54 protein-coding genes are annotated in these 54,777 nt (G+C 54.5%); 3 read left to right on the plus strand and 51 right to left on the minus strand.

The window, feature by feature from the left end; all coding sequences use genetic code 11:
• Positions 1 to 849: 849 nt before the first annotated feature.
• The 51 genes from AD944_RS08730 to AD944_RS08975 form a co-directional block, all read right to left on the minus strand.
• On the minus strand, positions 850 to 4,176 hold the full coding sequence (locus AD944_RS08730) for a glycosyltransferase (protein ID WP_045542294.1): 3,327 nt from the start codon (positions 4,174 to 4,176) through the stop codon (positions 850 to 852).
• 97 nt (positions 4,177 to 4,273) lie between these two features.
• The gene (locus tag AD944_RS08735; protein WP_236709204.1) at positions 4,274 to 7,177 is read right to left on the minus strand and encodes a glycosyltransferase; all 2,904 of its coding nucleotides are present in this window, start codon (positions 7,175 to 7,177) and stop codon (positions 4,274 to 4,276) included.
• A 185-nt stretch (positions 7,178 to 7,362) separates the two neighbouring features.
• Positions 7,363 to 8,352 carry a CgeB family protein gene (locus AD944_RS08740; protein ID WP_045542307.1) on the minus strand — a complete coding sequence of 330 codons (990 nt, stop codon included), beginning with the start codon at positions 8,350 to 8,352 and terminating at the stop codon, positions 7,363 to 7,365.
• A 476-nt stretch (positions 8,353 to 8,828) separates the two neighbouring features.
• The gene (locus AD944_RS16375; RefSeq protein ID WP_035377701.1) at positions 8,829 to 9,005 is read right to left on the minus strand and encodes a DUF1328 domain-containing protein; all 177 of its coding nucleotides are present in this window, start codon (positions 9,003 to 9,005) and stop codon (positions 8,829 to 8,831) included.
• Between the two features lie 49 nt (positions 9,006 to 9,054).
• Positions 9,055 to 9,291, minus strand: coding sequence for a hypothetical protein (locus AD944_RS08745; protein ID WP_045542296.1), 237 nt, complete (start codon positions 9,289 to 9,291; stop codon positions 9,055 to 9,057).
• A gap of 84 nt (positions 9,292 to 9,375) precedes the next feature.
• Positions 9,376 to 10,203: an ABC transporter ATP-binding protein gene (locus tag AD944_RS08750; protein ID WP_231551548.1), complete on the minus strand. Its 828-nt coding sequence runs from the start codon at positions 10,201 to 10,203 to the stop codon at positions 9,376 to 9,378.
• Positions 10,191 to 10,844, minus strand: a complete 654-nt coding sequence (locus AD944_RS08755; protein WP_236709205.1) for an ABC transporter permease — start codon at positions 10,842 to 10,844, stop codon at positions 10,191 to 10,193. The genes AD944_RS08750 and AD944_RS08755 overlap by 13 nt, the downstream gene beginning before the upstream one ends.
• Before the next feature lie 107 nt (positions 10,845 to 10,951).
• Positions 10,952 to 11,992, minus strand: a complete 1,041-nt coding sequence (locus AD944_RS08760) for an ABC transporter substrate-binding protein (RefSeq protein WP_045542297.1) — start codon at positions 11,990 to 11,992, stop codon at positions 10,952 to 10,954.
• Between the two features lie 281 nt (positions 11,993 to 12,273).
• Positions 12,274 to 13,602 (minus strand): MFS transporter, encoded by a 1,329-nt coding sequence (locus AD944_RS08765; RefSeq protein WP_035377691.1) that lies wholly within the window; start codon positions 13,600 to 13,602, stop codon positions 12,274 to 12,276.
• A gap of 301 nt (positions 13,603 to 13,903) precedes the next feature.
• The gene (gene rplQ / locus AD944_RS08770) at positions 13,904 to 14,329 is read right to left on the minus strand and encodes a 50S ribosomal protein L17 (protein WP_006557782.1); all 426 of its coding nucleotides are present in this window, start codon (positions 14,327 to 14,329) and stop codon (positions 13,904 to 13,906) included.
• Positions 14,330 to 14,358: 29 nt separating this feature from the next.
• Positions 14,359 to 15,378 carry a DNA-directed RNA polymerase subunit alpha gene (locus AD944_RS08775; protein ID WP_006557781.1) on the minus strand — a complete coding sequence of 340 codons (1,020 nt, stop codon included), beginning with the start codon at positions 15,376 to 15,378 and terminating at the stop codon, positions 14,359 to 14,361.
• Positions 15,379 to 15,490: 112 nt separating this feature from the next.
• Positions 15,491 to 15,883, minus strand: a complete 393-nt coding sequence (gene rpsK / locus AD944_RS08780; RefSeq protein ID WP_006557780.1) for a 30S ribosomal protein S11 — start codon at positions 15,881 to 15,883, stop codon at positions 15,491 to 15,493.
• Positions 15,884 to 15,950: 67 nt separating this feature from the next.
• The gene (rpsM, locus tag AD944_RS08785) at positions 15,951 to 16,328 is read right to left on the minus strand and encodes a 30S ribosomal protein S13 (protein WP_006557779.1); all 378 of its coding nucleotides are present in this window, start codon (positions 16,326 to 16,328) and stop codon (positions 15,951 to 15,953) included.
• Between the two features lie 141 nt (positions 16,329 to 16,469).
• Positions 16,470 to 17,120 carry an adenylate kinase gene (locus AD944_RS08790; RefSeq protein ID WP_006557778.1) on the minus strand — a complete coding sequence of 217 codons (651 nt, stop codon included), beginning with the start codon at positions 17,118 to 17,120 and terminating at the stop codon, positions 16,470 to 16,472.
• Positions 17,117 to 18,475, minus strand: coding sequence for a preprotein translocase subunit SecY (gene secY / locus AD944_RS08795; RefSeq protein ID WP_045542298.1), 1,359 nt, complete (start codon positions 18,473 to 18,475; stop codon positions 17,117 to 17,119). The genes AD944_RS08790 and secY overlap by 4 nt, the downstream gene beginning before the upstream one ends.
• A gap of 136 nt (positions 18,476 to 18,611) precedes the next feature.
• A complete protein-coding gene (rplO, locus tag AD944_RS08800; RefSeq protein WP_035377683.1) occupies positions 18,612 to 19,100 on the minus strand; it encodes a 50S ribosomal protein L15 in 489 nt (162 codons plus the stop codon).
• A 1-nt stretch (position 19,101) separates the two neighbouring features.
• On the minus strand, positions 19,102 to 19,287 hold the full coding sequence (gene rpmD, locus AD944_RS08805; RefSeq protein WP_006557775.1) for a 50S ribosomal protein L30: 186 nt from the start codon (positions 19,285 to 19,287) through the stop codon (positions 19,102 to 19,104).
• Positions 19,280 to 19,858, minus strand: coding sequence for a 30S ribosomal protein S5 (gene rpsE / locus AD944_RS08810; protein WP_035377681.1), 579 nt, complete (start codon positions 19,856 to 19,858; stop codon positions 19,280 to 19,282). Before rpsE ends, rpmD begins: the two co-directional genes overlap by 8 nt.
• A 15-nt stretch (positions 19,859 to 19,873) precedes the next feature.
• Positions 19,874 to 20,236, minus strand: coding sequence for a 50S ribosomal protein L18 (gene rplR / locus AD944_RS08815; RefSeq protein ID WP_006557773.1), 363 nt, complete (start codon positions 20,234 to 20,236; stop codon positions 19,874 to 19,876).
• Complete coding sequence (rplF, locus tag AD944_RS08820; protein WP_006557772.1) at positions 20,236 to 20,769, minus strand: 50S ribosomal protein L6; 534 nt, start codon at positions 20,767 to 20,769, stop codon at positions 20,236 to 20,238. Before rplF ends, rplR begins: the two co-directional genes overlap by 1 nt.
• A 10-nt stretch (positions 20,770 to 20,779) precedes the next feature.
• Positions 20,780 to 21,178: a 30S ribosomal protein S8 gene (rpsH, locus tag AD944_RS08825; RefSeq protein ID WP_035377678.1), complete on the minus strand. Its 399-nt coding sequence runs from the start codon at positions 21,176 to 21,178 to the stop codon at positions 20,780 to 20,782.
• A gap of 9 nt (positions 21,179 to 21,187) precedes the next feature.
• Positions 21,188 to 21,493 (minus strand): 30S ribosomal protein S14, encoded by a 306-nt coding sequence (gene rpsN, locus AD944_RS08830; protein ID WP_035377675.1) that lies wholly within the window; start codon positions 21,491 to 21,493, stop codon positions 21,188 to 21,190.
• An 83-nt stretch (positions 21,494 to 21,576) separates the two neighbouring features.
• Positions 21,577 to 22,146: a 50S ribosomal protein L5 gene (gene rplE / locus AD944_RS08835; protein ID WP_006557769.1), complete on the minus strand. Its 570-nt coding sequence runs from the start codon at positions 22,144 to 22,146 to the stop codon at positions 21,577 to 21,579.
• A 10-nt stretch (positions 22,147 to 22,156) separates the two neighbouring features.
• Positions 22,157 to 22,477: a 50S ribosomal protein L24 gene (rplX, locus tag AD944_RS08840; protein ID WP_006557768.1), complete on the minus strand. Its 321-nt coding sequence runs from the start codon at positions 22,475 to 22,477 to the stop codon at positions 22,157 to 22,159.
• A gap of 2 nt (positions 22,478 to 22,479) precedes the next feature.
• Positions 22,480 to 22,848, minus strand: coding sequence for a 50S ribosomal protein L14 (gene rplN / locus AD944_RS08845; RefSeq protein WP_006557767.1), 369 nt, complete (start codon positions 22,846 to 22,848; stop codon positions 22,480 to 22,482).
• Positions 22,849 to 22,866: 18 nt separating this feature from the next.
• Positions 22,867 to 23,139 (minus strand): 30S ribosomal protein S17, encoded by a 273-nt coding sequence (gene rpsQ, locus AD944_RS08850; protein WP_035377670.1) that lies wholly within the window; start codon positions 23,137 to 23,139, stop codon positions 22,867 to 22,869.
• A gap of 13 nt (positions 23,140 to 23,152) precedes the next feature.
• The gene (gene rpmC, locus AD944_RS08855; protein ID WP_006557765.1) at positions 23,153 to 23,389 is read right to left on the minus strand and encodes a 50S ribosomal protein L29; all 237 of its coding nucleotides are present in this window, start codon (positions 23,387 to 23,389) and stop codon (positions 23,153 to 23,155) included.
• Between the two features lies 1 nt (position 23,390).
• A complete protein-coding gene (gene rplP, locus AD944_RS08860) occupies positions 23,391 to 23,807 on the minus strand; it encodes a 50S ribosomal protein L16 (protein ID WP_006557764.1) in 417 nt (138 codons plus the stop codon).
• A gap of 18 nt (positions 23,808 to 23,825) precedes the next feature.
• Complete coding sequence (gene rpsC, locus AD944_RS08865; RefSeq protein ID WP_006557762.1) at positions 23,826 to 24,503, minus strand: 30S ribosomal protein S3; 678 nt, start codon at positions 24,501 to 24,503, stop codon at positions 23,826 to 23,828.
• 3 nt (positions 24,504 to 24,506) lie between these two features.
• Complete coding sequence (gene rplV / locus AD944_RS08870; protein ID WP_006557761.1) at positions 24,507 to 24,917, minus strand: 50S ribosomal protein L22; 411 nt, start codon at positions 24,915 to 24,917, stop codon at positions 24,507 to 24,509.
• 1 nt (position 24,918) lies between these two features.
• Positions 24,919 to 25,197: a 30S ribosomal protein S19 gene (gene rpsS, locus AD944_RS08875; protein ID WP_006557760.1), complete on the minus strand. Its 279-nt coding sequence runs from the start codon at positions 25,195 to 25,197 to the stop codon at positions 24,919 to 24,921.
• A 13-nt stretch (positions 25,198 to 25,210) separates the two neighbouring features.
• Positions 25,211 to 26,041 (minus strand): 50S ribosomal protein L2, encoded by an 831-nt coding sequence (gene rplB, locus AD944_RS08880; RefSeq protein ID WP_006557759.1) that lies wholly within the window; start codon positions 26,039 to 26,041, stop codon positions 25,211 to 25,213.
• A 16-nt stretch (positions 26,042 to 26,057) separates the two neighbouring features.
• A complete protein-coding gene (locus tag AD944_RS08885) occupies positions 26,058 to 26,393 on the minus strand; it encodes a 50S ribosomal protein L23 (RefSeq protein ID WP_035377669.1) in 336 nt (111 codons plus the stop codon).
• A complete protein-coding gene (gene rplD, locus AD944_RS08890; protein ID WP_006557757.1) occupies positions 26,390 to 27,004 on the minus strand; it encodes a 50S ribosomal protein L4 in 615 nt (204 codons plus the stop codon). Before rplD ends, AD944_RS08885 begins: the two co-directional genes overlap by 4 nt.
• A gap of 4 nt (positions 27,005 to 27,008) precedes the next feature.
• A complete protein-coding gene (rplC, locus tag AD944_RS08895; protein WP_006557756.1) occupies positions 27,009 to 27,692 on the minus strand; it encodes a 50S ribosomal protein L3 in 684 nt (227 codons plus the stop codon).
• Positions 27,693 to 27,702: 10 nt separating this feature from the next.
• Entirely contained in the window at positions 27,703 to 28,011 is a 309-nt protein-coding gene (gene rpsJ, locus AD944_RS08900) for a 30S ribosomal protein S10 (protein ID WP_007282720.1), read from the minus strand.
• A 106-nt stretch (positions 28,012 to 28,117) separates the two neighbouring features.
• Entirely contained in the window at positions 28,118 to 29,308 is a 1,191-nt protein-coding gene (gene tuf / locus AD944_RS08905) for an elongation factor Tu (protein ID WP_035377667.1), read from the minus strand.
• A 92-nt stretch (positions 29,309 to 29,400) separates the two neighbouring features.
• Positions 29,401 to 29,877 (minus strand): 30S ribosomal protein S7, encoded by a 477-nt coding sequence (gene rpsG, locus AD944_RS08910; RefSeq protein WP_006557752.1) that lies wholly within the window; start codon positions 29,875 to 29,877, stop codon positions 29,401 to 29,403.
• 14 nt (positions 29,878 to 29,891) lie between these two features.
• Complete coding sequence (gene rpsL, locus AD944_RS08915; RefSeq protein WP_003622698.1) at positions 29,892 to 30,263, minus strand: 30S ribosomal protein S12; 372 nt, start codon at positions 30,261 to 30,263, stop codon at positions 29,892 to 29,894.
• A 341-nt stretch (positions 30,264 to 30,604) separates the two neighbouring features.
• On the minus strand, positions 30,605 to 34,783 hold the full coding sequence (rpoC, locus tag AD944_RS08920) for a DNA-directed RNA polymerase subunit beta' (RefSeq protein WP_045542299.1): 4,179 nt from the start codon (positions 34,781 to 34,783) through the stop codon (positions 30,605 to 30,607).
• Positions 34,784 to 34,876: 93 nt separating this feature from the next.
• A complete protein-coding gene (rpoB, locus tag AD944_RS08925; RefSeq protein WP_045542300.1) occupies positions 34,877 to 39,049 on the minus strand; it encodes a DNA-directed RNA polymerase subunit beta in 4,173 nt (1,390 codons plus the stop codon).
• A 226-nt stretch (positions 39,050 to 39,275) separates the two neighbouring features.
• Positions 39,276 to 39,653, minus strand: coding sequence for a 50S ribosomal protein L7/L12 (rplL, locus tag AD944_RS08930; protein WP_006557747.1), 378 nt, complete (start codon positions 39,651 to 39,653; stop codon positions 39,276 to 39,278).
• Between the two features lie 100 nt (positions 39,654 to 39,753).
• Positions 39,754 to 40,278 carry a 50S ribosomal protein L10 gene (gene rplJ / locus AD944_RS08935; protein WP_006557746.1) on the minus strand — a complete coding sequence of 175 codons (525 nt, stop codon included), beginning with the start codon at positions 40,276 to 40,278 and terminating at the stop codon, positions 39,754 to 39,756.
• 280 nt (positions 40,279 to 40,558) lie between these two features.
• The gene (gene rplA, locus AD944_RS08940) at positions 40,559 to 41,251 is read right to left on the minus strand and encodes a 50S ribosomal protein L1 (protein ID WP_035377660.1); all 693 of its coding nucleotides are present in this window, start codon (positions 41,249 to 41,251) and stop codon (positions 40,559 to 40,561) included.
• Between the two features lie 4 nt (positions 41,252 to 41,255).
• On the minus strand, positions 41,256 to 41,687 hold the full coding sequence (gene rplK, locus AD944_RS08945; RefSeq protein WP_035377658.1) for a 50S ribosomal protein L11: 432 nt from the start codon (positions 41,685 to 41,687) through the stop codon (positions 41,256 to 41,258).
• A 105-nt stretch (positions 41,688 to 41,792) separates the two neighbouring features.
• The gene (locus AD944_RS08950) at positions 41,793 to 43,409 is read right to left on the minus strand and encodes an efflux transporter outer membrane subunit (RefSeq protein ID WP_176364742.1); all 1,617 of its coding nucleotides are present in this window, start codon (positions 43,407 to 43,409) and stop codon (positions 41,793 to 41,795) included.
• Positions 43,406 to 44,740, minus strand: coding sequence for an efflux RND transporter periplasmic adaptor subunit (locus tag AD944_RS08955; RefSeq protein ID WP_082741218.1), 1,335 nt, complete (start codon positions 44,738 to 44,740; stop codon positions 43,406 to 43,408). The genes AD944_RS08950 and AD944_RS08955 overlap by 4 nt, the downstream gene beginning before the upstream one ends.
• On the minus strand, positions 44,737 to 47,907 hold the full coding sequence (locus AD944_RS08960) for an efflux RND transporter permease subunit (RefSeq protein ID WP_045542301.1): 3,171 nt from the start codon (positions 47,905 to 47,907) through the stop codon (positions 44,737 to 44,739). The genes AD944_RS08955 and AD944_RS08960 overlap by 4 nt, the downstream gene beginning before the upstream one ends.
• 129 nt (positions 47,908 to 48,036) lie before the next feature.
• Positions 48,037 to 49,395 (minus strand): sensor histidine kinase, encoded by a 1,359-nt coding sequence (locus tag AD944_RS08965; protein WP_082741219.1) that lies wholly within the window; start codon positions 49,393 to 49,395, stop codon positions 48,037 to 48,039.
• On the minus strand, positions 49,382 to 50,125 hold the full coding sequence (locus AD944_RS08970) for a response regulator transcription factor (protein ID WP_045542302.1): 744 nt from the start codon (positions 50,123 to 50,125) through the stop codon (positions 49,382 to 49,384). Before AD944_RS08970 ends, AD944_RS08965 begins: the two co-directional genes overlap by 14 nt.
• Entirely contained in the window at positions 50,122 to 51,462 is a 1,341-nt protein-coding gene (locus AD944_RS08975) for a DNA recombination protein RmuC (protein WP_045542303.1), read from the minus strand. The genes AD944_RS08970 and AD944_RS08975 overlap by 4 nt, the downstream gene beginning before the upstream one ends.
• Positions 51,463 to 51,632: 170 nt before the next feature.
• Between AD944_RS08975 and AD944_RS08980 the strand changes: the two genes are divergently transcribed.
• The 3 genes from AD944_RS08980 to AD944_RS08990 form a co-directional block, all read left to right on the plus strand.
• Positions 51,633 to 52,916 (plus strand): dicarboxylate/amino acid:cation symporter, encoded by a 1,284-nt coding sequence (locus AD944_RS08980; RefSeq protein WP_045542304.1) that lies wholly within the window; start codon positions 51,633 to 51,635, stop codon positions 52,914 to 52,916.
• 138 nt (positions 52,917 to 53,054) lie between these two features.
• Positions 53,055 to 54,356 (plus strand): MFS transporter, encoded by a 1,302-nt coding sequence (locus AD944_RS08985; protein WP_045542305.1) that lies wholly within the window; start codon positions 53,055 to 53,057, stop codon positions 54,354 to 54,356.
• A gap of 117 nt (positions 54,357 to 54,473) precedes the next feature.
• On the plus strand, positions 54,474 to 54,777 hold a 304-nt coding region (locus AD944_RS08990), incomplete at its 3' end, for a hypothetical protein (protein WP_061474824.1).

A 54,777-nucleotide genomic window follows, 5' to 3' on the forward strand; every position in this document is an offset into this window, starting at 1 on the left:
TATGTCCCTCGGGTTACGACAATGGGCTCATGGGTTGTAGCAATCAACGGTTGGTATTATATAGTGCTGAAATTATAATTCTAAGCACCCGAACCAACCGTAGAAATCTGTAAGATCAGCCCTTCTGATTTCTGCTCTTGAATGCGCAATGCCGCCTCCATAGCCCATCACATCCAAGCCGCGACTATTACTCACCCATATCACATGCTTGATCTTGTAAACATGAACGGCGCAATACGCCCTAAGAAGCATAACTCTTGATATTGCTTGCACCTAAAAGGCTGGATCAGTTTTTTAGAATTATCCAGATTCAACCACGCGAACAGGATGAACGCCTTTTCCCCCAAAAATGACGGGAATGATAATTTGATACAGGATTACGTAAAAAAGCAGAGAACCTAACGTAGCCGGACAAGCTTTCCAGATAGCTCTAACAGCCTATAAAACCAACCTACGTTCGTATGAGCCCATTGGCTATTTCAGGAGTATCCTGACTGCACGCTCTCCATATTTGGAGGAAGACGCTGCGATGTAACTCCGAGCGGAAGATATTGGTATAAGGTTTGGCCACGCCCCCGCTCTCTGGCATGACCGCCAATCCTGTCGCCACGATCATTTCACCATCAAATAAGACACACAAGGGCGTGCCATGACGTAAAATAATTTCCGTAATTAGTTTTTTGAAGAAGCTCTTTTAATGGCTGGAGTAATCCCAACCCTCCCCTCCAGCAACATCATATAGAGATCGTTGAAGAAGAACTTTGGCGCCCACAAAAGGGGTGACCTAAACAGAAACGCCTCTGGTTTTCACAACGAAAAGGCAGAGGCGTTCCAAGCAAAAAATTAACGTTAGGCGAGAACGATATCTTTCACGCGCTCAACAATTTCCGGCGTAACATCCTGAACTGACAGGCTCTGAATAGCACTGTCCTTCAGTTCCACAATAATACTAAGCGGCATCACCCCAACCGTATCATTGACAATGTTTACCAATGATACCCGGTATTTCCCACTCAGCGGTTTTGAGAAACCACTGTTAAAGTTGATGTTGGCCGTAAAGCCACTGCACAGAGGCGCATCAGAGAAAACACCGCTGACATCATTGCGGATAGCGCGGGTGGTGCGGAAATAAACGGCATCATCCTCTTCTTCATTCACACAGGCCAGATACACCTGCCCCGCCGCACGAAGATTATGCATGAAGGTCCATCCCTTCATGTAAATACCTTTTTCATCAACTTCCGGCGGCGGATCACCAATCAGACCGCTGCAGTTATCAATGAAATACACCATATCGCCACTGTGATCTCTTTCCAGAGCATCAGTGTCGATATCCACCATCTTGATGTTTCTGAGCTTACCATCACGATGAGAAACCCGTGCAAAATCGCTCAGAATCTGCTTGTCTGTCGGGTTTTCCTGTTCGATTTCAACAATCTTACCTTCTTTTACTGTAATCTGACAGTTGGTTACAGCAAAACTGGCTTTGGTGTTGATCACGTTCATCAGCGCAATACGGTATGTTCCTTCACACCATTTACCACGCAGTGCCGCCTGCCCCGCAAAGCCGGAACGGCGTGGCGCATCCGGGTAAACAGTCAGAACATCAGGGCGAGATTCCCTGATACACGGCAGGAAGATAATCGGCTGATCCTCATTGCCAATTAACACCGTATAGAACGTACCGGATGCATTGACGCGCGGTACGGCATACCAGCCACGGATATGAAATTCGTAGGCTTCTTCAAAATCAGATGGTTCGCTTTCTGCAAAGACAAGGAAGCAAACATCATCAATATAGAATTTGGCATCCTGAACGGAGAACCAGTCTGTGACAGGTTCAGGCAATTCCACCGTAACATCACGCGTTGTCGGTGGATCAAAAATATGCCGCGGCGGAGCCTGATGGCGCCAGGATGGATGCGGAAGCAGATGCACCTGACCGGCATCAATCTGCATTTCAGAGAACCCAAGACGGGTGATCGGGGCAACTTCGTTATAGATTTCAAAAAGGCTTTCACCATAGCTCTGCCCATCAGGCCACAGATCCGGTGAGATATTGCCCATGATTTCTTTACGCAGAGGCTCGGATGACCGCAGCAGTTCAAGGCGCTCCAGCACTTTTGCCGGGCTGTTGAGCTTCAGGGCAAAGCCATTCACACCATCCTGCACACGGTCATGCAGCGCGCCAATATCGCTGACAATGGGGATAAGGCCCGTCTGCCATGCTTCTGAAAGAGAAATACAGTATGTTTCAGGCCATATGCTGAGATTAAGCGCAACATCCGCAATTTTCAGCTTATCAATATTCCCCATGGAATACTGACCATGAACGGTAATATTCGGCCGGTTCAGATCCGCCAGAACCTGCTTGTATTCCGGATGAACAGCTCCAAAAATATGGAAATGGAAATGATCAGGATGCGCCAGTTCAAACAGGCTCAAAATAGTATCCGCGCCTTTAGTGCGCAGGAAATTTCCCACCACCGCAACCCCTAGAGGGCGACCATTCAGGGGAGCGTACTCTTTGGGCGTAACCGGCAACGTGCTTTCAGGAGAAGGAATACCCAGAATGGAACATTTCTTTGTTTCAACAACCGGATAGACTTCGCTGATCAGATTGTAAGAATGTTCTGAACCAAACAGGAACGCATCCACAGAATGCAGCATGTTCGAAATGAACGCGCGCCGCGTCTGCTCTCCACCAAACTCCACATTTTCCGCATTTTTCAGGATAATGTCATAGGCAACAACAGATTTTGCCTTTTCCTCATCATACTGAAAACTTTGATCAAGCAGGTTATAGCGTGAAGAAACCAGCCAGAAATCATGCGCGGAAAAGACCACGCCTGCCCCGCAGGACTTGGCGATAATGGGCAAGGACAACGCATGGTGACCAAGGTGCTGAAAATGCACAAGGTCGATATTGTAATGGCTAATAACGTTGGAGAACGCCATTTCTTCCGGACCATCGCACATGGCGTCTGTCCAGCCGACTTCCGGCACATCAAACCGTTCGATTTCCTCACCATCGGCCGTCAGGAAGCGACATTTGTCGCCACGACGCAGCCAATAATAGAAATCGACCTTTCTGCCGAGCAGATTGCACAGGGTTTCCTGATAAACCTCAACACCGCCCCACGCAGCTTCATAAACCGTGGAGTGAGTGCACATAAGCACGCGCAGGCGCCGGCTTTCAGCGACAAGTGCCGTCGGCTGAACGCACCCGAAATTCGCACCGCTGACTTCCATAATCGTGCGGATACGGTTTTCGTAAAGATGCTTGTTCTGAACATCTTTTTTCGCGCTCTGCGCAGAACGCCGTCTCAGGGTCGAGTTACTCAGAAGCGCATCAATGGCAGCAATCACTTCGTCCACGTTGCGGCACAGCACAGTGCCGCTCACGTCGTCAAAATAGTCCTTGTCCATCACCTCAGGGGCTTCCACCACCTGAGCCGTACCTGCCAGCCCGAGTTCATAAAAACGCGGTCCCGGCGCCGTTGCCTGACTGGTGTCACCATGGCTTGCATAGTCACGGAACATGGTCAGGGTGACGGCGCTGGCATTGGCGAAGTCAATAAACGCTTCATGGCTGACCGGACGCTGAATGGCAATTTCAGCAAGATCGCTCGGCAGAGGCGGCAGATATTCATTACCCGGGCAGATCAGCTTCAGGCGTGCATCCGGAAACGCGGTAATAACATGCCGCAGCGTTTCCACACGGTTAGGCCACATCGTGCCTGCAAAAAAGATATCGTAATCAAGCTCATCCGCTTTCTTGACTTTACGATCATGCAAAGACGTAGACGCAGCCAAAGGCAGATAGTGCCCCTTGCTACCATAAGCCTCCACGCACAGCGGATCATTGGTGAACACATGATCGAACAATCCTGCATTCGCAGCATTGAATTCTTTCATGAACGGATCCTCGAATGTCCAGAGGATCATAGTCTTAAAAGCAGGGCGCACACGTTGCAGAAGAGGAATGTTAATGCGCTGCCCATCAATACAGATGAGAGTCTCATGCTCACCTTTGGCAGCCAGTTCACCCAAGGACCGATTGTCAGCAACGACAACCTCATCCTTCCCCAAAATTTCCCGCGCAGCCCGCTCGATGGCGAGTGTCAGGTAGGCATTCGGGTTGTGCGTATAGTTAGTGTTATAAATAACTGCCATCGTGCTCTCTTCTGCGGGGAGGTGTTTACTGAGTCAAAATAACGTTAAAGCCAGTTCACCTGATACTTTCTGAAAATACTCTTCTTTGGAACTGATTTTATGACGTTAGAGAAAAGCCTTCAACCTCATTGCCAGACTGTTGGGAAAATTGAGACAGAATATTTCTGATCTCAGCGGTATAAGCCTCCGCGTTATTTTCGCGCGCGATACGGCGCAAAGCATTGTAGCGCAACTTCTGCCATAACTCCCGTTCATCATAAAGCGACACTATTGCGTCAGCAAAAGAAGCGGCGTTTCCTGTTGCCGGAGCCAGCATATCTTCTCCAGCCTGCCAGCCAACCTGCTCGCACAGGATATCAGACGCCACAATTGGCAAACCATGCGCTGCGGCCTCATGAATTTTATAGGGTATGCCACCGGCAAACCGTGTAGGCGCCACAAAGATACGGTGCGTATCATAATATGGCGTCACCTCATTTACACGCCCCACAATCTCAACTCGTGGGTTGAGAACCAGGCGAGAGACATCCACTTCAGGATTCAAATAACCGCAAATCCGAAATTTTACATCCGGCGGCAGCCTGTCATCCAGTTTCGGGAGAACCTCACTTACGAACCAGATCAGTGAATCCAGATTAGGCGAATCTGCATCATGTATCGCACCAATGAACAGAATATCGCGCCGCTCCTTGAAGCTGGGTGTAAAGCGGTGAGCCTGTTGCAAATGGCCCAGCACATGTACATCCCTATGCCCCAGACGGCGCAGGATGGTGGCGTCCTTCTGATTAACGGCCACAAAGCGGTTCACAAACCAGGCGGACCGGAACTCCTTTTGCAGAAGTTCATCCAGATTATGCTGCGGTGTTTCGCCTTTCAAAACCCATTTTTGCAGGTCGCGCGGTGCGGCCACAGCTTCTGTGTCCAGAACAATGCGGCTACCTGCCAGCGCCCCGGCACATTCCGCAAACACGGGAGCCAGCCTGTCCAGATTATGCGTGCGCGCGATCCAGATGACATCATAATATCCGGGACGGGAATTGAGGAACCCGACCAGATCCTCAAGCCCCTTGTTCCACATAACTTCCGCCCGATCGGGAAAGCCTGTATATATATCTTCCGTTATACTGAGCGGGCGAAAAATAGGATAGACTGTGACATGACAGCTCAGGTCCCGCACCATGACTGTCATGATATCATTGGACCGGGTAAAACCTGACCCTAGATGCCTGAAGGGCAGAAAATCCTCCAGAAACAGAACCTTTTTCTCAAAAGCACGCGCAGACCGGGCCAGCAGGTCTTTCTGGGCATTTCTTGGATAGCGGGTAGCAATATAATTTGCGTTCTTCTCAATAAAGAGGCCCTGGTTCCTCTGCATCATATGAACACTTTCTGTATTACCAGATGTGCCATATTCATAATGAAGGATCACGACGCCAGGGTCATAAACAACATCCCAACCCAGCTCACGGATACGAACGCAAAGATCCGTTTCCTCAAAATAAGCTGGCGCATAATCTTCCAGGAAACCATTCAGCCGACGCAGGAGATCCGTTCTGACCACAAGAAACGCACCGGAACAAAAATCAACCGAGCGAACATAGTTAGCTTCCGGGCTGTCAGGCAATTCATCTCGCAGGTAGCCGCAGACAGACCCATTTTTCCAAATGATGCTTCCCGCCTCCTGCAAGAGACCGTTTGTGCGCACAAGTTTGGCCCCTACGGCACCTGCCTGAGGTTCTTTTACAAATCGTGCCAATGCCGTCTCAATGGCCCGAGGCATCAATTCAAGGTCATTATTCAGGTAAAGGGTGAAATCAGCCTCGACGTGCTTGAGTGCAGCGTTACACCCCTGTAAGAATCCAACATTCCCTAATGTTCTGATAACATTGATCCCACGAACATACCGCTCGATATGGCGAATTTCATCGGATGAACCGGAATCAACAAGAACAACCTGTATTTGACCACTGTAATTCTCTCGCAGCGAGTAAAGCGCAGTCATCGTCATGGCAAAATTATTATGCGCCACCATAATCACGCTCAGCTCTGGCTGATCACAAGAGAAATCAAGCCCACCCCGCAAAAGAAGAGGAAGACGGATACGGCACATTTCCTGATAAACAGCTTTGGAAATAAACTCCCGTTCCTCTGAAGAATATCCTCCTTCTTCCACAACACCACCATGCACCATGTAATGAACAAAAAAACTGGGATACCGTTGTGACGCGATTTCGCTTTTTATTTTAGGATTTTCTGCATAAACTCTGAGATTGACGTCTCTGGCGGGCTGACGCAGTTCGTACTGACCATTTTTTACAAAATGCTCATAACAGTTTCTAAACGCACCATGCTTGACCGCACCAGCCACGTCTTCATAGGCCTGAGCGTAGAATTGCTCGGAGAAAAAAGCGTTGGGATTGAACGCTTCTGGCGTGGCATTTGTCAGATAATGGTGGAGCGGCCCCTGCCAGTTAACAGCAGAGCGTTCCACATCAGGATAATTTTCCTGATACCAGACCGGATCAAAATACCATGAAAGCTTTTTGTCATTCAGAGTATTATCAGGAAATCCCTTGAGAAAGCTGATATAAGCGCCTTCGCCTGGTTCAACTACAAAATCCGGGACTTCAGCCAGAAAGACAATGGGATCAAAAAAAGGAGAAGACGGACAGTTGAGACGACTGCCCTGCTTCAGGTAATGGTCATAGCCATTCCTGAACCCATTTTTTTCAATTTCTTCACGGGGGAAATCTAGAAATTTCCGCCGATAATAATCTTCATCAAACAGCCAATGCGGGCTTTTATCCCAAAATCCGACTTTGCAGTAATGATCAAACCCGGATTTAAATTCCCCAGAACAAATGCGCTCCCTTACGTCGGGATACCGCTCCGTGTACCATTTTTCATCAAAGAACGGGTTTGGGGAATGCTGTAACGCCCCCCCATATTGCTCATAAAATTCTTTAATATCATCGTCTGAGGTCGTATTTAAAAAATCCAAGACGGTTCTATATTTTCTTTTATACCAATCGAAGTCGAATTCACTCCAATCAAAACTCTTCCTGTTATCAGAGTGAACCATCATTCAAGCCCATATAATTAAATACCCAACCTCAGATCATGTAGGGCCTGCCGCAGCCCGTATCGGAAAACGGGGAACATACCGGTCCCCCGCGCCCAACCCAATTATGCAATAAGCTGTTCTTGGCGGAGAATGGAAAGAACATCCTGAATACGGTTTCCGTAGGTATGTTCTTCCAGCGTCCGTTTCTGGGCCTGCTGGGCAACCTCCAATCGACGGTCAGGATCATCCAGAAAAGTTTCAATCAACTCATCAAAGTCCCGCTTGTTCGAAAATGTCGGGATCTCATCAGCCGTGAAATAACGGCGAAGTTCATAGGTATCTTCATGGAAAATCTGAAACGCGCCAGCTGCGGCCGCTTCAAACGTACGAGGCCCCGGTGTGGAAGGCGAGATCATGAAGCGCTTGTTTTCAAAGTGCAGGGAGCGCCCAAGGTTCAGCACAATTTTAGAACGCTGATACAGTTCAACCAACTGATGTTTTTCGATCCGGGCATCTGAAAATCCGACGCCGAACTCCCCCCAACCCGGACCTATGATACGAATGTTTAATCGACGCAAAGACGGCATGAGGTTGCGAACAATGTCTTTACGGCTTGTAAAAGCGACACCACAGAACAGAACATCAATGTTCCTGTTCGTTTCATCCATGACGGGCGCATAGTGCAGTTCACGGCTTGCTGCCAGAGGAAGATGATATACTCTTCCACGCTGATAAAAATTCGAACCCCAGCGATCACAGGAAAAAATAACGTCAAAATCGTCTGTAATACGGTAATTGGCGTCCTGTTCGTAAGGATCTTCTGTGGCCCAGAAAACCGTGGTAGCCCCGACCTTCTTGGCTTCACGGCTGACTTCTCCAAAATAGATGCTTTCTGGAAGATAAGAGCCAATAGAGAAGACAATAGTTGGTTTAAGTTGAGCAATAGATGCTGCTGCACCACTAATATGGACAGCCGTTACATTCTCCGCCCCAATACATTCGGCCCAACCATCCATAATAGATTCCCGAATCTGGGCATTTGCCTGAGATTCGTACCGACCACCACTACAAATCAAAACACGTTGGTCTGTTTCAAGGCCTGAGAATGTCACATTATTCCCCTTGAGAGATTTCACAAAAGCATCCAAACATAAATGTAAATAAAAATCTCCGCTTTTTTACGCAGGCAAGGTATTTTTGTAAAGTTACATTCCTCGCACAAACCGAGCCTGAAACCAGACCCGAATAGTTCTCATTTAAATCCTTCAAATATATAAAGAGTAATTTATTTATTAAAAATGATATAACAAGATGAAATTAATACAAAACACATCTTTATTGACTGGAATACCTCTCACACCTTCTTTTCTCTCTATGTTATGTTCTAACTACGGAGTAAAAAACAGCGCATCATTCGGGTAGCACCACACACAAAATCAGGCATGATATGTTTTTTAAATACAAACAATTAGGTCGGCTTTGCCCTTCTTTTTATTGTGCGCCGTTTATATCGCAAGAACAAAAGCAATAAAAAAGCTCTCGCCTTTACAGACGAGAGCTTGATTCTCAACAAAAAATAGAAAAATGACTACTTGGTTATTGCACGCCCAGCAAGCAAAGCGACCACCAGAAAAACAACAAACAGGACAATTGCGATAAAGAACAGAATTTTCGCCATTCCTGCGGCTGCAGAAGAAATTCCGCCAAACCCGAATAGGCCCGCAATAATGGAAATGACCAAGAAAAATAATGCCAGCTTCAACATAATTGATTCTCCTCTACGTAAAGAAATTTATAGAAATTTTTCTAACAAATCAGAGTTTTCTGGCACACAGCGCACCTAGCAAAAACCCGGTGATCCCCGCCACAACAACGGACACAACAGGCTGATCCGCTACAACATCGCGCACAGCCTGTAACGCAGCGCACCCTTTGTTGCAGGTCAGATCCTCTATGGTATCAGACGCTTTGTCCCGCAGGCTTTCCGCGCCATCCTGCACACGGCTAATGCCTTCTTCCAACTTGTACTGAATGTCGTTTTCGTCACTCATCACGCACACTCCTTATCGTTACGTCTTCTAACGCACTCTCATGCACAGAGATGCACGGACAAGGCAAATTTCTTACGAAAACCGTCAGATTTCCGCAGAATGCCAGTAGGGTGCTCCACCCGGATCTGCCTCTCCCGCAATCATGGCGCGCAGCCGGGCGGTATAGATCTTGAAAGCTGAGGAATGAGGATCTTTCTGGCCCGCTTCTACTTTTAACTCTCCTGTAATACCTGCAGGCGATCCTGAAAGAACGACAATACGTGTGGCCAGTTTCATGGCCTCTTCTATGTCATGCGTGACAAAAAGGACGGTCTTGTGCGTCTGCTGCCAGATTTTCAGCAGTTCATCCTGAAGAGCGCTCCGCGTTATGGGGTCCAGCGCGCCAAACGGTTCATCCATCAACAGCAGATCCGGGTCCACAGTCAAAGCCCGCGCCACGCCTACACGTTGACGTTGGCCGCCCGAAAGCCGTCGCGGCCAACGCTCCGCTGCCTCTTCAAGCCCGACCAGCCGCAACGCCGCCAGCGCACGAGCCTGCTTTTCCTTGCGCGTAAGCGCCAGACCTTCCAGACCGAACATCACGTTGCCCAGCACACTGCGCCACGGCATGAGACGCGCATCCTGAAAGACGAGCGCCTGAGCCCGACGCTTTCCGGCCTCACGCTGCCCTGCGGCAACACCCGCAGCACTCTGGCTCGCTTCCGTTACCTGCCCTTCCGTGGGATTGCTCAACCCCATGAAAACCCGCAGCAAAGTCGATTTACCAACGCCGGATGGCCCGAGCAATGCGACAAACTCGCCTTTTAGCAAGGAAAGACTGACATGCCGCAAAATAAAAGTCTGGCCACCATCATGGGAAAGCCCCACATCTTCAAGACAGGCGACACTATCGGTAACACTCATGGCTGCCACCGCAAAACATAAGAGCTTACAAAGCCAAACAGAAAATCGGTCAATGCATATAACAGTGCCATGGTAAGCATGTAGACCACCACCACATCCGTTGCCAGCAGACTGGAAGCCTGCATCATACGCGCCCCAATACCGGGGACGCCAAACAGCTCTGCTGCCACAACAGACATCCACCCCTGCCCCAGACCAGTTCTCAATCCCGCCATCAAACCCGGTGCAGAAGCAGGCAATACAACCTTGAACAGACGCCCCCAAAATCCACCATGGCCAAAAGCGGCCGCCAGTTCATAAAATTCGGGATCAACACCGCGTACTGCTGCGTAAGCGGCGTAAAAATTGATCCAGAAGACCGATATGGCGATAACAAATGTGGCGCCCGCCATGTTGAGGCCAAACCACAAAATAGCAAATGGAACCCAAGCCAGCCCCGGCACTGGCCGCAGAAGCCTCACCACCCCTTCCAGCAAACCGTCCACCACGGCAACCATGCCGCACAGCAAACCAAGCAATGCTCCGAAAACGGACCCGACCAGCAACCCGAGGCTGTAATGGCTCAGACTGTCCAGAATAGCCTGCTGCCAGAACCCACCATGAACTTCATCCAGCCATGCCTGCCATAAGGAGCTTGGTGCTGGCACCATGCCCGATGGCAGAAAACCCGCCCTAACCGATGCTTCCCATAATCCAAAAAATACAAATAAACCGACTGCTGATAAAAGCAGCCGGTTTCGTTTAGACAAAGACCGTATCACTGTTTCAGTTGCCGCCACAAATCAAGATCGAACAGATCATCCACCGGTTGCGCCTTTCGAAGCAAGCCCTGTTCCACTTCAAAGTCCTGCAACTGACGCACCCCCTCAATAATGCGGGTTGGATCGCTAATAAAGCGCGCGGCTGACCGTTCCAGCGCCTTCTTCATAACATCTTCGTTCAGAATGCCACCGCCCAGCGCCTTTGTCACAAAGGGAGCGGCATCGTCAGGGTGAGAGGAAAGCAGCGTGGTTGCACGAATAAACAGGGAGGCGAGTTGTTTGGCCCATACCTGCCGATCAACCGCATCGGGTTTAACAATGGCCAAAACAGAACCTGGCTGATCCGGCAGGAGATCATGCCCCGTTGCTAACGTCCTTACATCTGGCAGGCGGCTTCTTACCACAGTTAAAGCAGGCTCACGCAACACGGCAGCATCAACAGCGTTGGCAAGAAAGGCCTGTTGTGCAGCATCAATATCCACCCCCACAATGCTGACAGTGGTGGGAAGCGAAGAGAGCCCTACCTGCTTCTGCAACCAGAAACGCAACAGGCTATCAGGCACTGAGCCCATAGGTTGGGCAGCAATCCGGGGCAAATGGCCCTTTTCTTTCGTGAACGCCGCAAACGAATTCTTCACGACTTCAGGTGAAAACCCGCCTTCCTGATCCTTGGGAAGCTGGTTTGCCAGTGCCCCACGCGCCACAACCTCCAGTTCCTCAACGGAGGCCGCAGTTACCACCTTCACATCTGAACCATGGGCACGCGCCTGAAGAAGAGGCAGCACCCCCGCCACATACGCATCAATCCTTCCGGAAACCAGGGCCTGAATAGCCTGCGGGCCGGACGTAAACCGCACCAGTTGAAGATCCAGTCCGGCATCCTTGGCCCAGCCCTCTCCATCCACCACGAACAGCGCAGATGACCCCAGCACAGGAATATATCCTACTCGAACCGGAGTTCCTGCCTGAGCAGGCGTTGACAGTGCGGCAAGCGCTATGCCTCCCAGCATCATCAGTCTGGAAAAGAGCCGTTTCATTTCATCCCCTGTATGGAAAGATGGTTTAATCTATCTTCTCAAGGGTGATTAAATGCCAGAAAGTGTCAATATCACAAACCAAAATAGGGATTGAATTTTCTACACACTACCTAATTTCGGAAATGATCTCGTATTTAAGACTGCGCGATCTTGTAGGCCCGAAGCGGCAAAGCCGCTTCCCGCCCAAACATAAAAAAGGTGCACAGAGCGTTACTCCATGCACCTTCCTGAAATTCACGCATCCAGAAAACCGTGTAATCCGGCCTTTCTGGAATCAGCTTTTACTGACCACCCGCCGCATGCATTGCGGCTTCCTTATCTAACTGGGATTGAGCCCGTTCAGCCTCCCGCGTGTAAGCCCGCGCTTCTGGAGAAACGGTGATCGCCATTGTCATGAGGGCGGAGAGGACATACAGGCCGCTGAATATCCAGATGACACCTGCCGTACCAACCGAACCCTGAAACCATGTGACAATTGCTGGGCCAACCCACGTGCTGGCACCCGCCCCAAGACCCAGAATGGAAAGAGCTGCTGCTTTTTCCTTCGGGCACACCTGCGGCATCAAACCGGACAGTGGCACAAACGCGGCCAGAGATGCGCCATACAGAACCCCCATGGCGGCGGCGATCGGGAAATTGTGCGGCATGGACAGCGGAACGTAATAGAAAAGCGGTACACAGATAGCAGCACCAAGGCCACCGCCAACAGCCACAACGGTACGCGGACCCAAGCGGTCAGCCAGAATACCGGACAACAGATTGAAGATAATGTTGCTCAGGAACACGATTGACAGCAATTGCAGCCACTGTTCCAGAGAAAAGCCAACCAGCTTGGTGAACACGCCCGGCATAATCACCAGGAAAGCATATTCAGACGACGTGTTGATCGTCCGAACAAGGCCGGCAATAGCCGTTTTTGGTTCACGCCAGATAATACTGATGGAGCCAAACATGGCCTGCTTCAACGTTACATCCGGCGGGCTCAGGCGCTTCGAACCACTGGGTTCATGGGTGCACAACAGAGCCACAAAACCACCGGCCATAACCAGCGCCAGAGAAGACCAGAACGTTCCCATTTCCCCAATGCGCGGAATAGCAAAGCTGGCGAACAGTGATCCCAGCGTGGGCAACCCACCAGAAAACGCGAACCAGAACCAGCCGGCAGCAGAACCAAGCTGCCGCGCAGGCGTGGCTGCTGCAATCCAGACCAGAAAACCATAAGCAAACAGCGGATACCCCAACCCGCGGGCCGTGTATGCCACAATCATCATGCTATAGTTGTTCGGCTGGAGCCCAAGGACCAGAAACAGAACTTCAAAAATGCCCCAGATCCAAAGTCCGGTCCACATGACCTTCTTGGGTCCCCACATGTCAGACAACGGGCCGGAGAGCCAGGATGAGATGGAAACAGCAACGCCATACACAGTAAACAGCAGAGCAACGCGTGTTGATGATTGCCCCTGACTTTCAAGAAACGGTGCCAGATACCCGGCTTCAACCCCGTCCCCGATCATGAAGAGCAAAAGCCCGACAAAGCCCCAAAGCAATGGGCGAGGTATGCCTATTCGGTCTATAAGGTTCTGCGCTTCCTGTTGCGTTGCTGTCTGCATCTACATGCTCTCCTTACATGCGATGATGGCACGCATATCCAGCACCTCATTGTGCCGGCTTCGGGCTCATCATCAACACGAACCATGGCGGGAGTGCTCACCCGGTCCGTCAGAAAAAGATTTTTGTTCGGGCACCGCATAAAAGCGGATTAGACAGATCTGGAAGATCTCACCCAACAACAAGGGACGGAGCCAAACTCAACATCCAGTGTTGTCTCAATCGTTCATACCTGAGAACGACACGCCTAAAAAGGCAAAAGGGAGCCGCTTGGCGGCTCCCTGCAAAATCAACAGCGTTAACTTAAGCTGCCAGATCCTGCGTTTCCGTCGCTTCCGGACGGGGGCCGCTGTCCTGGCCCTTCGCGCTAACATCGCGATCAACCAGTTCAATCACAGCCATGTCTGCGGCATCGCCATAACGCATGCCAGCACGCATGACACGAGAGTAACCACCCGTGCGGCCTTTGTAACGTTCTGCAATAGCAGAAAACAGCTTCTTCACGATCACATCGTCACGCAGCATGGCAAATGCCTGACGACGAGCGTGCAGATCACCACGCTTGCCCAGCGTGATCAGCTTTTCCACAACCGGGCGAAGTTCTTTTGCCTTCGGCAGCGTGGTGGTGATCTGCTCGTGCTTGAGCAGAGCAACTGCCATGTTACGGAACATGGCAGCGCGGTGAGAAGAGGTAACGCCGAGCTTTCGGCCGGCAATACGGTGACGCATAGTTCAGTTCCTAGTCCTAAGAAGTGGGCTTAGAACGGCTCATCAAGCCGTTTTGCCAGATCTTCAATATTTTCCGGCGGCCAAGCCGGCACATTCATACCGAGAGAAAGCCCCATGGAGGTCAGGACTTCCTTGATCTCGTTCAGAGACTTGCGGCCGAAGTTCGGAGTCCGCAGCATTTCCTGCTCGCTCTTCTGGACCAGGTCCCCAATATAGATGATATTGTCGTTCTTCAGGCAGTTTGCACTACGAACAGACAATTCAAGCTCATCAACCTTACGCAGCAGGTTACGGTTGAACGGCAGATCATCCTGCGGTTCTTCCGCCTGAACCGGGCGCGGCTCATCAAAGTTGATGAACAACTGTAGCTGATCCTGCAGGATTCGGGCAGCAAGTGCAACCGCATCTTCCGGCGTGATCGCACCGTTAGTTTCCACCGTCAGCAGCAGCTTGTCATAGTCAGTCACCTGACCAACACGGGTCGGCTCAACCTTGTAAGACACGCGCTTAACCGGGGAATAGATGGCATCAACCGGGATAAGACCGATCGGCGCATCTTCCGGGCGGTTTGCAGCAGCAGGCACATAGCCCTTGCCCATACCAACCACAAATTCCATTCCCAGCTTCACACCGTCATCCAGCGTGCAGATCACCAGATCCGGGTTCATGATTTCAACATCATGGCCTGTCTGGATCTGCCCAGCGCGAACCTCGCCAGGACCAGTTGCCGTCAGCACCATGCGCTTCGGGCCTTCGCCATGCATACGCAGCGCGAGCTGTTTGATGTTCAGGACAATGTCCGTCACATCTTCACGCACGCCAGCAACAGACGAGAACTCGTGCAGAACGCCATCAATCTGCACGGCGGTCACTGCTGCCCCTTGCAGGGAAGACAGAAGCACGCGACGCAGGGCGTTACCCAGGGTCATCCCGAAACCACGTTCCAGCGGCTCGGCAACAACCGTTGCAATACGTGTCGGCTCCACTCCGGATTCGACTTCAAGCTTTTCGGGCTTGATCAGAGATTGCCAGTTTTTCTGAAGGACCAAGGTACCGGCCTTTCAATATGAAAAACCACTGCTGAAGCAGCGATTTCTCTGAACATTAATAAACAAACCAAAAGACGGCGGTTACCATAAGATAACCGCACACTTTCAATCCTTAGACGCGACGACGCTTGCGCGGACGGCAGCCATTGTGCGGTACCGGCGTCATGTCACGGATGGACGTGATGGAGAACCCAACTGCCTGCAGAGCACGCAGTGCGCTTTCACGGCCTGACCCAGGACCGGAAACTTCAATTTCCAGCGTTTCCATGCCGTGTTCGCGAGCCTTACGACCAGCGTCTTCAGCCGCAACCTGTGCAGCATACGGGGTGGACTTACGAGAGCCCTTGAACCCCTGAGCACCGGCGGAAGACCAGGAAATAGCATTCCCCTGGGCATCAGAGATGGTGATCATGGTGTTATTGAACGTGGACAGAACGTGTGCCACGCCGGAAATAATGTTCTTGCGCTCTTTTTTACGAATACGCGGTGTAGCGGCTTTCGCCATAATTTTTCTACCTCAGTCCCTGCCCAGAAGCCCGCTAAAGCCATCCGGAAAACTTCAACAAATCGGATTAGCGTGTGGCTTTCTTCTTGCCTGCAATCGCAACAGCCTTCCCCTTACGGGTACGGGCGTTGGTGTGCGTCCGCTGACCATGCACAGGCAGGCCACGACGATGACGCAGACCACGGTAGCAGCCCAGATCCATCAGACGCTTGATATTCATCGCCACTTCACGACGCAGATCGCCTTCAACGCGATACTGGGTATCAATCAGCTCACGCAGCTTCATGATTTCGTCGTCGCTCAGTTCATTCACGCGCTTCGCTTCAGGAATACCAGCAGATTTACAAATCTGGTCAGCCTTGGTTGCGCCAATCCCGTAGATATACTGAAGCCCGATAACAACCCGTTTGTTTGTCGGGACATTCACGCCGGCAATACGTGCCACGCCTTACACTCCTGTCGGGTTCACCCAAAAAGGGCGAACACTCATAGCCTCCGCCACCGGAAGCAGATTTCACTCAGTGGCCGCGAAATATACCGGCCACCCGCACAAGTCAACGAAAACGGATCACTTTTTCGTGATCGATCACTGTCCAGCCATAACTGCTTCAATTTGCGCAGTAACTTCGGCAGCCGGCAACATGCCGTTAATTTTATAAAGACGACCGGTTTTTTCGTAGAAAGGAAGAATCGGCGCAGTCAGTTTCCGATACTCCTTAAGACGCTCAACGACCGTCTCCCGCCGATCATCAGCCCGACGCTTGAATTCGTGGCTCCCACATGCGTCACACTCACCTTCCTTCTTGGGAGGGTTGGAGACTTCATTGTAGGTCGCCCCACACTGCGCACACGTAAAGCGGCCAGAGATTCTATCCGCCAGAATGTCCTCATCCACATCCAAAAACAGAACGACATCAATCTTCTTGTTGTCGGCCTTCAGCATTGTATCCAACGCTTCTGCCTGTCCGGTTGTGCGTGGGAATCCATCCAGGATGAATCCTTTCACACAATCTGGCTGCTCTATCCGTGACTTCAGCATGGCGATGATCAGCTCGTCTGGCACCAGGCGCCCGGCGTCCATCAGGCTTTTGGCCTGCTTGCCGATATCCGACCCACGCGCCACTTCTGCCCGCAGCATATCGCCAGTCGAGATCTGCACCAGCCCATACCGTTCTTCCAAACGTTTAGACTGGGTTCCCTTTCCTGCTCCGGGCGGCCCCAGAAAAATAATGTTCATCGCCGGATGATCCTCTGTTTCTTACCGCCCCGAGAGCGACGCATCAGTCCCTGGTACTGATGCGCCACAAGATGCGACTGCACCTGCGTGACCGTATCAATCGTAACCGAGACGATAATAATCAGACTGGTCCCACCAAAGTAAAACGGCACATTGTAATGGCTGATGAGTATCTGCGGCAGAAGACAAACCAGCACCATATATGCCGCCCCGATTGTCGTCAGGCGGGTCAGAATCTTATCAAAGTAGGCAGATGTGGCGGCTCCGGGCCGAATTCCGGGAATGAAGCCTCCCTGCTTGCGCAGATTATCCGCCGTCTCCGTCGGATTAAACGTTACCGCCGCGTAAAAGTAAGAAAAGAACACAATCATGGCGGCGTAGAACAGCATGTAAAGCGGCTGCCCCTGCCCGAGTTCCTCACCCAGGAAAGAGAGCCACCCCGGCATGGACTTACCGTTCATGAAACCCGAAATAGTAACCGGAATCAGCAGCACGGAAGATGCAAAAATCGGCGGGATAACCCCAGCTGTATTGACCTTCAGAGGCATATGAGTGGTATCGCCCCCAAACATCCTCTGTCCCATCTGGCGCTTGGGATACTGAATAACCACGCGACGCTGAGCCTGCTCCATGAACACGATGGACGTGATCGTGATAGCTGCCAGCACCAGAAACACTAGGACGAAGAAGGGTGAAAGCGCACCCGTATAACCAAGCTGGAACAAGCTCGCCAAAGCTTGCGGCAGGTTGGCCACAATCCCCGCAAAGATGATCAGGGAAATACCATTCCCTACCCCACGCGATGTAATCTGCTCACCCAGCCACATCAGAAACATTGTGCCACCCACAAGGGTGATGACACAGGATGTAAGGAAGAAAACGCCTGGGTTCACCACTGCCGCACCGGCAGCGCTATGCATATTTTCAAGCCCCACAGCAATGCCGTAAGCTTGAAACAAAGCAATAAAAACAGTCAGATAGCGCGTGTATTGATTGAGCTTCTTACGCCCCTGCTCTCCTTCCTTCTTCAGCGCTTCGAGAGACGGAACCGCTGTAGACATCAACTGCACAATAATGGATGCAGAGATATAAGGCATGATGTTCAGGGCAAAAACCGTCATACGGCCCAGAGCACCACCAGTAAACATATTGAACATGCCCAATATGCCACCCTGATGCTGCGCAAGCAGTTGCCCCATGACCGTGGCATCCACTCCCGGAACAGGAATGTACGTCCCAAGACGGTAAATAATCAGCGCACCAAGGGTAAACCAAATCCGCTTTTTGAGTTCGGTTGCCTTGGCGAAGGAGCCCACATTAAAGTTGGCAGCCAACTGTTCGGCCGCGGAAGCCATGCATCCGTCCTTTCACACAAACAGCGTCACCACATAATGCGGGACGCTGGCATGATAGTCTAAAAGTTAAACCAGAACATCTCTGGAAAAACAGACCAGAAGAGGACAGCTATGACCCTGCCCTCTTCCATTCGCATTAGGATGCGCTGGCTTCGGCTGCTTTCGGCGCAAGAATCTTCACAGATCCCCCTGCCTTTTCGACAGCTGCAACTGCGGAAGCAGAAGCACCAGAGACTTCAAACGTGACAGCACGTGTCAGTTCGCCTTCTCCCAGAATGCGCACGCCAGCATATTTACCAGTGCCAACAAGACCAGCTTTCTTCAGCAGTTCTTCCGTCACCGCTGCACCGGCATCAAGCTTACCATCTGCAAGAGCCTTTTCAACTGCACCGAGGTTAACCGGCGCATAGACCTTACGGAAGATGTTCTTGAAGCCACGCTTCGGCAGACGACGATAGATCGGCAGCTGACCACCTTCAAAGCCGTTCAGGGAAACGCCTTCACGCGCTTTCTGCCCCTTCACACCTTTACCGGAAGTCTTGCCCTTGCCGGAGCCGATACCGCGGCCAAGCCGCTTTTTACGATAACGAGCACCGTCGTTATCGCGAAGCTCATTCAGATTCATATCAATCCTCCACCTTCACAAGGTGGGCCACTTTACGGACCATACCGCGTGTTGAAGGGGTGTCTTCAAGAACCCGCTCACGACCAATCTTGTTCAAGCCAAGACCAATCAGGGTTTCTTTCTGGCCAGGCTTGCGTCCATTACCGGACGCAATCTGGACAACCTTGAAGGTTTTTGTCTCAGGCATCTGCAGCCTCCCCAACTGAAGCGGCCTGGTCGCGCTTACCGAAGATTTCTGCAACCTTCTTACCGCGACGGTTCGCTACGGAGCGTGGGCTGGCACAGCGGGCAAGAGCATCAAATGTTGCCTTCACCATGTTGTGCGGGTTCCGGGTCCCGAGGGACTTCGCAACCACATCGTTGATGCCCAGGCTTTCAAAAACGGCACGCATCGGACCACCAGCGATGATCCCCGTCCCCGCTTCAGCCGAGCGCAGCACAACCTTACCAGCCCCGAAGTGACCAGCAACATCGTGATGCAGGGTGCGACCTTCCTTCATCGGCACGCGGATCATGCCGCGCTTGGCACGTTCCGTCGCCTTACGGATCGCTTCCGGCACTTCACGCGCCTTACCTGCACCGTAGCCAACACGCCCCTTCTGGTCACCAACAACAACCAGCGCTGCAAATGCAAAACGCCGACCGCCCTTAACAACCTTCGCAACACGATTGATGGTAACCAGCTTATCTACCAGTTCATCGCCTTCGCGTTCACGATCACGGCCGCCTCGACCGCCTTCTCTTGGTTCACGAGCCATTACGTGATCCTTTCCTCAGAAGGAGAGACCGCCCTCGCGGGCAGCCTCCGCCAGCGCCTTCACGCGCCCATGATAAAGATATGCCCCACGATCGAACACAACCTGAGAGACACCAGCGGCAACAGCACGCTGGGCAACCAACTTACCAACAGCGCCAGCGCTGTCTTTGTTGGCACCTGTCTTCAGGCCTTCACGCAGCTCTTTATCTAGGCTGGAAGCAGCAGCGAGGGTACGCCCCTGCACGTCATCAATGACCTGCGCATAAATGTTCTTGCCAGACCGGAAGACCGACAGACGCGGACGACCACCAGCCTTGCGACGGAGCTGAAAACGGAGACGATCCCGCCGCCGATTCCGCAGTTCCTGCTGAGTGCTCATTATTTCTTCTTGCCTTCCTTGCGGCGAATGGTTTCCGTCTCATAACGCACGCCCTTGCCCTTGTAGGGTTCCGGCTTGCGGTAGCTGCGAATATCAAGAGCAACCTGCCCTACACGCTGCTTGTCGATCCCTTCGACAAGAATAGCGGTCGGACGCGGCGTGGAGATCTTGATGCCCTGCGGAATCGGATAGACCACGTCGTGAGAGAAACCGAGGTTCATCACAAGGTTGGAGCCCTGGACGGCAGCACGATAACCGGTGCCGTTGATTTCCAGAGCTTTCGAAAAGCCTTCAGACACACCCTTGACGGCCGTGGCGATCAAAGCGCGCGTGGTACCCCACATCATACGAGCCTGCGCAGCATCGTTCACCGGACGAACGGCGACCTTGCCTTCTGCAATTTCAGCCTCAATGTGAGAAGACAGGGGAACGGAAAGTTCACCCAGCTTGCCCTTGGCCTTGAAAACACCGTCTGCAATCGAGACAGTCACACCCGCGGGAACGTCAACGGGATATTTGCCTACACGTGACATGTATCCCTCCTCAGAACACGCGACAGAGGACTTCACCGCCAACATTGGCAGCGCGAGCCTCGACATCGGACAGAACACCACGCGGCGTGGACAGGATGGAAACACCCAGCCCGGCGCATACACGCGGCAGCTCCTTGATTTTGGAATAAACACGACGCCCCGGACGGGAAACGCGGTGAATTTCCTTAATAACCGGCTCACCTTCAGAGTATTTCAGTTCGATGTGAAGCTGAACGATACCCTTGCGCACTTCTTCGCGCTTGTAGCCACGAATATAACCTTCGCGCTGCAGAGCATCCAGAACGTTTGAACGCAGGTTAGAAGCCGGAGACACACAGGCAGCATGGCGCGCACGCTGTGCGTTACGGATACGAGTGAGCATATCACCCAGCGGATCAGAAAGTGACATTGTGCGCCTTTACCAGCTAGCTTTAACCATGCCCGGAATCTGGCCACTTGAAGCCAGATCACGCAGTGCAATACGGCACAGCTCAAACTTACGGTAGTTACCGCGAGACCGGCCCGTCAGCTTGCAGCGCAAACGCACGCGAACGCGTGACCCATTGCGCGGCAGCTCTGCCAGCTTCAAAGACGCATCAAACCGATCTTCCACAGGAAGCGAGCGGTCCATCACAATATTCTTCAGCGCCGCACGCTTTTCCTTGTCACGCGCAGACATGCGAGCCCGCTTGGCATTCCGCGTGATGGCAGAAGTCTTAGCCATATATTTTTATCCTCCGGAACCCTTCGAAAACCTTCGACGGTTTTCCAAGACAACAACACCTGATGACAGGTAAACGATTTCCCTTAGGCTGCAAAGGGAAGATCAAACGCTTTCAGAAGCGCTTTAGCTTCCGCATCCGTTTTTGCGCTGGTCACGAACACAACGTCCATACCGCGGATTTCATCAACCTTATCATAGTCGATTTCCGGGAAGACGATCTGTTCTTTCAGACCCAGGGCAAAGTTACCACGCCCGTCAAAACCCTTGTTAGCCGGCAGACCGCGGAAGTCGCGAATACGCGGCATCGCAATCGTCACCAGACGATCAAGGAATTCATACATCTGGGCACGGCGCAGCGTAACCTTACAGCCAATCGGCAGACCTTCACGGATCTTGAAGCCCGCAATAGCCTTCTTGGCAACGGTTTTCACCGGCTTCTGACCAGCAATCAACGTCATTTCAGCAACTGCTGCATCAAGCTTTTTCTGGTCACCAGCAGCTTCACCAACGCCCATGTTCAGGACGATTTTTTCAAGCCGCGGTACCTGCATGACGTTTTTGTAGCCGAACTGCTCACGCAGCTTGGCACGCAGTTCGTTTTCATAGCGTTCCTGAAAACGAGGAACGGAACGAACGCCCTTAGACTCACTCATTCTCGCCTCCTCAGCCTTCAATCACTTCGCCGGTCGCCTTGGCAACACGAACTTTACGGCCATCTTCCAGCACACGGAAACCAACACGCGTCGGCTTCTTGGAAGCGGGATCAACCAGCTTCAGGTTGGAAAGATGAACAGGCGCTTCACGGGAAATGATCCCGCCTTCTTCGCCCATACGGGTTGCTTTCTGGTGACGCTTCACAACAGCAACGCCACGCACGATGGCGCGGTTTTCTGCCGGACGCACAGAAAGAACTTCACCTTCAACACCCTTGGAGGAGCCGCTGATGACAACAACCGTATCGCCTTTTTTAATACGAGCGGCCATTATTATAGCACCTCCGGAGCCAGAGAGATGATCTTCATGAACTTGCGTGCACGAAGCTCACGAACAACCGGACCGAAGATACGGGTACCAATCGGTTCCTGCTGCTTGTTGATCAGCACAGCGGCGTTCTTGTCAAAGCGGATAGCACTGCCATCAGGACGACGCACCGGATAGGAAGTACGCACGATAACAGCTTGGTGGACGTCGCCCTTTTTCACCTTCCCGCGGGGGATGGCTTCCTTGACAGATACGACGATCACGTCGCCGACCGAGGCGGACTTCCGCTTGGAGCCGCCCAGCACCTTGATGCACTGCACCTGACGCGCACCGGAGTTGTCGGCTACGTCGAGGTTGGTCTCGGGATGGATCATGTTCTAGATATCCTTACCTTACGCCGACACGCCGACAGCAGAGGCGTCTACGGCCTCGCCATTGCGAGCAACCACAGCCCATGCCTTGCGCCGGGAAACCGGGGGGCACTCAATAATACGCACCGTGTCGCCAACTTTGCAGACGTTTTCTTCGTCGTGCGCCGCGTACTTCTTGGAGCGACGGATAAACTTCTTATACAGCGGATGCATGACGCGACGATCGACAAGAACCGTTACGGTCTTGTCCATCTTGTCGCTGGTCACACGCCCGGTAAGGACGCGCCTTGGCATCGTCCAACTCCCTTCAGGAAATGGCAGCAGATGTTTTCGCACCTGCCGCAGTCTTCTCATTTTGCGCCACAATCGTCTTGATGCGCGCAATTTCACGCCGGATCACCCGAACGCGGCTCTGGCCTTCGGTCTGCCCGGTTGCCTGCTGGAAACGCAGATTGAGCTGTTCGCGCTTGAGCTCGATAAGCAGCGCGTTCAGTTCGTCTGACGTCTTGGCACGCAGATCAGCTGGCTTTGTTGCCTTTGCCATCTCACGCATCTCCAATTCGGGTCACAAACTTGGTCTTGATCGGCAGCTTTGCTGCACCGAGAGCCAGCGCTTCACGCGCGACTTCGGGCGGCACACCTTCGATTTCGAACAGAATGCGACCAGGCCTCACACGGGCCACCCAGTATTCAGGTGATCCCTTGCCGGAGCCCATACGCACTTCTGCGGGCTTTGTCGAGACCGGAAGATCCGGAAAAATACGAATCCACACGCGACCAGCACGTTTCATCGCTCTGGTAATGGCCCGACGAGACGCTTCGATCTGCCGTGCGGTGATGCGTTCGGGCTGAAGAGCCTTCAGACCGAACGTGCCAAAGTTGAGCGTGGTTCCGCTTTTGGCAAGACCGTGAATACGGCCTTTGTGCGCCTTGCGGAACTTAGTACGCTTTGGAGAAAGCATTGTCTTCTATCCTTCGCCTCAGCGCTGAGGGGCCTGTTCGGCCGCCCGGCGGTCCTGAGCCAGTGGGTCATGCGCCAGAATCTCACCTTTGAAGATCCATACCTTTACACCGCAGGTGCCGTAGGTGGTCTTCGCAGTAGCTGTTCCATAGTCGATATCGGCACGCAGAGTGTGAAGCGGCACGCGGCCTTCACGATACCACTCGATACGAGCGATTTCTGCACCACCCAGACGACCGGAACAGTTGATCCGGATACCCTGCGCACCAAGACGCATGGCAGACTGCACAGCGCGCTTCATGGCGCGACGGAAGGCAACACGGCGTTCAAGCTGCTGGGCAATGTTGTCTGCCACCAGCGTTGCGTCGATTTCCGGCTTACGGATTTCAACGATGTTGAGCGCCACTTCCGTGCCAGCCATACGGGTCAGCTCTTTACGCAGAGCGTCAATATCCTGACCCTTCTTGCCGATGACCACGCCAGGACGTGCTGCATAGATCGTAACGCGCGGCTTCTTGGCCGGACGTTCGATCACAACACGAGACACACCAGCGCCGGAAAGCTTGCGGCGCAGGAACGCACGCAGCTTCAGGTCTTCGTGCAGCAGGCGAGAATAATCACCGTCAGCGTACCAACGGCTGTCCCACGTGCGATTGATACCGAGCCGCAGCCCGATCGGATTGACTTTATGTCCCATACCTCAGGCCGCCTTCTGCTCAGTAGAAGCTGCTTCAGGCTCGGGAGCCCGTTCGGCAACAACGATCTTCAGGTGGCTGAAGAATTTTTCCACGCGGGCAGAACGACCACGACCACGTGCATGGAAGCGACGCATCACGATGGACTTCCCAACTTCAGCCGTCTTTACCACCAGCTGGTCAACATCGAGCTGGTGATTGTTCTCTGCATTCGCAATCGCGCTTTCCAGGGTCTTTTTGACCTGCTGGGCGATACGACGCTTGGAGAACGTAAGAGTGGCAACTGCCTGAGACGCCGGCTTGTTGCGGATAAGACCCGCAACAAGGTTCAACTTGCGGGGACTAACCCGAATGTTGCGCGTAACGGCCTGCGCTTCAGTTTCCGCGAGCGTGCGCGGCTGTTTCGGCTTGCTCATTTTAGCCCCGCTTCGACTTCTTGTCGGCCCCGTGCCCGTGGAATGTACGGGTGGGAGAAAATTCGCCGAACTTATGCCCGACCATATTCTCCGTCACCTGCACAGGCAGGAACTTCTGACCATTGTAAACACCGAACGTCAGTCCAACGAACTGCGGAAGGATCGTGGAACGACGTGACCAGATCTTGATCACTTCATTACGACCCGACGCGCGGGACGCTTCAGCTTTGCTTAGCAGATACCCGTCGACGAACGGGCCTTTCCAGACGGAACGTGCCATCTTCTATTGCCCCTTACTTGCCGGTCTTGCGACGACGGATAATCAGACTGTCCGTACGCTTGTTGACCCGAGTTTTGTAACCTTTGGTGGGCTTGCCCCACGGTGTGACCGGATGACGACCACCGGATGTCCGGCCTTCACCACCACCATGCGGATGGTCAACCGGGTTCATCACAACGCCGCGGTTATGCGGACGACGCCCCAACCAACGAGCACGACCGGCTTTACCCAGATGCTGGTTCATGTTGTCCGGATTGGACACAGCACCGATTGTTGCCATGCATTCACCACGCACAACACGCAGTTCACCGGACTGCAGCTTGATCTGCGCGTAACCGGAGTCCTTACCAACGAGCTGGGCATATGTGCCTGCAGAACGGGCCAGCTTGCCACCAGCGCCCTGCTTCAGTTCGATGTTGTGCACGATGGTGCCGACCGGGATAGAGGCCAGCGGCATCGCGTTACCCGGCTTAATGTCAACGCGCGTGCCAGCGATAACGTTATCGCCAACTTTCAGACGCTGCGGAGCCAGGATGTATGCCAGTTCACCGTCTTCATACTTCACCAGAGCGATGAAGGCCGTACGGTTGGGGTCATATTCCAGACGCTCAACCGTGCCGAGCACATCAAACTTGCGCCGTTTGAAGTCTACGTAACGATAAGACTGCTTATGACCGCCACCACGGAAACGAGAAGTCGTACGGCCGTTGTTGTTACGACCACCCGTCTTGTTCTTGCCTTCCGTCAGCTGCTTGACCGGCTTGCCTTTCCACAGATCGGCGCGATCAATCAGAACCGTGCCGCGAAGGCTCGGCGTGACGGGATTAAAGTGCTTCAGTGCCATTTGTTCCTACCCCACGTCACGCCAGTTTGGCGGTCAGGTCAATGGACTGACCTTCCGCAAGCTGGACGAACGCCTTCTTGATGTCAGAACGCTGTCCCAGACGCCCCTTGAAGCGCTTGGTCTTGCCCTTCTGGACAAGGGTGTTCACCCCAACAACCTTGACGCCAAACAGTGTTTCCACTGCCACTTTGATTTCAGGCTTGGTAGCCGTGATGGCAACCTTGAAAACAACCTGATTTTTTTCAGAAAGCGCGGTCGCCTTTTCCGTGATCAGCGGCGCACGAACAATATCGTACATCGCTTCCCGAGAAAGACGCTCGGCTTTCTTGCGCAGCGCAAGAATGTTGGTCATGCCAGGCGCTCCTTCAGACCTTCGAGACCAGCCTGGGTAATGGCCAGAACCTCGTGGTTAAGAATATCGTAAACGTTGGCGCCGATCGTCGGAAGAACGTCGATTTTGGGCAGGTTGCGCGCAGCGCGAACAAAGCCTTCATCAACAGCAGCGTCAACAATGAGGGCGGACTTCAGGCCGAGGGTCTTCAGCTTGACTGCCAGTTCGCTTGTGCGCGCCACACCGGAAGCAGACTGCAGAACAATCAGCTTGCCATCCTGAGCTTTCTGGGAAAGCGCAGAGATCAGGCCCAGACGACGCACCTTCTTGGGCAGGTCATATCCGTGGTCACGAGACACCGGACCATGGACCACACCACCGGTACGATACTGCGGTGCACGCAGAGACCCCTGACGGGCGCTGCCTGTGCCTTTCTGGCGATACGGCTTCTTGGTGGTGCCAGACACGTCAGCCATGCCTTTTACCTGATGCGTACCTGCGCGGCGCTTTGCAAGCTGCCAATGCACGACACGCGCCATGATATCTGCGCGCGGAGCGACTGCAAACAGTTCATCCGGCAGCGTAGCAGAACCAGCAGTGCCGTTATCAAGCGTTTTGATTTCGATTTCCATGACCTCAGCCCTCCGCCGTCACGAGAGCGGCCGGATAAGGCGCATCGACATGGCGGGCTTTTTTGATCGCATCACGAATCAACACGGTGCCGTTTTTTGCTCCAGGAATGGAACCACGCACCATGATCAGATTCTTTTCCGGATCGATCGCTGCAATTTCAAGATTCAGGGTGGTCACGCGTTCATCACCCAGATGGCCTGCCATCTTTTTGTTCTTGAAGGTTTTGCCGGGATCCTGACGGTTACCGGTAGAACCATGAGAACGGTGAGAAATAGACACACCATGTGTGGCTTCAAGACCAGCAAAGTTCCAGCGCTTCATGGCGCCTGCGAACCCTTTACCCTTGCTGGTGCCGGTCACGTCCACTTTCTGACCTACAACAAAGTGAGCAGCGGAAAGAGATGCGCCAACCTCAAGCGCGGCATCTTCAGCCACGCGAAATTCGCGTACAACCTTTTTGGGCTCAACCTTTGTGCGGGCAAAATGGCCGCGGTTCGGCTTGGTGACATTTTTTACCTTGGCTTTGCCCAGACCCAACTGAACAGCCGTATAGCCATCCCGTTCCTGAGTACGAACGTCCACCACCTGCACATCATCAACATGCAGGACGGTAACAGGCACATGCGTGCCATCTTCCTTGAACAGTCGGGACATGCCCAACTTTTTTGCGATCAATCCGGTGCGCATCGTCTGGACCTTAAAGTTTGATCTCGACATCCACGCCAGCGGCGAGGTCGAGTTTCATGAGAGCGTCCACGGTCTGCGGAGTCGGCTCGACAATATCGAGCAGGCGGCGATGAGTCCGAATTTCGAACTGCTCGCGACTTTTCTTATCCACGTGGGGAGAACGGTTAACCGTAAACCGTTCGATATGCGTCGGCAGCGGGATAGGACCCCGAACCCGCGCACCCGTACGCTTCGCCGTGTTTACGATCTCTTTTGTGCTGTTGTCCAGCACGCGGTGATCGTACGCCTTCAGGCGAATGCGGATGTTCTGGTTGTCCATTGTTTCTTAGTCCAACACTTTACTTGTCCGGGGAAACCCGGCCGCCAAGTAAGACCCCGGCTGATTGACTCAGCCGGGGCCATACAGTCCTAGGCTACTATCCGAATTATTCGGTGATAGAAGCCACAACACCTGCACCAACGGTGCGGCCACCTTCGCGAATAGCGAAGCGGAGACCTTCATCCATGGCGATCGGCGCGATCAGTTCAACATCCATGGCGCAGTTATCGCCAGGCATAACCATTTCCGTGCCTTCCGGCAGGTGTACAACACCTGTTACGTCAGTCGTACGGAAGTAGAACTGCGGACGATAGTTGGTGAAGAACGGCGTATGACGGCCACCTTCTTCTTTCGTCAGGATGTAAGCTTCTGCTTTGAACTTTTTGTGCGGGGTAATTGAACCCGGCTTCGCAAGAACCTGACCACGTTCAACGTCTTCACGCTTCGTGCCACGAACCAGCGCACCAATGTTGTCACCTGCTTCACCGCGATCAAGCAGCTTACGGAACATTTCAACACCGGTAACGGTTGTCTTCACGGTGTCTTTAAGACCCACGATTTCAACTTCATCACCAACGTTCACAACGCCACGCTCAACACGACCGGTCACAACTGTACCACGACCAGAGATGGAGAACACGTCTTCGATCGGCATCAGGAACGGACGATCAACAGGGCGTTCCGGCTGCGGGATGTACGCGTCAACGGCGTCCATCAGGTCTTTAACGCGGTTTTCGCCAACTTCCGGGTCGCCATCTTCCAGGGTCACCAGAGCAGAACCCTTGATGATCGGAATTTCGTCGCCAGGAAACTGATAAGAAGACAGAAGTTCACGAACTTCCATTTCAACCAGTTCAAGCAGTTCCGGATCGTCAACCTGATCAACCTTATTCAGGAAGACCACCAGAGCCGGCACACCAACCTGACGAGCAAGCAGGATGTGTTCACGAGTCTGCGGCATCGGGCCGTCAGCAGCGGACACAACCAGAATCGCGCCGTCCATCTGAGCGGCACCCGTGATCATGTTCTTCACATAGTCAGCGTGTCCGGGGCAGTCCACGTGAGCGTAGTGACGCTTCGCGGTTTCGTATTCCACGTGAGCTGTGGAAATGGTGATACCACGAGCGCGTTCTTCAGGAGCAGCATCGATCTGGTCGTATGCTTTGAAGTCAGCACCGCCGCTTTTTGCCAGCGTCTTCGTGATAGCAGCCGTCAGAGACGTCTTGCCATGGTCAACGTGGCCGATGGTGCCGATGTTGCAGTGCGGTTTATTCCGCTCAAATTTAGCCTTAGCCATTTTTCCACTCCATACCTCTCGAACCACTCAAGAGGCAGTTTCCAAATAAGTTTGCCACTTCCCTTACGGGCAAAAATGGCACCCTCGAATGATTACCAGCGATAGTGACTGAATGCCTTGTTGGCTTCAGCCATACGGTGGGTATCTTCGCGCTTCTTAACAGCAGCACCACGGTTGTTCACGGCGTCCAGCAATTCGTTGGACAGCCGGTCCTGCATGGTGTTTTCGCCCCGCTTGCGAGAGGCATCAATCACCCAGCGAATAGCCAGCGCCTGACGACGCTCAGCCCGGACTTCAACCGGCACCTGGTAGGTTGCACCACCAACACGGCGAGAACGAACCTCTACTGCAGGCTTAACGTTATCCAGAGCATTGTGGAACAATGCAACCGGATCAGCAGAAGCCCCACTCCGGCGAACAAGCGCCTCGAGAGCTCCGTAAACAATCCCTTCCGCAGTGGATTTTTTGCCATCATACATCAGAGCGTTCATGAAACGCGTGATGACAATGTCTCCAAACTTCGGATCAGGAAGAATCTCACGCTTAACAGCGCGGTGACGGCGGCTCATACCTTAACCTTCCCTTACTTCGGACGCTTGGCGCCATAAAGCGAACGCCGCTGGCGACGCTTAGCGATACCTTGGGTATCGAGAACACCGCGAAGGATATGGTAACGCACACCCGGAAGGTCCTTCACACGACCGCCACGGATCAGCACGACGCTATGTTCCTGAAGGTTATGGCCTTCACCCGGAATATAGCTAACCACCTCATAGCCGTTCGTCAGACGCACCTTGGCAACTTTACGCAGTGCGGAGTTCGGCTTTTTGGGCGTCGTCGTATAAACACGGGTGCAAACACCACGTTTCTGGGGGCAACCCTGCAGTGCGGGCACTTTATTGCGCTTAACTGCAGGCTTACGCCCTTTGGCAATGAGCTGGTTGATGGTCGGCATGCGCCTTTCCCGATCCTTACACAGTTCGGCCGGCTAACCTTTTTTATTGGCTGCCGACTTTCATTTGAAAATCCCACCAGGCACAACACCCGTGTGGGGCTATGTTGACATCCGGCACCACTTCCTACCGGAAGCCAACCGCATGCTTAACAGAGAATTACGATATACCCCTGCTCCTGCAATGGAGCGGAGCTGAGGGCTGCTACCTACCCCTGCACCCCGTTGAAGTCAAGCCGAGATGAACGATTCTCCGCGGTTTGCTTCATGTCCGCGCAAAAAAAGAAAGGGAACCAAGGATATCTCCCGGCTCCCTTTCCCTCTTCATAGCAAGGCAGACGCTTTTATTCGGCGGCTGAGGACCGACTGACCCGCTGCTTGTCCTGAGAGGCAGCAATAGCCCGCAGGCGGTTCATGACGCTCCCTGTCCCTGCCGGGATCAGACGCCCAACAATCACGTTCTCCTTCAGGCCGTTCAGTCTGTCGACTTTCCCGGCCGTTGCAGCTTCCGTCAGGACACGCGTGGTTTCCTGGAAGGAGGCCGCAGAGATGAAGGACTGTGTCTGCAGGGACGCCTTGGTGATCCCCTGCAGCACCGGCATGGCCACGGCAGGACGTTCACCTGCGTTCAGGCACTTGGTGTTCTCGACATCCATCTCAATCCGATCAACGGTTTCGCCAATCAGGTATGTCGTGTCGCCTGGCTCCAGAATTTCAACCTTCTGCAGCATCTGACGAACGATAACCTCGATATGTTTATCGTTAATCTTCACGCCCTGAAGACGATAGACATCCTGAATTTCATTCACGAGGTAATCGGACAGAGCCTCAACCCCCATGACCTTCAGAATATCGTGCGGCACGCGGGGACCATCGACCAGCGGATCGCCCTTTTCAACAAAGTCACCTTCCTGAACGGAAACGTGCTTGCCTTTCGGGATCAGATATTCGGTCTCTTCACCTGTCTCATCGTTCTTCACGATAATACGGCGCTTGGACTTGTAATCCTTCCCGAATTCAACGCGCCCTTCCATCTCAGCAATGATGGCATGGTCTTTCGGACGACGTGCTTCAAACAGTTCCGCCACACGCGGCAGACCACCTGTAATATCACGGGTCTTGGAGCCTTCACGCGGCAGACGGGCCAGAACGTCACCAGCATGAACTTCTGCACCGTTTTCAACGGACAGCAGTGTTTCAGGTGACAGGAAGTAACGGGCATCGCTGCCGTTTTCCAGTTTGATGACCTCGCCGTTCGGGCCTTTGATCTGCAGACGCGGCCGCAGATCAACACCCTTCCCTGCCTGCTTGTAGTCAACCACCACTTTGGAGGTCAGGCCGGTGACTTCGTCCATACGCTCAACGAGCGTGATGGAGTCAATCAGGTCAAGATATTCAATCTTACCAGCCTGTTCCGTGATGATCGGCAGGGTGTAGGGATCCCACTCTGCCAGTTTCTGACCACGGGACACAGATGCGCCTTCCGTTGTCAGCAACCGGGCGCCGTAAGGCACACGATAACGGGCTTTTTCCACACCGGCATCGTCAGTCAGCAGAATTTCACAGTTACGCGCCATGACAACCGGCACGTTCTGAGAGTTCTGCACCACGTTACGGTTGCGGATGACCACTTTACCGTCACGGGACGCTTCGATCATGGACTGCTCGGCACCACGCTGCGCCGCACCACCAATATGGAAGGTACGCATGGTCAGCTGAGTGCCGGGCTCACCAATGGACTGGGCTGCAATAACACCCACAGCTTCACCGATGTTAACCGGAGTGCCTCGGGCAAGGTCACGTCCATAGCAATGGCCACAAACGCCTACACGGCTATCGCAGGTCAGCACGGAACGAATGAAAATGGACTCAATGCCCGCTTTTTCAATGCGTTCAGCATCTGCTTCTTCAATGAGGTGATTACGCGGAACAATCACGTCACCAGAGGCAGGATCCACCACATCCGCTGCCGCAGTACGGCCCAGGATACGTTCGGACAGAGAGGCAACAATTTCACCACCATCAAGAACGGCGCGAACCGTCAGACCACGTTCCGTACCGCAGTCTTCTTCAATGATGATGCTATCCTGCGCCACGTCCACCAGACGACGGGTAAGGTAACCGGAGTTCGCCGTTTTCAGAGCCGTATCAGCCAGACCCTTACGTGCACCATGGGTAGACGTAAAGTAATCGAGAACCGACAGACCTTCTTTAAAGTTGGCGATAATCGGCTGTTCGATAATTTCACCAGACGGCTTGGCCATCAGACCACGCATACCGGCAAGCTGCTTCATCTGCGCCGGTGACCCACGGGCCCCGGAGTGGCTCATCATCCACACGGAGTTGATGGGCTTGCCGATTTCCTGACGGGAAATCTCCTTGGTCATGGCCGCCTGCACTTCGTCCGTGCAACGTGACCATGCGTCAACCACCTTGTTGTAGCGTTCGCCAGCCGTGATCAGACCGTCCTGATACTGCTGTTCGAATTCCTTCACTTCGGCAGCCGTACGATCAACAAGCACCTTCTTTTCAGCCGGGATGATCATGTCATCCTTACCGAAGGAAATGCCTGCCTTTGCAGCGTGACGGAAACCAAGTGCCATCAGGCGGTCACAGAAGATAACCGCTTCTTTCTGGCCACAGTGACGGTAAACCGTGTCGATCACATCAGACACAGCCTTTTTGGTCAGCTGCCTGTTGATCAGCGAGAACGGAATGGCATCACTCTTCGGCAGGATCTGAGCAATCAGAACGCGGCCTGGCGTGGTCACGATGGTTTCGTAAACTTTCTGACCATCCTTGTTCACGCTTTCAAGGCGTGCCCGGATTTTGTCATGCAGCTTTAGAACACCAGCACTCAGCGCATATTCCACTTCCCCAATGGAGGAGAAAGAAGGAGCACCCGCCTTAACCAGTTCACCCGTGGTATTGTCATATTCACTGCGATCAGGCGTTACAGCAAATTCTGGCACTTCGAGACTCAGGTAATAAAGCCCGAGAACAATATCCTGAGACGGCACGATAATAGGCTTACCGTTGGCCGGGCTGAGAATGTTGTTGGTGGACATCATCAGCACACGTGCTTCAAGCTGAGCTTCAAGGCTCAGCGGCACGTGAACCGCCATCTGGTCACCATCGAAGTCCGCGTTGAATGCAGTACACACCAGCGGATGAAGCTGAATGGCCTTACCTTCAACCAGCACGGGTTCAAATGCCTGAATACCAAGGCGGTGAAGCGTAGGAGCACGGTTCAGCATAACCGGATGCTCACGGATCACTTCTTCAAGAATATCCCAGACTTCCGGACGTTCTTTTTCAACCATACGCTTTGCAGCTTTAATGGTTGTTGCGTGACCGTATTTTTCCAGCTTGGAGTAAATGAACGGCTTGAAGAGTTCCAGCGCCATCTTCTTGGGCAGACCGCACTGGTGCAGCTTCAGCTCCGGTCCCACCACGATCACGGAACGACCGGAATAGTCAACGCGCTTACCGAGCAGGTTCTGACGGAAGCGGCCCTGCTTGCCTTTCAGCATATCGGACAGAGACTTCAGCGGACGCTTGTTGGCACCCGTAATGGCACGCCCACGGCGACCATTATCAAACAGTGCGTCAACAGCTTCCTGAAGCATACGCTTTTCGTTACGCACGATGATATCGGGCGCACGCAGTTCCATCAGACGCTTGAGACGGTTGTTACGGTTGATAACGCGACGATACAGATCGTTCAGATCAGACGTTGCAAACCGGCCACCGTCCAGCGGCACGAGCGGACGCAGTTCCGGCGGAATAACCGGAACCAGATCCAGAATCATCCATTCCGGACGAGAGCCGCTTTCTGCAAAGGCCTCGATCAGCTTCAGCCGCTTAACCAGCTTCTTGCGCTTGGCTTCTGAAGTGGTTTCCTTCAGTTCCTGACGCAGATGAACTTTGTCGGCATCGCAATCAATGCGCTCAAGAACCTTCTTGATGGCCTCGGCACCGATCCCGACCTCAATGCCTTCTTCGCTATATTCATCCATGACATCGAGGTACTGGTCCTCGGTCAGCAGAGAATACTGCTTAAGCGGAGATGTGCCGGGCTCCAGAACCAGATAGTTCTCAAAATAGAGAACTTTTTCCAGATCTTTTAGCGTCATATCGACCATAAGGCCGATACGGCTGGGCAGAGATTTCAGGAACCAGATGTGCGCAACCGGGCTGGCAAGCTGGATGTGGCCCATGCGTTCACGACGCACCTTGGCCAGCGTGACTTCAACGCCGCATTTTTCACAAATAATGCCGCGGAATTTCATCCGCTTGTATTTGCCGCACAGGCATTCGTAATCCTTGATCGGACCAAAAATGCGCGCACAGAACAGGCCATCACGTTCCGGCTTGAATGTCCGGTAATTGATGGTCTCGGGCTTCTTGATTTCACCAAATGACCAAGAGCGCATCTGCTCGGGTGATGCCAACTGGATCTTGATCTGATCGAAGGTCATCGCCTGGCCAGTCTGGCCAAGAATTTTCATGAGTTCATTCATGTGCCGAAGCCCCCAAAGGGAAATGGGGTGCCGGAACTGCTGTTCCGGCTACCCCTTCAAAATAAGAACGGAGAATGGTGCTGAGCCTCACCTTTATTCTGCCCCCTGCTCCAGCTCAACATTCAGACCAAGAGACTTCAGCTCCTTGATCAGAACGTTAAAGCTTTCAGGAATACCGGCTTCAAAGTCATCCTGTTCACGCACGATGGCTTCATAAACCTTGGTACGACCGGATACGTCATCCGATTTCACCGTCAGCATTTCCTGCAGCGTATAGGCAGCGCCATAAGCTTCAAGCGCCCAGACTTCCATTTCCCCAAAGCGCTGACCACCGAACTGCGCCTTACCACCCAGCGGCTGCTGCGTAACAAGCGAGTAAGGACCAATGGAACGCGCGTGGATCTTGTCATCAACAAGATGGTGCAGCTTGAGCATGTAGATGTAACCAACCGTGGTTTTACGCTCAAACGGCTCACCGGTGCGGCCATCAATCAACTGGGACTGACCGGATTTGTTCACACCCGCTTTTTCAAGCATGGCTTCAATATCCGGAATGGAAGCACCATCAAACACTGGCGTTGCAATGGGCACGCCCTTGCGCAGATTGTTCGCCAGTTCAATGAGTTCATCATTGCTCATATTGGCAATGTCGTCCTCATAGATCTTGTCGCCATACACATCCTTCAGGCGATCAAGCAGTTCCTGACGTTTTTCACCCGTGCGCTGATAATCATCAACCAGATTACCAATATCGCGCCCAAGGTTTGCGCAGGCCCAACCAAGATGCGTTTCCAGAATCTGCCCCACGTTCATACGGGATGGCACGCCCAGCGGGTTCAGCACGATATCAACAGACGTTCCGTCTTCCAGGAACGGCATGTCTTCAACTGGCACCACGCGGGACACCACACCCTTGTTTCCGTGACGACCGGCCATTTTGTCACCTGGCTGAAGCTTACGCTTCACGGCAACAAACACCTTGACCATCTTCATCACGCCGGGCGGCAGTTCATCACCGCGCTGCAGCTTTTCAACCTTGCTGTCAAAGCGAGCCTGAATTTTCTGCACGGAGGCATCAAATTCGCGGCGCAGCGTTTCCAGTTCGGCCATAACCGCATCAGAAGCCACAACAATGTTGCGCCATGCACCACGCGGATGCTCATCCAGAACCGCGTCCGTGATTTCCGTGCCAGAGCGGATGCCTTTGAACCCAGCACCAGCAACCTGACCCAGCAGCTTTTCACGCAGACGGCTATAGAAGGAGCGTTCCTGAATGCCGCGCTCATCATCACGGTCTTTGGACAGGCGTTCGATTTCCGCCCGTTCAATCGCCATGGCGCGTTCATCTTTATCCACGCCACGACGGGAGAAGACGCGCACGTCAACAATGGTGCCGGTGGTGCCGGGCGGCAGACGCAGGGAGGTATCACGCACGTCAGACGCTTTTTCACCAAAGATGGCGCGCAGAAGCTTTTCTTCCGGCGTCATCGGGCTTTCACCCTTTGGCGTGACCTTACCGATGAGAATATCACCGGGGTTCACTTCAGCCCCAACGTAAACAATGCCAGCTTCGTCCAGGTTACGCAGCGCTTCTTCACCCACGTTGGGGATATCACGCGTGATTTCTTCCTGACCCAGTTTGGTATCACGTGCCATGACTTCAAATTCCTCGATATGGATCGAGGTAAAGACGTCATCTTTCGCAATACGTTCGGAGATCAGGATGGAATCTTCGAAGTTGTAACCATTCCAGGGCATGAACGCGACCAGCACGTTACGGCCCAGAGCCAGTTCACCCAGTTCGGTGGACGGACCATCCGCAATAATGTCCCCGGCCTTCACCTGATTGCCCACATGTACCAGCGGACGCTGGTTGATACAGGTGGACTGGTTGGAGCGGGAATATTTACGCAGACGATAGATATCAACGCCCTGCGTGGACCCATTGGCATCCGTTGCACGCACAACGATACGTGCCCCGTCAATCTGGTCCACAATCCCATCACGCTTGGCAACGATGGTTGCACCAGAGTCATGAGCCACAGCAGCTTCCATGCCTGTGCCGACGAGCGGTGCGTCGGAACGCACCAGCGGCACAGCCTGACGCTGCATGTTGGAACCCATCAGTGCGCGGTTCGCGTCATCGTTCTCAAGGAACGGAATGAGCGCGGCGGCAACGGAAACAAGCTGCTTGGGTGACACGTCACAGGCCGTCACTTCAGTGGGGGGCACCAGACGGAAGTCCCCACCACGACGAACGGAGACCAGCTCGTCCGTCAGTGCGCCATCAGCGCTCTGCTTGGCGTCAGCCTGAGCAACGATCAGCTTTTCTTCTTCCATGGCGGAAAGATATTTCCAGCCATCCTGAAGAACGCCGTCCTTCACCAGACGATACGGTGTTTCAATAAAGCCGTACTTGTTCACCTTGGCATAGGTTGCAAGGGAGTTGATCAGACCAATGTTCGGGCCTTCCGGCGTTTCAATCGGGCAGATACGGCCATAGTGAGTCGGATGAACGTCACGCACTTCAAAGCCTGCACGCTCACGGGTCAGACCGCCCGGACCCAGTGCTGAAAGACGACGCTTGTGCGTGACTTCAGACAGCGGGTTGGTCTGATCCATAAACTGGCTGAGCTGGGAAGACCCGAAGAACTCACGCACAGCAGCAGCAGCAGGTTTGGCATTGATCAGGTCATGCGGCATGACCGTGTCGATATCGACAGAGCCCATACGTTCACGGATAGCACGCTCCATGCGCAGCAGACCGACACGATACTGGTTTTCCATCAGTTCGCCCACAGAGCGGACACGACGGTTCCCCAGGTTATCAATATCGTCAATCTGGCCGCGGCCATCCTTGAGTTCACACATCACCTTGATGGTGCGCAGGATGTCTTCCTTACGCAGCACGCGCACGGTGTCCGGCACATCCAGATCAAGACGCATGTTCATCTTCACGCGACCAACGGAAGACAGATCATAACGGTCAGAATCAAAGAACAGGCCGTGGAACATGGCTTCGGCTGTTTCAGCCGTCGGCGGTTCACCCGGACGCATGACACGATAGATATCAATCAACGCTTCATCACGAGAGCTGTTTTTATCAACGGTCAGCGTATTACGGATCCACGGGCCATTGGCAGCATCAATCGCCAGCAGCGGCAGTTCCGTCACACCGGCTTCTTCAAGAGCCGCCAGACGCGCTTCCGTGATTTCCTCACCAGCTTCGCCGTAGATTTCACCCGTGTCATAATTGACAATGTCGTGCGCGATGAAACGACCGATCAGGTCAATGTCACCCACCAGCACTTCACGGGTTTTTTCCGCAATCTTACGCACCATGCGCGCGGTCAGCTTGGCTTCCGCTTCAGCAACCACTTCACCGGTTTCAGCATCCACCAGCGGCGCCAGCAGCTTCAGGCCACGGAAAGCATCGGCATCGAACGGACGCGCCCAACCCTTGGGGGTTTTGACGAACTTCACTTCACCGTAGAAGTAGGAGAGGATTTCGTTGTCATCCATACCCTTGATATCAAGGGCATCAACATCGCCACCCTCAGCAGCCTTCGCCTTGCGAGCGGCTTCAGAAGCAGCACCTTCAAGGGCGTAAAGCAGCGTGGTGACCGGCAGCTTACGCTTACGGTCAATACGGACGTAAATCAGATCCTTAGCGTCAAATTCAAAGTCAAGCCAGGAACCACGGTAGGGGATCACACGCGCGGCAAACAGATACTTGCCGGAAGAATGCGTCTTGCCTTTGTCGTGATCGAAAAACACACCGGGAGAACGGTGCATCTGGCTGACAATAACACGCTCGGTGCCATTGATAATGAAGGTTCCGTTATCGGTCATCAGGGGCATGTCGCCCATGTACACCGGCTGCTCCTTGATATCACGAATGGAGCGTGAACCTGTATCTTCATCCACGTCCCACACAATGAGACGCAGGATAACCTTCAGCGGGGCGGAAAACGTCAGACCGCGCTGAATGCACTCTTCAACATCATATTTGGGTTCTTCGAATTCGTAACTGACGAATTCAAGCCGCCCCCGACCAGCAAAATCGTTAATCGGGAAAACAGACCGGAAGACCTCCTGCAAACCTGTTGGCGTGCGCGCATCAGGCGATACATTTGCCTGAAGAAACGTCTCGTAAGACGCGCGCTGCACATCAATCAGGTTCGGCATCGGAGCGATTTCGGGAATCCGCCCGAAACTCTTGCGAATCCGCTTCCGTCCTGTGAACGATTTGGTGATTGCGTTCATCGTCGCTCCTGCCCCGCCCTTAGTACTCGGACCATCAGGCCTGCCGCCTTACCGCAGGCCTGATGGTCCGACCTTTTGTTTCAGGCCGCTTAGCCCTACCGGAAAACCCGGCGTAACACCCTGCTTCGAAACAGAACCCGAAACAGGCAAACGGGCAGAGGCGTTATACCTCCACCCGAAAACCTTTTCCATCACCTCGCCGCAAAGCGGCGAAGCTATGGCGAACTTATTTAATTTCGACGCTTGCGCCGTTGTCTTCAAGAGTCTTCTTGATTTTTTCGGCTTCGTCCTTGCTGGCACCTTCTTTGATGGTCTTCGGTGCACCTTCAACCAGATCCTTGGCTTCTTTCAGGCCCAGACCGGTGATGGCACGGATTTCCTTAATGACGTTGATCTTCTTGTCGCCAGCCTTGGCCAGGATCACGTCAAATTCGGTCTTTTCTTCTGCCGGAGCAGCAGCGGCACCCGGAGCAGCAGCGGCAGCAACAGCAACCGGAGCAGCAGCAGAAACGCCCCACTTTTCTTCGAGCAGCTTGGAAAGTTCAGCAGCTTCAAGAACCGTCAGAGCAGACAGTTCGTCAACGAGCTTGTTCAGATCAGCCATGATTAGACTTCCTAATATAAACACTGGTTAGCAAAGCGCAACCCCCTCAGCAGGAAGGCCACGCTCAATTGAAAACACACCCTTTTGCAAGGGTATGGCTTTAGGCGGCTTCCGCCTCACCCGTTTTGGCATAGGCCCCAAAAACCCGAGCAAGCTGGCCAGCCGGTGCCTGGGTAACGCCTGCAATGCGTGTAGCCGGCGTGGAGATAAGACCCACGAGCTGCGCACGAAGCGTATCCAGAGACGGCAGTTCGGCCAGAGCCTTGATTCCGTCGGCATTCAATACCTGAGAACCAAGAGCGCCGCCGAGCAGCACAAGCTTGTCATTGGTTTTGGCGAACTCGACGATCACCTTTGCCACAGCCACAGGGTCTGCTGACCACGCAAGCGCGGTCGGCCCCTTCAGCAGCGGCGCGATGCCATCGAACTGGGTCCCATCCAGGGCGAGAGTTGCCAGCCGGTTTTTCGCGACTTTGTACGTCGCACCCGCTGCACGCACCTTGCGTCGCAGATCCGTCACATCAGCTACGGTCAGCCCGTCATTCCGGGTAACCACAACCATGGACGTTTCGGCAAACACGGCGGCAAGGGAAGCAACGAAGTCCCGCTTTTCCGTACGGTTCAAATCCCGTCTCCGTCTTGTTCTGGTCAGCACGAAGCCGATCAGAACGGGTTGCCCTCAGGATTTCATGACCACCATGAAATCCAGCTCGCCTGTCCTTGAACGGAATACCCGGAGCCTGCCGAACATACAGCCTGCAACCAGCATCCCCATCTTACCACCCGCAAGCCCTAGAGGGCTAATTACGGCCAAACCGCGTGTGGTCTCGGACAGGTTTGGAAAGAATAACCATTCTCTCCATGATGCTACGCCAGACAGAGCCCGGCGCAGCAGCATCTCATACTCAGCCAGCGAAAGCTGAGATATCCAACTGAACACCCGGCCCCATGGTGGAGGACAGCGCAGCCTTTTTCAGGTACGTGCCTTTTGCACCAGACGGACGAGCCTTCTGCACGGCATCAATGAATGCGCGGGCATTTTCTTCCAGCTTGGCGGCGTCAAAAGAAGCCTTGCCAATACCAGCGTGCACGATACCGGCCTTTTCAGCGCGGTATTCAACCTGACCGGACTTGGCTGCTTCAATCGCACCCTTAACGTCCATAGTCACAGTGCCCAGCTTGGGGTTCGGCATCAGACCACGCGGACCGAGGATCTTACCCAGACGACCAACCAGAGCCATCATGTCCGGGGTAGCAATGCAGCGGTCGAAATTGATTTCGCCAGCCTGCACCTTTTCCATCAGGTCTTCTGCACCAACAACGTCTGCACCAGCAGCCTGAGCTTCTTCAGCCTTGGCACCACGTGCGAACACGCCAACGCGCAGGGTCTTGCCCGTGCCGTTCGGCAGGGACACGAAGCCACGAACCATCTGGTCAGCATGACGCGGGTCAATGCCGAGGTTCAGGGAGATTTCAACCGTTTCGTCAAACTTGGCGGTTGCATTACCCTTTACCAGAGCAATTGCCTGATCCAGCCCATAAGCCTGACCGTGCGTTACTTTTGCCTGTGCAGCGGCAAAACGCTTATTCTTGGCCATGCTCTCAGCCCTCCACCGTCAAACCGATGGAACGAGCGGAACCAACCAGCATCCGCACTGCACCGTCGATATCGTTGGCGTTCATGTCTTTGAACTTCTGCTCAGCAATTTCACGCAGCTGATCCATGGTCACCTTACCCACGGTTGCGCTCTTGCCAACGGTCTGGCTGCCCTTGGAAATCTTGGCGGCCTTCAGCAGGAAGTACGTGTTCGGCGGGGTTTTGGTGATGAAGCTGAACGTGCGGTCTGCATAAGCGGTGATGACGACCGGGATCGGCATACCGGGCTCAAGACCCTGGGTCTTGGCGTTAAATTCTTTACAGAACTGCATGATGTTCAGACCACGCTGACCGAGCGCGGGACCGACCGGCGGCGAAGGATTCGCCTTACCAGCGGGAATCTGAAGCTTGATGTAGCCAACAACTTTTTTGGCCATATCCGGGACTCCTCTTGTTGAACCCGGACCGCGGTTCATTCGACTCTTTTGCACCATGGATATGGCGCAGGAAGAACCTCCCGCGTTCCGATAGGAAAGGCGCGCTTACCGGGGCGTATCCGTTCTGTCAAGGGGCTGAGAGGTTTTTGATACCCCCTGCCCTGTCAGATCAGAGGATGCGGGATCAGCATTTGTATCAATACCAGCCAGCGGCTTGGCATGGCGCAGATTGCCATATTGCAGCGGATGGAACGGCATGATCTTGTCCGGCTTGGGCAGTTCAGCACGAGACCACCCGCCCCCCAATGCACGGATAAGCTGCACACGGGCATCCACGGCACGGGTTTCCACCTGCACCAGCGCAATGCGTGCCTGTAGCGCCGCCACCTGCGCAACCACCACATCCAGATAGTTGGTCAGGCCGCCAGTATAGAGCGCCATGGTCATGCTCTGCGTGCGGAGCGCCGCATCAACCGCACCACTCTGTTGCTGAGCTTCCGTTTTCAGGCGCGAGGTACGGGTCAGATTGTCTTCCACTTCCTGAAACGCATCCAACACGGTGCTCCGATACAGATCCTCTTCCTGCCTGTATTGCGACCAGTTCCGTTGAAGTTCCGCACGCCGCAGACCGCCCTGGAAAAGGGGGAGAAGCGCCTGCACACCAAACTGGTACATGGAGTTGGAGAGCGACGCGAGATCGAACCCGTTATCCATGAACCCTGTCATGGCGTTGAAGGTGATGTGCGGATAGAACGCCGCTCGGGACACACCAATCGCACGATTGGCCTGCGCCATCCGCCGCTCAGCCGCTGCAATATCCGGCCTGCGCTCCAGCAGGGTGGCCGGCAGCGCCACAGGAGGCTGCAGTTCCGTAAAGTTGAGCCGGGTTGTCGGCGCGATATGGAAGGATGCCGGAGCCTCATTCACCAGCACGGCGATGGCATGTTCCATCACGTCCCGCTGGGCCTTGATATCCGTCTCCTGCGCCTGCGTGGCGTAAAGCTGCGCCTCCGCACGCGAGACATCCATGCCGGGCGCAATGGCACCAGCAAGCCTCATTTTAGTGACCTGCACGGCGGTCTGATAATAGCGGATGGAATCCTTATAAACCGCATCCTGCGCATCCAGCCCACGCAACAGAACGTAGTCACTCGCCAGTTCAGCCTGTAGGCTCAGCCGGGCCAGAGCATATTGTGCCGCAGCCTCCTGCGTGCGCTGTTTACTCATCCGCACCTTGTTGCGGATGGCGGACCAGAAATCAGGCTCCCATGTTGCCGTTGCCGAATATTGCTCGGACGACATATAGACCGGCCCCTGAGACCCGGCCCCACGCCAGAGCCTGTGCCGGGAGCCTTTGTATTTCTCTCCAGCCGCCATGCCGTTGAGTTGCGGATAGAGGTGGGATTTTGCCTCCATCGCCACATCACGGGCCTGCATGAAGGCCTCAGCCTGGGCCTGAAGGTCCGGGTTCAGGCGCATGGCCTGATCTTCCAACTGGTTGAGTTCCGGGTCCCCCAGCATGGTCCACCAGTCAGACCGGATGGCATCATCAGAAGGATGGGCTGCGCGCAGCACGCCTTGCTCGCCCCAGTTTTCCGGCAGCTTCAGGGGGGTAGGCTTGTAGCGGGGCGCCATATCGCAACCCGACAACATGGTTGCAAGAGACAGCCCTAGCAGAAACCCCGAACGCACCGTTTTACGAGACGCCATCCGCACCGTCATTGACGCCCTCCAGCCTCAGGGCCGGGGCGTTCATCTTCGGGCATGGCCCGCGTATCATCCTTGTTGGTGTCGTCCGCAGCGGGTTTAGGCTTGGTGGCTGGCTTTTTGGACGGAAGATTGTAACCCGGCGTGCCTTTGACAATTCTGACTTCCTGCCCGTCCAGCAGCCCGGCAGATGGGCTGTTCACCACGCGATCTGTTTTCTTCACCCCGCTCAGAATTTGCACGGTCGTTCCCAGATTGGTACCGACCGTTACATTGACCAGATGCACATGGTTGGAATCATCCACCAGCGCCACCTGCGTTCCTTCTGCCCGGAATATGATGGCCCCTTCAGGCAGGATCAGCATGTCCTCATCACCCGGCGCGCTGAAATGCGCCGTGGCGTAGGAGTTGGGCCATAGCTCGCCGGATTTGTTATCCAGCGTCAGTTCCGTTGTCACCGTGCGGGTTGAGGCATTGAAAGCCGACGCCGTGGCGAGGAACTTGGCCTTGAACGTGCGATCCGGATATTGCGGAATGCTCAGATCCGCCTCCAGCCGAGGGGAAATGATGTCCGCGTAATCCTGCGGCACCGCCACAAACACGCGCATGGCATGCACATCCGCCACGCTGAACAGTTCGGTTGCGTTACCGTGGGCATCCACATCGCCGCGTCCGGCATTCACGTAGTCACCCACATCTGCAAAACGCGACGTGACGACGCCATCAAACGGCGCGACGATTTTCTTGAACCCTTCAAGGGCCGCAAACCGCTCGACCTCATGCTCGGCCGCTTCAACCTGCGCTTTCTGTGCCTCCGCATTGGCGGCCTGCACATCCACCTCCTGCTGAGAAACAGCCTGCGTGCCCTGCAACGCCTTCCAGCGTTTGGCGGTAATCTGGGCCAGCTTATAGCGGGCCTGCGCCACGTTCAGGTTGGCTTTGGCGGCAGCGTACTGAGCATCCAGACCGGGGGTGTCAATTTCTGCCAGCACATCGCCAGCCTTCACCACGGCGCCGAAGTCCTTGTACCACATCTTCACGTAGCCAGAGACCTGCGCATAGATGGGTGCCTGATACCATGCGGCAATGTTGGCGGGCAGAGACAGCTTGCGCACGGATGGCCCCGGCTGCGGGTAGATCACCTGCACCGCTGGCGTGGCATCCCGCGCGGTTTCCTGCGCCAGATTCATGTAATTGGAATGACGTTCGACAATCCCGACCACGGCCAGAATGACCGCAGCGCCCCCTACCAGAGCAATCCCTAACTTACGGCGGGATGAGGAAAGCGCTGGCTGGGTATCATGACGCTCCGTGTGATCATGACCACCCTCGTTCTGCGCGCTCATGCGCTTTCTCCCTCTTCCGTCGTCACCGGCTTTTTTCGATTATGCAGCATTGCGAACACGCAGGGCACAAACAGCAGGGTGGCCACCGTGGCCACCATCAGCCCCCCCATGACCGCCTTACCCAGCGGCGCGTTCTGTGAATTACTCAGAGACATCGGCAACATACCGATAATCATGGCAGACGCCGTCATCAGCACGGGGCGGATACGTTCAAACCCGGCCTCAATAGCCGCCGCAATGGCATCCCCATGCTCTTCCAGCCGTTCCCGCGCAAAGGATACCACAAGAATAGCGTTTGCCGTGGCAGTGCCCATGCACATGATGGCCCCCGTCAGTGCTGGCACGGACAGGGTGCTGTGGGTCAGGAACAGGCTCCAGGAAATACCCGCCAACGCGCCGGGCAGCGCGGTGATGATGATGAACGGGTCCAGCCAGGACTGGAAGTTGACCACAATAAGCAGGTACACCAACAGCACGGACATGGCCAAGCCACCCAGAAGCTGTGCGTAGGCACTGTTCATGGTCACAGCCTGACCGCGCACTTCCAGCGTGGAGCCACGCGGCAGATCAGGCCGCACTTCATCCACAATCCGCTCTACTTCACGCGAGACTGTGCCGAGATCTATCCCCTCATTGGAAGCATAGATGTCAAACACCGGCATGATGTTGTAATGCGCCACTTCGCCCGGGGTGCCGATCTGCTCAATATGGCTCAGGCCACCCAGAATTTGCGGAGGCTGGCCCGTTGGGTTGCCGTCCCCTTTATCAATGGGCGTAATTTCCAGATCGTTCATGGTTTGCAGGAACGTGGCTGGGGTCTGGATATCAATCAGATGCGAAACGCCCGTCTTTGTATCCAGCCAGTACACCTGCCCGACCTGCGAGCTACCCGAGAGAGACACAAGCGCGTTGTTAGCAACGTCTGATTCTGTAATGCCCGTACCCAGTGCGTATGTCCGCCGTGCGTTCACCCGCAGGGTGGGCGTGGTCATGGGCTGCTGGACGGACACATCTGTCAGGCCCGTCACATGCCGCAGCCGGTCAGCCAGACGGTTGGCAAAGCGGAAATTGTCCGCAAGGTTACGCCCCACCACCTGCACATCAATCGGTGACGGCAGGCCGAAGTTCAGAATTTTGGCGGTCAGATCTCCCGGCAGGAAGGAAATCTGCGTGCCGGGAAATTTCTCCTTCAGGTTGCGCCGCAGCATCTTCCGATACTCAGCCACCGGGGAATCCGGGTCCTTGAGGGAGATGGTGAGATCGCAATCCTGCGTGCCAACTGTTGGTGTTGGAATGTACGCCTGATTCAGCGGGCTAAACGGTAAACCGCAGTTATCGACAATGCTTTCCACCTGACCATTGAGCGTGCGTTCGATCTCATCATTGACCAACTGTGAAATCTTGCCTGCTTCTGAAAGCTTGGTGCCGAGTGGCGCACGCATGTGAATGGCCATGGTGTCGGAATTGATTTCCGGGAAGAAATCCTGCCCGACAAAAAACAGCAGACCAAGCGAGCCGATGGAGCACAGAACAAATACCGGCACAAAGGTGCCACGCGTTGCCACCAGATGGGTCAGCAGATCCTGATACCCATGGCGGAACTGCTCGAACTTGCGTTCAAACCCTTTCTGGAACCGGCCGAAAATGGTTTTGGGCTGCTGCGGGCCATGGGCGTGTGCCGCCACCTGCGCTGCCAGCATGTAATTCGCCATGGTCGGCACAAGGGTTCGGGACAGGATGAAGGACGCGATCATGGCGAAGATGATGGCTTCTGCCATGGGCATGAACAGCCAGCCCGCAACGCCCGTCAACTGGAACAGTGGCATCCACACAATACAGATGCACAGCGTGGACACGAAGGTCGGGATAACAATCTGGTTGGCCGCATCAATAATGGCGGTCTCCAGATCCTTGTCCATTTCAAGGTGAGCATCGATGTTTTCGATCATCACCGTGGCGTCATCCACCAGAATACCAACGGCCAGCGCAAGGCCACCCAGTGTCATGACGTTGATGGTCTGCCCAGCCCAGCCCAACCCGATAATGGAGCACAGCATGGCCAGCGGAATGGAGGTGGCAATAATGACCGTGGAACGCCATGACCCCAGAAACAGCAGCACCACAAGACCCGTCAGACAGGCAGCGGTGAGCATTTCACGCAGCACGTCCTGCACGGATTCCTTCACGAAGGTGGAAGCGTCATTCAGAACCTTGATGTCCACACCCGGCGGCAGGGTTTTGGTAATACCCGGAAGCAGTTTCTTCACGCCGGAGACAACATCCAGCGTTGAGGCATCACCGCTTTTCATCACCACAATCAGCACGCCCTGCTGGCCTTTGACCAGCACGAGGTTTGTCTGCGGCGGGCCACCCTGATGCACCCACGCCACATCCTGCAGGCGGACAACAGCGTTCCCCACCTGCTTGATGGGCAGCATGTTCAATTCATCCAGCGCACGGGGCGAGGCGTTGGTCTGCACCATCCAGTCAAAAGCGCCGATGCGCTGATCCCCGGCGGGCAGCACAATGTTCTGGCTGTTCAACGCACGGGAGACATCGACCGGAGACAACTGATGCGCCAGCAGCTTGATGGGGTCCAGATCCACCATCACATTGCCGGGCTGCCCCCCATACGGGTTGGGAATGGCGGCCCCCGCTACGGAGACCAGCGCAGGCCGGATCAGGTTGGAGGACATGTCATAAATCTGTGAGGCCGTCATGGAGGTGGAAGACACCTGCAACGTGATGACCGGCACGGATGATGCATTATAGGCCAGAACCAGCGGCGGCGTGGAGCCGGTTGGCATCTGCTTGATGACTGTCTGGGAAACGGATGTGATCTGTGTCTGGGCGACAGCCGTATCGGTTCCGGGTTGGAAATAGATCTTAACAATTCCGCGCCCGTAATAAGACTGACTTTCTATGTGCTCGATATTATTGACCGTCGCCGTCAGGGCGCGTTCATAATAATACACAACACGGCCGGACATATCTTCTGGCATAAGGCCAGTATAAGTCCACACAACGGCCACAACGGGAATTTTGATACTGGGGAAGACGTCCGTTGGTGTCGTGAATACTCCCCTGATGCCGAACACCAGAATGAGGATCGACAGAACGACAAATGTGTATGGCTTTTTAAGCGCCGTAACCACAATCTCATTCATGCGTCCCACCTCCGGTAAAGACACACAAATGGCTGCATCCAGATGAATCAGTCATACCTACGTGAGATACAGATATCCTTCTCAAGCGCCAATAAAAATGCTTTTAATCAGCCGCCATAAATGCATTTGTCATTGAAATATAATTCTGAAACAGGTGCCACGCCCTCCAGCACCCTCCTCCACCATAACAGCGGCATCATGCATATGGGCAATGGCTGAAACAAGGCTGAGACCAAGCCCACTCCCCGGCACATGGCGGCTTTTGTCAGAACGGTAAAAACGGGTGAGCACCGCCTCCCGCTCCCCCTGAGCAATGCCGATACCTGTATCCGTGACCGTCAACACGGCCTTATCGGCCTGCCGCATGACGGCCACCGTTACCCGACCACCCTCCAGGGTGAACTTAATGGCATTATCGACCAGATTGGCCAGCAGTTCGATCAGGAGATGTCTGTCTCCATTGATCTGAACGGGCGTGGAGGCAACCTGCGTAACAAGGTGGATTCCTTCCGTCTCCGCAATAGGTTCGTACAGATCCACCACATCCGCCACTAAGTCCGCCAGATTAAGGGACGCAAAGCCAGCCCGACGACGGCTGCTTTCAATTTCGGCAATCCGCAGCAAAGCCGTGATAATTGCCAGACACTGGTCCAGATCATCCACTGCGCGGGAGACAGCCCCCTCCAGCGTATCGCGCGGGCCGCCGGTGGAAAGCGCCCGCTCCAGCTTGGCCCGCACGCGGGAGAGCGGTGTGCGCAGATCATGGGCGATATCGTTCCCCACCTCGCGCATGCCATTCATCAGGCTTTCCAGCCGGTCCAGCATGCGGTTCACACTTCCCGCAAGCCGTTCCAGATCATCCCGCTCCTTGCCCGCAGGCAGGCGTTCATGAATATCGCCTGCCATAATCAGGTCTATCGCCTCATGCATGTCTTTCACGCGGGAGAGGGCGCGGTGGCTAAGCACCATCCCCAGCAACAGCGCGAACAGCAAGGTCGGCACGGCCGCCAGCACCGTGGCATGCCGGAGCATGAGTTTCTGTTCTGCCAGAAGATGAAAGCTGCGCCCCAGCACCAGAATATTGCCATCCGCCAGCGTGACAGCCAGCAGGCGCAGCGGATAAGCGGCCCCTTCTTCCGGGTAGATTTCAATATTATGGGGTTTACCGTCTGCTTTCAGGCCCCGAGGCCAAGACCGCAGATCACCCGTAATCAGGGCATGGCTCGGGTCAAACAGCCCCGCGCTGCTGATAACCAGCCGCATATCATCCGTCGCACGTTTCCGGATAACGTATTCCAGATGCTCCGGCGTCATTTCGGCAAGCAGTTTGGCTTCACCACGCAGCAGTTCAGTAGAGCGATGAGATTCCACCGCCTCCATCTGCGTATATACCAGCGCAAACTGCATCACCATCACGCCTGCCATGGCGGCCAGCGCCATAAGAGTGAGGCGGAATGCGGCGGTGCGGAAAAGCTCAGTCAGGAACACGCAGCAGGAATCCGGTGCCGCGAATGCTTCTGATCAATGGTTCCTCACCCGGAGCATCAACCTTGCGACGCAGTTTACCGATATGCACATCCACCAGATTGGTGCGCGGAATAAAGCGATACTGCCACACATCTTCCAGCAACATGGACCGGGTGAGCACCTGATCCGGCCTGCGCATCAGATATTCCAGAAGCCGGAACTCACGCGGCAGCAGTTCAATCTCTCGCCCATCCCGCCAGACGCGGCGCTCGATCAGATCCATCTCCAACGGCCCCACGCGCAGGCGCGTGCTGCGGGTGTCATCCGGACGGCGCAGCAACGCCTCAACCCGTGCCAGCAGTTCTTCCATGGCAAAGGGCTTGGTCAGGTAGTCATCACCGCCCGCCTTCAGACCAGTCACGCGGTCATCCACGGCGGAAAGAGCAGACAGCACAAGAACAGGTGTGCGGATGCCGCGCTGACGCAGGGTTTCGATAACCGTCAGGCCATCCATGCCGGGCAGCAGACGGTCCACCACCATCACATCCACACTACCCGCCAGCGCCGCCGCAAGGCCAGCATCGCCTGTGGCGCGATGTTGCACGTCCAGACCGTGGGCCGTCAGTTCCCCAACAATTTCTTCAGCAATGGTGCTATCGTCTTCTATCAGAAGAACCGCGCCACGGGGCTGATTTTCCTGCCCTGTGCCGTTATCACCCTGTGCTGTTTCCAATGCCGTTTCGTCATTCATATCTGTTCTGATGCTGTCTTCTGTGGGGTTACGCCAGTAAATTCCATTTCAGAGTGAGAGACACCTGCTGGGGGAAGTCCCCCTTCTCCCTCTGGTTTCCGGGCCGCGCTTTCAGGCACCATACTCCCTTCCGTGTCTTCCGGGCCATCAAGTTCTCGCAAACGGCGGCTGACAACCCGCGTGCGCCGCCGCGCTTCTTCAATGGAGGAAGACATGGCCTGTGCATTCCGGGCCAGTTTTTCCAACACGCCGTCCATCTTGATCATTTCCTGACGGGTGGCCCCCAACAGCCGGGCTATTGTTTCCGTCCGGTCTTCCAGCGCGAGGGTCACATACCCCAGATGCACCGTGCGCAACATGGCGGGCATCAGGGCTGGCCCCATGATCATGACACGGCAGGTCCGGCTGATTTCATCAAACAGGCCCGGAATACGCGCGGCCTCCGCGTACAATCCATCGGTTGGCAGATAGAGCACGGCAAATTCAACCGTTCTGGGCGGCTGAATATATTTGGCGGCAATTTTACGCGCTTCCAGCCGCATCGTGTTTTCAAGCGCCTTGCGTGCAGCCTTTTCCCCCACGGCATCCCCTTCTTCTGCCGCGTTCAGAAGGCGCTCGTACGCCTCGGTGGGGAATTTGCTGTCAATGGCCATAACGGGCGGCGTGCTGGCACGCACCGGCATGCGGATGGCAAATTCAACCACATCATTCCCGGGCCCCAGCCGCACGTTTGACTCATACGCGCCTTCGGGCAGCACATCATCCAGAATGGCTTTGAGTTGCGCCTCTCCCCAGCCGCCACGGGTCTTCACATTGCTGAACAGGCGTTTGAGATCACTGATCTGCGCTGTCATGGCGCGGACCTCCCCCATAGCCTTCTGCATGGCGGAAAACTGCTCGAGCACGCGCTGGAAGGAAGTCTGCATCTGGCGTTCAACGGCCTCATGCAACTGCTCTGTCACCGCTGTGCGAATGGCCCCCAACTGACGGGCAGAGGCCTCGGCCATCTCACGCAGAGCTTCCGACTGCGCTGCGCGGGCTTCGGCCTGCTCCCGCCCCATGCTGCCCGCTATGCCGCCCAGCCGTTCGGCCATTTCCGTGCGCATCTGTTCGATCCGCGCCATCATGCCCCGCTCCATTTCAGAGAGGGTACCCCGCTGCTGCGTGGCTTCCGACCGGCTGACGGCGGCTTCCCGCTCAATCAGCACATACAGCCGGGCCAGCAGATCAGCATCCGCCCCGCCCTCCTGAGCGCGAGGGCGCAGAAGCAACGTCATGACCGCGCCAAGCGCAAGCGCCCCTATGGCAACACCAGCAAGCAGTAGACTATTTTCCATAGGCCGGTCTTGTCATCCCTTCTTCAAAAAGGGGAGTGTATGCAACACGTGATGAACCAATTCGCTCTTATCACGACAATGCAATGACATCCCTTTGATAACAATGGTATGAGGTTTGCCGCGCAAATAGCTGCTTTACAAGAATAACGAACAAACAGGAAACTTTACGCGTGTCTCTGCCCAGCCACTCTCCGTCTTCCGGTCGCAGCCATTCTTTGTATCTTCAGGTTATTATTGCTGTTGTTACAGGCATTCTGGTTGGATATTTTTTCCCCAATATCGGGGCCTCCCTCCGCCCACTTGGTGATGGTTTTGTCAAACTGATCAAGATGGTGATCGCGCCAGTTATTTTTCTGACTGTGTGCACCGGCATTGCCGGTATGGCGGACCTGAAGCAGACAGGCCGCGTGGCAGGCAAGGCCATGGCCTACTTCCTGTTTTTCTCCACCTTCGCGCTTATTGTGGGCATGATTGTCGCCAATGTGGCGCGCCCGGGCGCCGGACTGCACATCAAGCCGGAATCTCTGGATGCAGGGTCCGTGGCCTCCTTTGTGAGTGAAGCCCACTCTCACTCCTTTACAGAATTCCTGATGCGCATCATCCCCGCCACAACGGCAGGGGCATTCACCTCTGGCGAAATTCTTCAGGTTCTGCTGGTGGCCATCCTGTTTGGTATCAGTCTGGCCAAGATGGGCCCTGCGGGGGAAAAAGTGCTGACCCTGTTCCGTAGCCTGACGGAACTGGTGTTTGGCGTGGTGCGGCTGGTGATGTATGTGGCGCCTATCGGGGCATTTGGCGCCATGGCGTTTACGGTAGGCAAGTTTGGTGTGGCCTCTATTAGCCACCTGATTGAGTTGGTTTTAGCGTTTTACCTGACCGCCATAGTCTTTGTTTGCGGTATTCTTGGTATTGTCACGCGCCTGATGGGCTTCAGCATCCTGCGCCTGCTGAATTACCTGAAGGAAGAACTGCTGATTGTGCTCGGCACCAGCTCTTCTGAATCCGCATTACCCGGCCTTATTTCCAAACTTGAAAACGCAGGTTGCCCGCAAGGGATTGTCGGGCTGGTGGTACCCATGGGCTATTCATTCAATCTGGATGGCACTAATATTTATATGACACTGGCCGCGCTGTTCATTGCGCAGGCCACGGATGTTCACCTTAGTTTAGGCGAACAGACAGCCTTGCTGCTCGTGGCCATGGTCAGTTCCAAGGGAGCTGCCGGGGTCACGGGCGCTGGTTTCATTACGCTGGCCGCCACCCTCTCCGTCGTGCCGAGTGTGCCGGTGGCGGGCATGGCGCTTATTCTGGGAATTGACCGCTTCATGTCGGAATGTCGGTCTCTTACCAATCTGGTGGGGAACGCCGTGGCGGCTATTGTCATTTCCCGGTGGGAAAATGCGCTGGACACCACCCAGCTTCACGCCGCACTGGACAAGCGCAAAAGTGAATGACGGCTGCCTTTCAAAAAAACCATCCTCACGCAACCTCTGCTTTACCCCCGGTTTAGAGGCTTTTTGAATATCCGGCCAGGAAACGCTGGCCGAGTATTCAGGCAGCCTTTTCAGGCTTAAAAACAACGGAGATCCGGAATGACCACGGCGCAGCGTCTGCGTGGTATTCTGGCAGGGTCCGCCGGAAACCTGCTGGAATATTATGACTGGTATGTTTATTCCTCTTTCACCATTTATTTTGCGCACGCTTTCTTCCCCCGTGGAAATGAAACCGCAGAACTGCTGAACGCTGCCGCTGTTTTTGCCGTTGGCTTCTTTATGCGCCCCATTGGTGGGTGGCTGCTGGGTGCCGCCGCTGACCGTTATGGCCGCCGTAAGGCCCTGACCCTCTCCGTTACGGCCATGTGCCTTGGCTCCCTCGCCATTGCGGTGTGCCCCACTTATACGCAGATCGGCTTGCTGGCACCTGCCGTGCTGCTTGTAGCGCGACTGGTACAGGGCCTTAGTCTGGGCGGAGAATATGGGGCCTCCGCCACTTATCTGGCGGAGATGTCTGACCCCCAGAATCGTGGTTTCTGGTCAGGTTTTCTTTCCGTCACCCTTGTCATGGGCCAGTTGCTTGCGCTCGTGATCCTGCTGCTGATGCAATATGTGTTCCTCACACCTCAGCAGATTGAGGTCTGGGGCTGGCGCGTTCCCTTCCTACTGGGTGCGGCAGGAGCCGTTCTGATCTTTTGGCTCCGGCGGCAGATGCAGGAAAGTGAACGCTTTGAACGCAGCCACGAAAAACAGGAACAGGGTGGTCTGCGTGTTCTCCTGCAGCATAAACGGTCGGTGCTGACTGTGTGCGGCATGACGCTAGGGGGCACAGTAGTATTTTATACCTACACCATCTACATGCAGAAATACTTGGCCAACACGCTCGCTTTTCCCAAAAATACCGCAACGCTGGTCTCATCCGCATCACTGCTGGCCTTTGCCCTGATGCAGCCCGCCTTTGGCGCTCTGTCTGACCGAATTGGCCGCAAACCGCTGCTGCTCTATTTTGGCATTTGCGCCACGCTGGGCACGGTTCCACTGCTTACTCTGCTCTCCGGTGTTCAGTCCCCATGGGCTGCGTTTGGGCTGATTACCGGGGCGCTGTTTATTGCCTCCGGCTACACCTCCATCAACGCAGTGGTGAAGGCAGAACTCTTTCCCACACAGGTGCGCGCGCTGGGTGTGGCCCTGCCCTACGCCGTTACCGTCTCTCTGTTTGGCGGCACCACGGAATATATCGCCCTATGGTGCCGTCAGGCCGGGCATGACATCTGGTTTGCCTATTACGTTTCACTTTGTGCCGCCGTTACCCTCCTGACTGTTCTGACCCTACGCAAAACCGACCGGATCAGTGAAGAAAACGGGGCATCCGCAGCCGCGCAGACATTACAAAAAAATTAGGAAGAGGCCGAAATCGCCCACAAGGAGCCTTTAAATTGCCATGAGGGAGCGCATTATTTGAAAACAGAGAAGAGGAGCGGTTCGCCCCTCCCTTCCCGTTTTCAGGAGGCATACATCATGCGCCGTATGACAAAACTTCTTCTTGCTCTGCCCATTATTGCTGGCACAGCACTGGCAAGCGTTCCGGCAGCCGAGGCGCATCCCGGCCCCCATTGGGGCGGTGGTCCACGCTGGGGCGCTCCGCCGCCACGCGGCTATTGGGGAGGCGGTGGTCCGCGCCACTGGCACCATCGTGGTGGCAATGGGGGCGCTATTGCCGGTGCCCTGATTGGTGGTCTGGCGGTCGGCGCTCTGGCAGGAGCTGCCATGGGCAACGCTGCACCGCCGCCCGTAGCTTATGCGCCACCCCCCCCCCCCCCGC

It is taken from the genome of Acetobacter tropicalis, assembly GCF_001580915.1.
Lineage (GTDB): Bacteria > Pseudomonadota > Alphaproteobacteria > Acetobacterales > Acetobacteraceae > Acetobacter > Acetobacter tropicalis.

Bases quoted from the DNA above. Each gene is read 5' to 3' on its own strand.
- AD944_RS08730 (WP_045542294.1), bottom strand. From the start codon at position 4,176: ATGGCAGTTATTTATAACACTAACTATACGCACAACCCGAATGCCTAC.
- AD944_RS16375 (WP_035377701.1), bottom strand. From the start codon at position 9,005: ATGTTGAAGCTGGCATTATTTTTCTTGGTCATTTCCATTATTGCGGGC.
- AD944_RS08745 (WP_045542296.1), bottom strand. From the start codon at position 9,291: ATGAGTGACGAAAACGACATTCAGTACAAGTTGGAAGAAGGCATTAGC.
- AD944_RS08755 (WP_236709205.1), bottom strand. From the start codon at position 10,844: ATGGTGCCAGCACCAAGCTCCTTATGGCAGGCATGGCTGGATGAAGTT.
- AD944_RS08760 (WP_045542297.1), bottom strand. From the start codon at position 11,992: ATGAAACGGCTCTTTTCCAGACTGATGATGCTGGGAGGCATAGCGCTT.
- AD944_RS08765 (WP_035377691.1), bottom strand. From the start codon at position 13,602: ATGCAGACAGCAACGCAACAGGAAGCGCAGAACCTTATAGACCGAATA.
- rplQ (WP_006557782.1), bottom strand. From the start codon at position 14,329: ATGCGTCACCGTATTGCCGGCCGAAAGCTCGGCGTTACCTCTTCTCAC.
- rpsK (WP_006557780.1), bottom strand. From the start codon at position 15,883: ATGGCGAAAGCCGCTACACCGCGTATTCGTAAAAAAGAGCGCAAGAAC.
- AD944_RS08790 (WP_006557778.1), bottom strand. From the start codon at position 17,120: ATGAACATTATTTTTCTGGGGCCGCCCGGAGCAGGAAAGGGAACCCAG.
- secY (WP_045542298.1), bottom strand. From the start codon at position 18,475: ATGGCTTCCGCGGCCGAACAGTTGGCTGCCAACTTTAATGTGGGCTCC.
- rplO (WP_035377683.1), bottom strand. From the start codon at position 19,100: ATGAATCTGAATGAGCTTCGCGATAACGACGGTGCTCGTTATCGTAAA.
- rpmD (WP_006557775.1), bottom strand. From the start codon at position 19,287: ATGCCTGAGACAAAAACCTTCAAGGTTGTCCAGATTGCGTCCGGTAAT.
- rpsE (WP_035377681.1), bottom strand. From the start codon at position 19,858: ATGGCTCGTGAACCAAGAGAAGGCGGTCGAGGCGGCCGTGATCGTGAA.
- rplR (WP_006557773.1), bottom strand. From the start codon at position 20,236: ATGAGCACTCAGCAGGAACTGCGGAATCGGCGGCGGGATCGTCTCCGT.
- rplF (WP_006557772.1), bottom strand. From the start codon at position 20,769: ATGTCACGTGTAGGCAAATATCCCGTTGACGTTCCCGCGGGTGTGACT.
- rpsH (WP_035377678.1), bottom strand. From the start codon at position 21,178: ATGTCACTTTCTGATCCGCTGGGTGATATGCTCACTCGTATCCGTAAC.
- rpsN (WP_035377675.1), bottom strand. From the start codon at position 21,493: ATGGCTAAGACTTCTGCCATCACGCGGAATGCCAAGCGGGCTCGCATG.
- rplE (WP_006557769.1), bottom strand. From the start codon at position 22,146: ATGAGTGAGTCTAAGGGCGTTCGTTCCGTTCCTCGTTTTCAGGAACGC.
- rplX (WP_006557768.1), bottom strand. From the start codon at position 22,477: ATGGCCGCTCGTATTAAAAAAGGCGATACGGTTGTTGTCATCAGCGGC.
- rplN (WP_006557767.1), bottom strand. From the start codon at position 22,848: ATGATCCATCCCGAGACCAACCTCGACGTAGCCGACAACTCCGGTGCG.
- rpsQ (WP_035377670.1), bottom strand. From the start codon at position 23,139: ATGCCAAGGCGCGTCCTTACCGGGCGTGTGACCAGCGACAAGATGGAC.
- rpmC (WP_006557765.1), bottom strand. From the start codon at position 23,389: ATGGCAAAGGCAACAAAGCCAGCTGATCTGCGTGCCAAGACGTCAGAC.
- rplP (WP_006557764.1), bottom strand. From the start codon at position 23,807: ATGCTTTCTCCAAAGCGTACTAAGTTCCGCAAGGCGCACAAAGGCCGT.
- rpsC (WP_006557762.1), bottom strand. From the start codon at position 24,503: ATGGGACATAAAGTCAATCCGATCGGGCTGCGGCTCGGTATCAATCGC.
- rplV (WP_006557761.1), bottom strand. From the start codon at position 24,917: ATGAGCAAGCCGAAACAGCCGCGCACGCTCGCGGAAACTGAAGCGCAG.
- rpsS (WP_006557760.1), bottom strand. From the start codon at position 25,197: ATGGCACGTTCCGTCTGGAAAGGCCCGTTCGTCGACGGGTATCTGCTA.
- rplB (WP_006557759.1), bottom strand. From the start codon at position 26,041: ATGGCACTGAAGCACTTTAATCCCGTCACGCCGAGCCTTCGCGGCACG.
- AD944_RS08885 (WP_035377669.1), bottom strand. From the start codon at position 26,393: ATGACCAACATTCTTGCGCTGCGCAAGAAAGCCGAGCGTCTTTCTCGG.
- rplD (WP_006557757.1), bottom strand. From the start codon at position 27,004: ATGGAAATCGAAATCAAAACGCTTGATAACGGCACTGCTGGTTCTGCT.
- rplC (WP_006557756.1), bottom strand. From the start codon at position 27,692: ATGCGCACCGGATTGATCGCAAAAAAGTTGGGCATGTCCCGACTGTTC.
- rpsJ (WP_007282720.1), bottom strand. From the start codon at position 28,011: ATGGACAACCAGAACATCCGCATTCGCCTGAAGGCGTACGATCACCGC.
- tuf (WP_035377667.1), bottom strand. From the start codon at position 29,308: ATGGCTAAGGCTAAATTTGAGCGGAATAAACCGCACTGCAACATCGGC.
- rpsG (WP_006557752.1), bottom strand. From the start codon at position 29,877: ATGAGCCGCCGTCACCGCGCTGTTAAGCGTGAGATTCTTCCTGATCCG.
- rpsL (WP_003622698.1), bottom strand. From the start codon at position 30,263: ATGCCGACCATCAACCAGCTCATTGCCAAAGGGCGTAAGCCTGCAGTT.
- rpoC (WP_045542299.1), bottom strand. From the start codon at position 34,783: ATGAATGAACTCATGAAAATTCTTGGCCAGACTGGCCAGGCGATGACC.
- rpoB (WP_045542300.1), bottom strand. From the start codon at position 39,049: ATGAACGCAATCACCAAATCGTTCACAGGACGGAAGCGGATTCGCAAG.
- rplL (WP_006557747.1), bottom strand. From the start codon at position 39,653: ATGGCTGATCTGAACAAGCTCGTTGACGAACTGTCTGCTCTGACGGTT.
- rplA (WP_035377660.1), bottom strand. From the start codon at position 41,251: ATGGCCAAGAATAAGCGTTTTGCCGCTGCACAGGCAAAAGTAACGCAC.
- rplK (WP_035377658.1), bottom strand. From the start codon at position 41,687: ATGGCCAAAAAAGTTGTTGGCTACATCAAGCTTCAGATTCCCGCTGGT.
- AD944_RS08950 (WP_176364742.1), bottom strand. From the start codon at position 43,409: ATGACGGTGCGGATGGCGTCTCGTAAAACGGTGCGTTCGGGGTTTCTG.
- AD944_RS08955 (WP_082741218.1), bottom strand. From the start codon at position 44,740: ATGAGCGCGCAGAACGAGGGTGGTCATGATCACACGGAGCGTCATGAT.
- AD944_RS08960 (WP_045542301.1), bottom strand. From the start codon at position 47,907: ATGAATGAGATTGTGGTTACGGCGCTTAAAAAGCCATACACATTTGTC.
- AD944_RS08970 (WP_045542302.1), bottom strand. From the start codon at position 50,125: ATGAATGACGAAACGGCATTGGAAACAGCACAGGGTGATAACGGCACA.
- AD944_RS08975 (WP_045542303.1), bottom strand. From the start codon at position 51,462: ATGGAAAATAGTCTACTGCTTGCTGGTGTTGCCATAGGGGCGCTTGCG.
- AD944_RS08985 (WP_045542305.1), top strand. From the start codon at position 53,055: ATGACCACGGCGCAGCGTCTGCGTGGTATTCTGGCAGGGTCCGCCGGA.